At 35.5% G+C, this 57671-nt stretch carries 56 protein-coding genes (2 of these 56 only partly in view); 21 read left to right on the plus strand and 35 right to left on the minus strand.

Annotated features, from left to right (window positions below; genetic code table 11):
• Window positions 1-269, minus strand: partial view of an aldehyde dehydrogenase family protein gene (locus HCO57_RS03485; RefSeq protein ID WP_167987856.1) — the start only. Its footprint begins 1255 nt before the window's first position; 269 of the gene's 1524 nt are visible here — the first part of the coding sequence; the start codon lies at window positions 267-269; its stop codon lies off the left edge, out of view.
• Window positions 270-465: 196 nt separating this feature from the next.
• On the opposite strand from HCO57_RS03485, the gene HCO57_RS03490 reads away from it, so the two are divergent.
• From HCO57_RS03490 to folE, 4 genes are all read left to right on the plus strand, one after another.
• Window positions 466-1377 carry an AraC family transcriptional regulator gene (locus HCO57_RS03490; protein ID WP_167987857.1) on the plus strand — a complete coding sequence of 304 codons (912 nt, stop codon included), beginning with the start codon at window positions 466-468 and terminating at the stop codon, window positions 1375-1377.
• Window positions 1378-1684: 307 nt separating this feature from the next.
• Window positions 1685-2059: a hypothetical protein gene (locus tag HCO57_RS03495; RefSeq protein ID WP_167987858.1), complete on the plus strand. Its 375-nt coding sequence runs from the start codon at window positions 1685-1687 to the stop codon at window positions 2057-2059.
• A 419-nt stretch (window positions 2060-2478) separates the two neighbouring features.
• Window positions 2479-3582 carry an adenylate/guanylate cyclase domain-containing protein gene (locus tag HCO57_RS03500; protein WP_167987859.1) on the plus strand — a complete coding sequence of 368 codons (1104 nt, stop codon included), beginning with the start codon at window positions 2479-2481 and terminating at the stop codon, window positions 3580-3582.
• A gap of 734 nt (window positions 3583-4316) precedes the next feature.
• Entirely contained in the window at window positions 4317-5021 is a 705-nt protein-coding gene (gene folE / locus HCO57_RS03505) for a GTP cyclohydrolase I FolE (protein ID WP_167987860.1), read from the plus strand.
• A 40-nt stretch (window positions 5022-5061) separates the two neighbouring features.
• Here folE and HCO57_RS03510 read toward each other — a convergent pair whose 3' ends face one another.
• Entirely contained in the window at window positions 5062-6660 is a 1599-nt protein-coding gene (locus HCO57_RS03510) for a hypothetical protein (protein WP_167987861.1), read from the minus strand.
• A gap of 416 nt (window positions 6661-7076) precedes the next feature.
• Here HCO57_RS03510 and HCO57_RS03515 point away from each other — a divergent pair, with 416 nt between their 5' ends.
• The 3 genes from HCO57_RS03515 to HCO57_RS03525 all read left to right on the plus strand — a co-directional run bounded on the left by HCO57_RS03515 (window position 7077) and on the right by HCO57_RS03525 (window position 12015).
• Window positions 7077-10340 (plus strand): sensor histidine kinase, encoded by a 3264-nt coding sequence (locus HCO57_RS03515; protein WP_167987862.1) that lies wholly within the window; start codon window positions 7077-7079, stop codon window positions 10338-10340.
• Between the two features lie 131 nt (window positions 10341-10471).
• Window positions 10472-11041: a DUF4494 domain-containing protein gene (locus tag HCO57_RS03520; RefSeq protein WP_167987863.1), complete on the plus strand. Its 570-nt coding sequence runs from the start codon at window positions 10472-10474 to the stop codon at window positions 11039-11041.
• Window positions 11042-11115: 74 nt separating this feature from the next.
• Window positions 11116-12015, plus strand: a complete 900-nt coding sequence (locus HCO57_RS03525) for an EamA family transporter (RefSeq protein ID WP_167988115.1) — start codon at window positions 11116-11118, stop codon at window positions 12013-12015.
• Between the two features lie 54 nt (window positions 12016-12069).
• Here HCO57_RS03525 and HCO57_RS03530 read toward each other — a convergent pair whose 3' ends face one another.
• A complete protein-coding gene (locus HCO57_RS03530; protein WP_167987864.1) occupies window positions 12070-13134 on the minus strand; it encodes a leishmanolysin-related zinc metalloendopeptidase in 1065 nt (354 codons plus the stop codon).
• A 217-nt stretch (window positions 13135-13351) separates the two neighbouring features.
• On the opposite strand from HCO57_RS03530, the gene HCO57_RS03535 reads away from it, so the two are divergent.
• The 5 genes from HCO57_RS03535 to HCO57_RS03555 all read left to right on the plus strand — a co-directional run bounded on the left by HCO57_RS03535 (window position 13352) and on the right by HCO57_RS03555 (window position 16974).
• Window positions 13352-14158, plus strand: a complete 807-nt coding sequence (locus tag HCO57_RS03535) for a glucose 1-dehydrogenase (protein WP_167987865.1) — start codon at window positions 13352-13354, stop codon at window positions 14156-14158.
• Window positions 14159-14311: 153 nt separating this feature from the next.
• A complete protein-coding gene (gntA, locus tag HCO57_RS03540) occupies window positions 14312-15001 on the plus strand; it encodes a guanitoxin biosynthesis heme-dependent pre-guanitoxin N-hydroxylase GntA (protein ID WP_167987866.1) in 690 nt (229 codons plus the stop codon).
• Window position 15002: 1 nt separating this feature from the next.
• Window positions 15003-15638, plus strand: a complete 636-nt coding sequence (locus HCO57_RS03545; RefSeq protein WP_167987867.1) for a DUF1989 domain-containing protein — start codon at window positions 15003-15005, stop codon at window positions 15636-15638.
• 108 nt (window positions 15639-15746) lie between these two features.
• Window positions 15747-15899: a YqaE/Pmp3 family membrane protein gene (locus tag HCO57_RS03550; RefSeq protein ID WP_136949870.1), complete on the plus strand. Its 153-nt coding sequence runs from the start codon at window positions 15747-15749 to the stop codon at window positions 15897-15899.
• 55 nt (window positions 15900-15954) lie between these two features.
• Entirely contained in the window at window positions 15955-16974 is a 1020-nt protein-coding gene (locus HCO57_RS03555; RefSeq protein WP_167987868.1) for an AI-2E family transporter, read from the plus strand.
• A 323-nt stretch (window positions 16975-17297) separates the two neighbouring features.
• Here HCO57_RS03555 and HCO57_RS03560 read toward each other — a convergent pair whose 3' ends face one another.
• The 6 genes from HCO57_RS03560 to HCO57_RS03580 form a co-directional block, all read right to left on the minus strand.
• Window positions 17298-18314 carry a helix-turn-helix domain-containing protein gene (locus HCO57_RS03560; protein ID WP_167987869.1) on the minus strand — a complete coding sequence of 339 codons (1017 nt, stop codon included), beginning with the start codon at window positions 18312-18314 and terminating at the stop codon, window positions 17298-17300.
• A 21-nt stretch (window positions 18315-18335) separates the two neighbouring features.
• A complete protein-coding gene (locus HCO57_RS16725; protein ID WP_262887804.1) occupies window positions 18336-18464 on the minus strand; it encodes a hypothetical protein in 129 nt (42 codons plus the stop codon).
• Window positions 18465-18616: 152 nt separating this feature from the next.
• Window positions 18617-20785, minus strand: a complete 2169-nt coding sequence (locus HCO57_RS03565; RefSeq protein ID WP_167987870.1) for an ATP-binding protein — start codon at window positions 20783-20785, stop codon at window positions 18617-18619.
• A gap of 3 nt (window positions 20786-20788) precedes the next feature.
• On the minus strand, window positions 20789-21235 hold the full coding sequence (locus tag HCO57_RS03570) for a response regulator (RefSeq protein WP_136949866.1): 447 nt from the start codon (window positions 21233-21235) through the stop codon (window positions 20789-20791).
• A 15-nt stretch (window positions 21236-21250) separates the two neighbouring features.
• A complete protein-coding gene (locus tag HCO57_RS03575) occupies window positions 21251-21805 on the minus strand; it encodes a helix-turn-helix domain-containing protein (protein ID WP_167987871.1) in 555 nt (184 codons plus the stop codon).
• A 362-nt stretch (window positions 21806-22167) separates the two neighbouring features.
• Window positions 22168-22620, minus strand: a complete 453-nt coding sequence (locus HCO57_RS03580; protein ID WP_167987872.1) for a ferritin-like domain-containing protein — start codon at window positions 22618-22620, stop codon at window positions 22168-22170.
• A gap of 240 nt (window positions 22621-22860) precedes the next feature.
• Here HCO57_RS03580 and HCO57_RS03585 point away from each other — a divergent pair, with 240 nt between their 5' ends.
• Window positions 22861-23223 (plus strand): hypothetical protein, encoded by a 363-nt coding sequence (locus HCO57_RS03585; protein WP_167987873.1) that lies wholly within the window; start codon window positions 22861-22863, stop codon window positions 23221-23223.
• 102 nt (window positions 23224-23325) lie between these two features.
• Window positions 23326-23910 (plus strand): hypothetical protein, encoded by a 585-nt coding sequence (locus tag HCO57_RS03590; RefSeq protein ID WP_167987874.1) that lies wholly within the window; start codon window positions 23326-23328, stop codon window positions 23908-23910.
• A 66-nt stretch (window positions 23911-23976) separates the two neighbouring features.
• On the opposite strand, the gene HCO57_RS03595 is transcribed toward HCO57_RS03590, so the two are convergent.
• Complete coding sequence (locus tag HCO57_RS03595; RefSeq protein WP_167987875.1) at window positions 23977-25344, minus strand: NAD-dependent succinate-semialdehyde dehydrogenase; 1368 nt, start codon at window positions 25342-25344, stop codon at window positions 23977-23979.
• 84 nt (window positions 25345-25428) lie between these two features.
• Window positions 25429-26385, minus strand: a complete 957-nt coding sequence (locus HCO57_RS16770) for a helix-turn-helix domain-containing protein (protein WP_167987876.1) — start codon at window positions 26383-26385, stop codon at window positions 25429-25431.
• Window positions 26386-26545: 160 nt separating this feature from the next.
• On the opposite strand from HCO57_RS16770, the gene HCO57_RS03605 reads away from it, so the two are divergent.
• Together HCO57_RS03605 and HCO57_RS03610 are read left to right on the plus strand one after the other, a co-directional pair.
• Entirely contained in the window at window positions 26546-28915 is a 2370-nt protein-coding gene (locus HCO57_RS03605) for a TonB-dependent receptor (RefSeq protein WP_167987877.1), read from the plus strand.
• A 23-nt stretch (window positions 28916-28938) separates the two neighbouring features.
• Entirely contained in the window at window positions 28939-30309 is a 1371-nt protein-coding gene (locus tag HCO57_RS03610) for a hypothetical protein (protein ID WP_167987878.1), read from the plus strand.
• A gap of 79 nt (window positions 30310-30388) precedes the next feature.
• On the opposite strand, the gene HCO57_RS03615 is transcribed toward HCO57_RS03610, so the two are convergent.
• From HCO57_RS03615 to HCO57_RS03630, 4 genes are all read right to left on the minus strand, one after another.
• Window positions 30389-31183 carry an SDR family NAD(P)-dependent oxidoreductase gene (locus HCO57_RS03615; RefSeq protein ID WP_167987879.1) on the minus strand — a complete coding sequence of 265 codons (795 nt, stop codon included), beginning with the start codon at window positions 31181-31183 and terminating at the stop codon, window positions 30389-30391.
• A 113-nt stretch (window positions 31184-31296) separates the two neighbouring features.
• On the minus strand, window positions 31297-32262 hold the full coding sequence (locus tag HCO57_RS03620; protein ID WP_167987880.1) for a 2OG-Fe(II) oxygenase: 966 nt from the start codon (window positions 32260-32262) through the stop codon (window positions 31297-31299).
• A 199-nt stretch (window positions 32263-32461) separates the two neighbouring features.
• A complete protein-coding gene (locus HCO57_RS03625; protein WP_209065968.1) occupies window positions 32462-33190 on the minus strand; it encodes a LytR/AlgR family response regulator transcription factor in 729 nt (242 codons plus the stop codon).
• Entirely contained in the window at window positions 33187-34092 is a 906-nt protein-coding gene (locus HCO57_RS03630) for a sensor histidine kinase (RefSeq protein ID WP_167987881.1), read from the minus strand. The genes HCO57_RS03625 and HCO57_RS03630 overlap by 4 nt, the downstream gene beginning before the upstream one ends.
• Before the next feature lie 466 nt (window positions 34093-34558).
• Between HCO57_RS03630 and HCO57_RS03635 the strand changes: the two genes are divergently transcribed.
• Window positions 34559-37000, plus strand: coding sequence for an outer membrane beta-barrel protein (locus tag HCO57_RS03635; RefSeq protein WP_167987882.1), 2442 nt, complete (start codon window positions 34559-34561; stop codon window positions 36998-37000).
• A gap of 273 nt (window positions 37001-37273) precedes the next feature.
• Here HCO57_RS03635 and HCO57_RS03640 read toward each other — a convergent pair whose 3' ends face one another.
• The 3 genes from HCO57_RS03640 to HCO57_RS03650 all read right to left on the minus strand — a co-directional run bounded on the left by HCO57_RS03640 (window position 37274) and on the right by HCO57_RS03650 (window position 39730).
• On the minus strand, window positions 37274-38134 hold the full coding sequence (locus HCO57_RS03640; protein WP_167987883.1) for an AraC family transcriptional regulator: 861 nt from the start codon (window positions 38132-38134) through the stop codon (window positions 37274-37276).
• Between the two features lie 76 nt (window positions 38135-38210).
• The gene (locus HCO57_RS03645) at window positions 38211-39044 is read right to left on the minus strand and encodes a DUF4437 domain-containing protein (RefSeq protein WP_167987884.1); all 834 of its coding nucleotides are present in this window, start codon (window positions 39042-39044) and stop codon (window positions 38211-38213) included.
• 11 nt (window positions 39045-39055) lie between these two features.
• Window positions 39056-39730 (minus strand): NAD(P)H-dependent oxidoreductase, encoded by a 675-nt coding sequence (locus HCO57_RS03650; RefSeq protein ID WP_167987885.1) that lies wholly within the window; start codon window positions 39728-39730, stop codon window positions 39056-39058.
• A gap of 161 nt (window positions 39731-39891) precedes the next feature.
• On the opposite strand from HCO57_RS03650, the gene HCO57_RS03655 reads away from it, so the two are divergent.
• Window positions 39892-40779, plus strand: coding sequence for an AraC family transcriptional regulator (locus tag HCO57_RS03655; RefSeq protein ID WP_167987886.1), 888 nt, complete (start codon window positions 39892-39894; stop codon window positions 40777-40779).
• Here HCO57_RS03655 and HCO57_RS03660 read toward each other — a convergent pair.
• Window positions 40776-41261: a DUF962 domain-containing protein gene (locus HCO57_RS03660; protein WP_167987887.1), complete on the minus strand. Its 486-nt coding sequence runs from the start codon at window positions 41259-41261 to the stop codon at window positions 40776-40778. The two genes, HCO57_RS03655 and HCO57_RS03660, sit on opposite strands and share 4 nt — an antisense overlap.
• 16 nt (window positions 41262-41277) lie before the next feature.
• Window positions 41278-41904, minus strand: a complete 627-nt coding sequence (locus tag HCO57_RS03665) for a TetR/AcrR family transcriptional regulator (RefSeq protein ID WP_167987888.1) — start codon at window positions 41902-41904, stop codon at window positions 41278-41280.
• Window positions 41905-42119: 215 nt separating this feature from the next.
• Here HCO57_RS03665 and HCO57_RS03670 point away from each other — a divergent pair, with 215 nt between their 5' ends.
• Entirely contained in the window at window positions 42120-43484 is a 1365-nt protein-coding gene (locus tag HCO57_RS03670; RefSeq protein WP_167987889.1) for a S41 family peptidase, read from the plus strand.
• 58 nt (window positions 43485-43542) lie between these two features.
• Here HCO57_RS03670 and HCO57_RS03675 read toward each other — a convergent pair whose 3' ends face one another.
• The 9 genes from HCO57_RS03675 to HCO57_RS03715 form a co-directional block, all read right to left on the minus strand.
• Window positions 43543-44001 (minus strand): cold-shock protein, encoded by a 459-nt coding sequence (locus HCO57_RS03675; RefSeq protein ID WP_136949851.1) that lies wholly within the window; start codon window positions 43999-44001, stop codon window positions 43543-43545.
• 125 nt (window positions 44002-44126) lie between these two features.
• A complete protein-coding gene (locus tag HCO57_RS03680) occupies window positions 44127-44318 on the minus strand; it encodes a cold-shock protein (protein ID WP_136949850.1) in 192 nt (63 codons plus the stop codon).
• Between the two features lie 90 nt (window positions 44319-44408).
• Window positions 44409-45956 (minus strand): hypothetical protein, encoded by a 1548-nt coding sequence (locus tag HCO57_RS03685; RefSeq protein ID WP_167987890.1) that lies wholly within the window; start codon window positions 45954-45956, stop codon window positions 44409-44411.
• A gap of 39 nt (window positions 45957-45995) precedes the next feature.
• Window positions 45996-46859 (minus strand): MORN repeat-containing protein, encoded by an 864-nt coding sequence (locus HCO57_RS03690; RefSeq protein ID WP_167987891.1) that lies wholly within the window; start codon window positions 46857-46859, stop codon window positions 45996-45998.
• 5 nt (window positions 46860-46864) lie between these two features.
• Window positions 46865-47692, minus strand: coding sequence for a DUF2490 domain-containing protein (locus tag HCO57_RS03695; RefSeq protein ID WP_245167529.1), 828 nt, complete (start codon window positions 47690-47692; stop codon window positions 46865-46867).
• An 8-nt stretch (window positions 47693-47700) separates the two neighbouring features.
• Window positions 47701-49647, minus strand: coding sequence for a hypothetical protein (locus tag HCO57_RS03700; RefSeq protein WP_167987892.1), 1947 nt, complete (start codon window positions 49645-49647; stop codon window positions 47701-47703).
• A 230-nt stretch (window positions 49648-49877) separates the two neighbouring features.
• Window positions 49878-50387, minus strand: a complete 510-nt coding sequence (locus HCO57_RS03705) for a peroxiredoxin-like family protein (protein WP_167987893.1) — start codon at window positions 50385-50387, stop codon at window positions 49878-49880.
• A gap of 4 nt (window positions 50388-50391) precedes the next feature.
• Window positions 50392-51018 (minus strand): SDR family oxidoreductase, encoded by a 627-nt coding sequence (locus HCO57_RS03710; RefSeq protein WP_167987894.1) that lies wholly within the window; start codon window positions 51016-51018, stop codon window positions 50392-50394.
• A 7-nt stretch (window positions 51019-51025) separates the two neighbouring features.
• A complete protein-coding gene (locus tag HCO57_RS03715; protein ID WP_167987895.1) occupies window positions 51026-51694 on the minus strand; it encodes an FAD-binding oxidoreductase in 669 nt (222 codons plus the stop codon).
• A 185-nt stretch (window positions 51695-51879) separates the two neighbouring features.
• Here HCO57_RS03715 and HCO57_RS03720 point away from each other — a divergent pair, with 185 nt between their 5' ends.
• Window positions 51880-52548, plus strand: coding sequence for an NAD-dependent epimerase/dehydratase family protein (locus tag HCO57_RS03720; protein ID WP_167987896.1), 669 nt, complete (start codon window positions 51880-51882; stop codon window positions 52546-52548).
• On the opposite strand, the gene HCO57_RS03725 is transcribed toward HCO57_RS03720, so the two are convergent.
• The 5 genes from HCO57_RS03725 to HCO57_RS03745 all read right to left on the minus strand — a co-directional run bounded on the left by HCO57_RS03725 (window position 52545) and on the right by HCO57_RS03745 (window position 57087).
• The gene (locus HCO57_RS03725; protein ID WP_167987897.1) at window positions 52545-53723 is read right to left on the minus strand and encodes a PQQ-dependent sugar dehydrogenase; all 1179 of its coding nucleotides are present in this window, start codon (window positions 53721-53723) and stop codon (window positions 52545-52547) included. The genes HCO57_RS03720 and HCO57_RS03725 overlap by 4 nt on opposite strands.
• A gap of 126 nt (window positions 53724-53849) precedes the next feature.
• Window positions 53850-54905, minus strand: a complete 1056-nt coding sequence (locus tag HCO57_RS03730) for an NAD(P)-dependent alcohol dehydrogenase (RefSeq protein WP_167987898.1) — start codon at window positions 54903-54905, stop codon at window positions 53850-53852.
• A 23-nt stretch (window positions 54906-54928) separates the two neighbouring features.
• Window positions 54929-56044 carry an alkene reductase gene (locus HCO57_RS03735; RefSeq protein WP_167987899.1) on the minus strand — a complete coding sequence of 372 codons (1116 nt, stop codon included), beginning with the start codon at window positions 56042-56044 and terminating at the stop codon, window positions 54929-54931.
• Window positions 56045-56136: 92 nt separating this feature from the next.
• Window positions 56137-56718 carry a Crp/Fnr family transcriptional regulator gene (locus HCO57_RS03740; protein WP_167987900.1) on the minus strand — a complete coding sequence of 194 codons (582 nt, stop codon included), beginning with the start codon at window positions 56716-56718 and terminating at the stop codon, window positions 56137-56139.
• Between the two features lie 51 nt (window positions 56719-56769).
• Window positions 56770-57087 (minus strand): hypothetical protein, encoded by a 318-nt coding sequence (locus tag HCO57_RS03745; RefSeq protein ID WP_167987901.1) that lies wholly within the window; start codon window positions 57085-57087, stop codon window positions 56770-56772.
• A 189-nt stretch (window positions 57088-57276) separates the two neighbouring features.
• On the opposite strand from HCO57_RS03745, the gene hpf reads away from it, so the two are divergent.
• The gene (hpf, locus tag HCO57_RS03750; RefSeq protein ID WP_136949837.1) at window positions 57277-57582 is read left to right on the plus strand and encodes a ribosome hibernation-promoting factor, HPF/YfiA family; all 306 of its coding nucleotides are present in this window, start codon (window positions 57277-57279) and stop codon (window positions 57580-57582) included.
• Window positions 57583-57638: 56 nt separating this feature from the next.
• Here hpf and HCO57_RS03755 read toward each other — a convergent pair whose 3' ends face one another.
• Window positions 57639-57671 carry the final stretch of an OmpA family protein gene (locus HCO57_RS03755; RefSeq protein WP_167987902.1) on the minus strand. Its footprint extends 660 nt past the window's final position, so 33 of the gene's 693 nt are visible here — the last part of the coding sequence; the start codon falls outside the window, past its right edge; its stop codon occupies window positions 57639-57641.

Here is a 57671-nt window from a genome sequence, read left to right on the forward strand (position 1 = left end):
GCAATTTTTAGCAATAGATTACTACGTTCACCCGCAGAAGAGGTATTCCATTTGGGAGCTGCCGCCCACGCGGCATCTAGGGCTAAATCTATATCTTCTGCGGTAGAACGGGCCACCTTTGTAAAACTAGCACCGTCTACAGGAGATATATTATCAAAATACTGTCCCTTTACGGGTGGGGTCCATTTGCCACCAATATAATTATCATATTGGGACTTAAATCGTGGTTTTTTAAGCACATCTTGTGTGGTTGTTTTTACATCGCTCATAGTTTGTCAATTTATATCAGTTATTGCTATAATTAGCTGTGGTCCAAGTTAGTACGGAATGCCCCTAGATGTGTGAACATTTCTACAGACTAGCTGTACATTTCTATATTTGTTTACCGAATTAATAATTATTTGATATATTTTTAAGAATATTACACAACAGCACCCATTAACTTGCTGATATAATAATTGAACCATGTTGCATCTATCACCCAACCACTACAAAAATCGGAAAATAGGAACCCTTGTAGAAAACCAAACGAGTTACGCTTTAGACCATGTTATCATGCATGTGTATGAAACACATAAAGTAGCCGAAAAGGTAGCACTCCAGTTCAATGCTCCCGTTCTGGCCAGCATGTTTCAGGGCAAAAAGATTATGCACCTACGAGACAAACAATCATTCGACTTTTTACCGGGCGAATCCTTGATACTACCGGCTAACGAATTAATGTGTATTGATTTTCCTATAGCACGTTTAGACAACCCCACACAATGTTTGGCTATGGAAATTGCAGATGAACGTATTCTAAAAGTGGTACAACGCATGAACGAGCAAATGACCCGTAGTGATGGGAGAGAGTGGCAGCTCATGGATTATAATTTTCACTTTACTAATGATGCCAGTATTTACCAAATACTACAGCGTTTGGTATATTTATTTACAGAAAACCACCCTTCTAAAGAGCTTTTTGTAGACAATATGGTACAGGAATTAATTGTCCGCATTTTACAAGCTAATTCTAGAAAGGCTTATGCTGCAGACAGTTCTTATATAATGAGCAATACACAACTTGGGCATGTTGTACAATACATAAAAGATAATTTGGATAGTACAATTACAAATGATGGACTAGCAGAAAAAGCGTGCATGAGCATTTCTAACTTTTACAGGGTCTTTAAAAATGAAATTGGCCTTAGTCCGGTTGAATTTATCAATAAAGAACGCATAGCGAAAGCGGTACGTTTATTACAAAATCCCGATTTTAACCTAACGGAAATCTATATGGCATGCGGATTTAGTAACCGTTCTTATTTTAACCGTGTGTTTAAAAAGAGTAAAAAACTTAGTCCAAAAGCATATAGAGCACGCTTTACCAACCTATAATCAGAGTTGCTGCTTTGTATTCTAGCCTATCTGATTTCTGATTTATTACCAACATGAATGTCAATACCTTTCTAGCGTCTTGTACTAACCATTTTGAATAGTATTTTTCACCCTGTGGAAATGGCTAATTCTTAGGTGTATTTTATCGATGAAAGCACGCCAATAAACGAGCAAGCACTACCAATTATTCACAGGTTTACCGTTTATCTACCATAAATATCGATGTATAACATATGTTGTAGCTTAATTTGGAAAAAGGGTAGGGGTATTCTAATTTTAAAGGTGAGAACACTATATGAAAATGAGCATGAAGAACACTTTATTTATGCTTGGCATTGCCTTTTGTGGTATGGGTAGTTTATGCGCCCAAGAAACCGCGAAAGATGCCATGGAACAGCAAAAAATAGAGGAAGCCAAAACCCCGGTAGCCCACAAATTTGATAGCTCGCTTTTTGAGAATCAAACCTCTTTAAGCGAACAAAAAGAAGCCAATAAGGCGAAAAAAGAACAGCTTATTGCCTTTATCAGCGCACAAGAAAGTTTGAAAGAGCGAGAAAAAGAACGTCTTATTGATGATGTGGTGAATAACCCGTTTTCTGCTAAGTTGCGTCGTTTTGTTGCAGAACACAAAGCCTTATTACTTAGTTCTGAACAACAAATTATTGCTGGTTTAGAGCAGTAAACGCATCTAGAGATTTAAAGAAAGTATAATTACGAAGTACAGCGCTTAAAGTACTACTTAAAAAGTACAAGCGCTGTAATCTTTCGCAATGCTGAACTTGTTTCAGCATCTCATTTATTTGAAGTTATAAGTGCTCTAAAACATCTTTACGTCGTCATTTCGCTAATGAGCAGCGAAGCTACGACTGAGAAATCTTTTTTAGAGTGAACAGTACAAAGCACTATTAAATTCTGCATCATGCTGAACTTGTTTCAGTATCTCATCTATAAAGAAAAACCCTAGAATCCATATCTTTAAGAACTCTAGGGTTATTGCCGACTGTACAGCAATTGCACTTTTTGATTGATGACATTTAAAAGTAACTATAAATTAGCACTTTAGCTGTTAACAAGGCCCTTTTTTAACGAACTTTTAAAAGCTTGGGAACACTAAATCCATTCCGATACAGAACCATTAATAGGATATTACCTTTTGGGTTTATCTGGTTTTTTACGGGAAGCGTATTTATGTTGAGCGATTATTTTGCCACTGGAAATAAGGCCCTAGAACGGGGCGCTATTACCTTAAACATAGAAACCTTTGCTTTTGCCAGTAGCGCCGTATTTATTGTGGGGTTGGTGGTTGGATATTTAGAAACTGCCGTGGTAGACCCCAGACTAAGAAATAAGAGTTTTATTGCTACTATTGTTTGGAAATTCTTGATTTACAACGTTTTTTTTGTGTTGATGATGGCTGTGCTGTATCCTATAGCGGCGGCATTAGAAATGAATGTAAGCTTATGGGATATACAGGTAAAACAACGATTTGCAGAATTTTGGCAAAGTAACGCGTTGTATGGTACAAGTATACAGTTGGTGTTTAGCTTGTTAGTAACGGTTCTGTACGCGGAAATAAGGGATAATCTTGGCGCTGCGGTACTTTATAACTTTTTTACGGGTAAATACCATAAACCCATTACAGAAGAGCGCATTTTTATGTTTGTAGATATGAAAGCGTCTACCACCATAGCAGAACAATTGGGACATGTTAGGTATTTTACCTTTTTACAACGGTATTACAATGATATGGCAGATGCTATAATTGCACATTGGGGTGAGGTATACCAATATATTGGGGACGAAGTAGTGATAAGTTGGCCAATTAATAAGGGAATCCGTAATACCGATTGTATTGCTTGTTTTTACAGCCTGCAGCGAGCCATACAAAGACAAGCTCCAAAATACAATGAACAATTTGGTGTTGTACCACAATTTAAAGCAGGTATGCATATGGGTAAAGTAACCACGGGCGAATTGGGTGCACTGAAAAAGGAATTGGTATTTACAGGAGATGTGCTCAATACCGCAGCGCGCATACAAAGTCTGTGTAATGAAATGAAAACCGAATTGCTCATATCTGACCAATTGAAGCAAGCGCTACAACCCAACCAAAAATATAAGTTTAATGCTAAAGGGACCATAGCACTTAGAGGGAAAGAAGAAACTATTGCATTATATGCTGTAGAAGAACAAAACAAGGAATAGGGCTATTCCTAAAAACTTCTATTTTACATAATATAAATTATAGTACAAATGCTTATCTGTAGCAAATTGCTCAGAATTTCTGTATAGCTCGCTATTTTATATAATATCAGATATGACATCCCCTTGTGCGGATTATATCGGCAACGATATTATGTTAAAAGAAATTCTGCCACAAAGTCCAACGCTTCATCTCGCAATCTCATATAATTTATCTACAAGATAAGTTTTACTCGCCAGTATTTTAAACACGAATGCGAAGCATTCATAAGCTATTTATTTTAAAAAATAAGTTAAGCGAATAATTTGTCAACGCTTGGGCAGCGCCATTTAAAAGCTTCACTTTTGGCTATCCTTCAAATTTAGAAACCTTTATAAATTGCTATTTTACATAACAAATAGATACACAGATAACTAAGTAGTTACAATTTTAGAGTTTCTTGCCTCCATTTACCTGACACAATTAAGCTACTATTCCGATAAATTGCACAAGCAATTTCCTTTCCCGCAAAACCAGTAGCTTGGCCATTTTATTAATCACAATATACATTAACTTATAAACTGCTTTATTTCAAATCTATAGCGCAATATACCACTCCCCTAGCCAGCAAGTTTTCACTACCTTTACTTAAAATGTTTAATAATTATTTATATTTATTAAACAAAATATGTATCTTCATTCAAAATTTAATTGAACTGGGAGTTCCTACTAGGAATTCCACTGGAATTAAAACGCTATGAAAGAAAAAGATTTAGTTTTAGAAGAATTGGTAAACGGTACACGTTTGCTAGACACCCACAGTCACGAAGAAATTGGAGATGACCATCTGTATACTGGTGTAGCTACACCCATGAAACCAGATGCTTTTCTGTTGAGTAATGCAGAAAAAAAGCAGCAAATTGCGCATTTATTTGCCCAAATTATGGATGTTATGGGCTTAGACCTTACAGATGACAGCCTCCAAGGCACACCAAACCGCGTAGCCAAAATGTATATAGACGAGATATTCTCTGGTTTAGACCCTGCCAATAAACCTAAGGTGGCCCTGTTTGATAATAAATACCAGTACAACCAAATGTTGGTAGAAAAAGACATTACTTTTTACTCTAACTGTGAGCACCACTTTGTGCCTATTATTGGTAAAGCGCATGTGGCCTACATTTCTTCTGGTAAGGTGATTGGCCTCTCTAAATTAAACCGTTTGGTACAGTATTTTGCTAAACGGCCACAAGTGCAAGAGCGTTTAACCAACCAAATAGGTTTAGAATTGCAAGAAATTATAGGAACGGAAGATGTTGCTGTTATAATAGATGCCAAACATTTATGTGTGTCTTCTAGAGGTATTAAGGATGATACGTCTGCAACGGTAACTTCGTTTTACGGTGGGCAATTTAAACAAGCAGAAAAAATACAGGAACTCTACAACTATATTACTAACTAGTTGTAAACTTCCTGCAAACCTTTTTAATACTCAATTAATGCTACTCCTTGCGCAATTGTGCTACTGTTTTAAAAGCCTTTTGCGCAAGTTCTTTTTGGTCTAGTTGTTCATAGGCCTTACCTAAATTTTCCCAAACCGTCGCATTTTCTGGGTACGACTCTGACAGCAATTGGTAGATTAATAAAACACCTTGGTGTTGCCCTTGGAACGCTAGGTTTTCTGCTGCCTGCATAAAATGCGCATCAAACGGAATGTGCGCGTATAGGGGATTGCTCATAATTTGTGCAGCATCGGTACGCAATTGGTCAATTTTATTTTCTATAAATAATTGTGTTAAATGTGCCATAGGGTCTGCCATGAATCCGTCCATATCCTGAGTTAGGATAAATGCTAAAACGGGGTCTTGGTTGGTTTGGTACTCCTCAAAAGTGGGCTCAATAGCTACAATAGGGACCGTGGCATCTGCATTTTCCCACTGCGGCATGTCTTGCCACCAGGCAAAAGATAGATAACAATTTAGTTTTGAATTGGGTAGGGTTACCTTTTTAGTATCGCCATAGAAGTTTTTATTCTCTGCTGTGGGCTCCCCTATCATGATAGCATTGGTGTAGTTTTCTATTTCGTTTGTTAGGTTTTGGCAGGCAGAAAATGTTTGTCTTCCTGTAATGTAAAAGAATTTGCCGGTTTTATTTAAATCCGGCCTCGCAAGTATGGCTTGTATTAAACCTTTATTGTTGTAATTATTGCCACCACCGTTTAAACGAACATCGTACACAAATTTTTCTATTTCGTGTGTATCCGCAAAGGCGAACAGTCTGTTATAGAAGTCTTTGATGGTTTCCGTTTCATGATTAAAAACAGAGCTTTGGCGTACGTAAAGCGTTTTGGAATCCTCTACATATTCAAAATTAAAATAGGTGTCGTTCAATTTTTTAAGGTACAAAGGTGTTTCTGTAGTATCTCTGGCACTTATCCAATTCTGGTTTGGTATGGTCAACAAATAATCCGTAGAGCGGTCTTTATAGGCTATACGTGGCAACGAATGCGTAAACTGCTGACCTTCCTTTTCAAATGTCATGGTTACAACATCCGCATAGGTGTCTATTACGTTTTGTGCATGTAATACAGCTGGTATAGTTAAAAATCGTAATCCATAAGCTTTAAAATAGCTATCGTTTTCTGCAGGTACTACTGGGTAAATACGTTCCAAAGCTTCCGCCACTGGGTACTCCCCTATTTTTATCAGTTTAGCGCCGAGTATTTTCTGGTGCTCTTTTGTTGTGCCTTCCACAAACACACCATCTTTAAAATGGTATAGGTTTAACGGTAGTATTCCTTCTTTACCTAGGGTACTAAAGGGAATTTGAGTATGTCCGTATTTAAATAAAGAAATAATTCTAGAGAATCCTACTTTAATTTCATGCGGTTCCATGGTAGGAATTTCTTGATGCAATTGGTCAACTGCCCTATCCCAATTTTCTTGTGTTACTTTTTTAAATAAGAACGGAAAATTGGTGTGTACTTGGTCTTGTATGTAGCTTAAATCTTCTTGCCATTGCGTAGCTGTTACGCTGGTTTCTATTTGGGCCTGTCCTTGGGCGATTATCAGAAGAAATAATAAAAGGATTGTTTTTTTCATGATGACTGTATTGTGTGTTAGTTGGTTGCAAAGATGCATTTAAGAAGTACCTAAACCCTAATCGTCTTTACTCAACTGTAGATTTAATAAGATGGATTGTAACCTTGAACCTTGGAAGTGATTGTTTAAATCTTTGGTGCTTTATTTTTGTTGACGATTATATTAGAGATATATCGAAAATAATTGATGAAAATCCAGTTGAGTTAGGGTTCTAAAGTGTGGCAATCTCAATAATTAGAGGAGAACACAATTGCACAAAATCTTACATAACAGCCCTAACGATGCGGTTTGATAATAATTTGTATCTTTACATGACCACAACTAGCATACCTTTCCCAACAAATCTATAGATATCCGAAAATAATTTGTTTTATTTGTAGGTTAAGTATTACAAAATATAATCTTAAAGCTGCATAATGTCTAAAAACGCCCCTATTGTTTTTGTCCTGATACTCCTATGGAGTGGGTATTGCATAGCGCAGTCTGCTAAAGATTCCCTTGCCTTTTACCCCATTGCTAAGGACGTTTTTCAAGCTTCGTCTACCCAAATTTTACAAGATAGTAAAGGGTATATGTGGATGGGAACTACCAATGGTATATACCGTTATGATGGTAGTGATTTTAGACTCTTTGAGGTGAGTACTGACGGAAAAATTGGCCTAACGGATGGTTACATTAAGTGTTTTACAGAAAATGAGGACCAAAACCTTATTATAGGAACGTTGTACGGAGTAAGTATTTACGATAGAGCCTTAGATGTAGTAAAACCCTATCCTTTTAAAGAAGAATCCCAATTTTTACAGTCTAAATACATTAATGCACTATATCAAAAGGACGAATCTTTATGGATAGGCACCTTTAGAAATGGCTTATTTAAGCATAATACGGTAAGTGGTGAAACCATAAAAATATCGCTTTCTAATCTAAAAGATTCAGAAGAAGATGATACTATATTTGGTATACACGAGTATCAAAATAGCGGTAACTACTTTGTAGTCACTGCAGGGACTGTATTTTTTGTTACAAAAAACAAGGGGAGTCAAGTCTTTAAAACTAATGAATTTATTCAAGAATCTTTTTTAACGCCCGATGGCAATACCTTAGTATTAGGTACCAGAACAGGCAAATTAATATTACTAGATTTAACCAAGGACAAAAATTTATCAGCTAAAGAGGTGATGGTTACTCCTAACCACACCATACTTTCTCTTGCCACAGACCACCACGGTAATATTTGGTGTGGCAGTGAAAATGCAGGGATTGCTATTTATAATCCAAAAACGGAAACCGTAAAAGTTTATAAAAATGATATAACTATACCCCAATCCCCTATCGGCAATTCTATTTGGAGTCTATACCAAAGTAAAGACAATGTAATGTGGTTGGGATTGTTTAAAAATGGTCTAAGTATTTATGACCCCAATTATCACAAATTCGAACACGTAAAGGTGAACCCCTTTAGGCCAGATAAGCTTAATAATAATATAATACATTGCTTTTATGAAGACGATGCCAATAATCTTTATATCGGCACTGATGGTGGTGGATTGAATTATTGGAATAGGGAAACAGATACGTTTACCCATTATAGTTTAGATAACAATACGCTACACACCAATGTGGTACTTTCTTTATTACCAGATGGGGATGGTAACCTGTATGTTGGGTCTTGGGCTCATGGATTGGGTATATTAAACCTAAAAACAAAGAATTATGAGGTTTTGACTACGGAAAATTCGTTCCTAGAAGCCAACCACATATTTGCCATGGCTAAAGATGCTAAAGGCCGAATTTGGATTCCTACCTTTTTAGGTGGGCTACATTGGTATAATCCTACTACAAAGGCAAATGGCACCATACCACTAACCACTGAAAAAGGGACGGGATTGGCAAGAAGCGTCTCCAGAATATTAATCGCTAATGATGGTGCTGTATGGGTAGGCACCCAAAATACAGGACTTTATAAAATTATAGAAACTACTACAGGCAGTTGGGATGTAAAACAATATCATAAGGACGGAAATAATGACCTTACAAACGATTTTGTGACGTCTATATATCAAGATAATGATGACGTAATTTGGGTGGGTACAGAATCTGGATTAAATAGATACGATGCGCTAACAGATAAATTTCAATTTATTACTAAAAAAGAAGGTTTAATAGACGATGCTATTAAAGCTATAGTACAAGATAAAAACGGATATCATTGGATAAGTACGGGGCACGGATTAATACAGTACAATGATACTACAAAAGAAGCCCTCCATTACAATCGGTCCGATGGTTTACAAGGTAATGAATTTAATAGAAGTTCCGCCTTCTACACCAAAGACCATACGTTGTTATTTGGAGGTAGTAATGGCTTTAATATTTTTAATCCAGAAGAAGTTAAAAAAGACAGTGAGCAACCCCAAATAGTGCTTAAAAATCTAAGAATATTTAATAAAGAGGTACTCCCTTATGATGATTCTGGAATTTTAGATAAACAAATAACGGAATGCAATTCCGTTACCTTATCACATAAACATTCAGTCTTCAGTGTGGATTTTAATGCGTTAGAATACGGTCATCCAGAACGTATTAATTATGCTTATTATTTAGAAGGGTTTGAAAAGCAATGGAATTATGTAGGTACTAATAACAGAGCTACGTATACCAACTTAAATCACGGAGAATATATACTCCGTATAAAAGCGACGAATACAGACGGAATTTGGGGTACGGATGAAGCGAAATTATACATTACCATTACTCCACCTTTTTGGAAAACTTGGTGGTTTAAAATGATAACCATTTTATCAATTGCATTGCTGATATACTTGGTCCATTTTTTACGTTTAGCCCGATTAAAAAAGTATCAAGAAGAACTAGAAGTACAAATTGCAGACCGCACAAGCGAATTACAATTAGAAAAGAAAAAACTTAGTGTGGCTGCTAAAGAATTAAGCGAAAAAAACGCTGAAATTCAAAAATTTGCTTTTGCCATATCGCATGACTTAAAGAGTCCAACCGGAAGTATACAAGCGCTTACTAATTTAATCGCAACAGAGATAGACCCTGAAAAACAGCCAGAACTGCAAGAGTATGTTAACATGATACACATGTCTTGCCATACTATGAACGATTTAATCACGGATATTACTAAAATTGCCAAATTAGGTAAGATAGAAAACCATATGCAACCGCTAGATATGAATAAGGTATTAGATTTAGCGCATAATACGGTAAAAGGAAAGCTAAATAACTCCAATATTAAAGTAAAAATTGCAGACAATATGCCCGTAATTAAGGGTGATAAAAACAGAATTTTACAGGTATTCAGCAACTTATTGGATAACGCCATAAAGTATATGGGTAACGAAACCCATCCAGAGATTACGGTAGATTTTTTGGTACAAAACAATACTATAAAATTCTTTGTAACCGATAATGGCCTAGGAATGGACCAAAATGCGTTAGAAAAGTTATTTGCTCCTTTTATGCGTTTTCATTCTGGTGTAAAGGGCACAGGTTTAGGCTTGTATATGGTAAAGCAAATTGTAGAATCTCATGGGGGCACTATAAAAGCCTCATCTGAAGGTTTTGGTGCTGGCACTACCTTTACCGTTGTTTTTCCATTTTATAAAAAACTCAATAGAAATTCGTTTTATCACTCAGAAACTTCTCTTGTTTCTTAAAACACAACCTATAATATACTCATTAACAACACTATAATTTAGGTATTAAAATAATGTGAATATCTCTTTGTTCAAAAGTCCGTTCAGTGGCCTAAGTGAGTTTTATCTTTGCCTCCCCAAAAACAAAAGATATGAGCGCCACCTGGTACGAGTGTAAAGTAAAATACAGAAAGTTAGACGAAGCTACAGGCACACAAAAGGTTAAAACAGAACCTTTTTTAGTAGATGCAATTTCTTATACAGAAGCGGAAAGTAGAATTACAGAAGAGATGCAAGCCTATTTAAGTGATAGTGAAGAGATAAAAATCACTAATATTAAAGTAGCTAATTACGCAGAAATACACCCTTTTGAGAATACAGACCGTTGGTTTAAAAGTCGTGTGAGTCTTATTGCTTATGATGAAGAAAGTGGCAAGGAGCGTAAAACCAATATGTACTTATTAGTACAAGCCAATGACGTTAAAGAAGCCTATGATAATACCATTGAGGTGATGAAAGGTACAATGGGAGATTATACCATTCCTGCTATAGCAGAATCGCCCATCGTAGACGTTTTTCCTTATTTTTCTGGCGATGAAAATGAGATAGAACGCATAGAAAAATTTAATGCGGCTAAAAACTCCGTACCTGCAAGTGTTGAAATGGATGAGACTTTAGAACTAGCAGATGTGCTTGCAGTAGCAGCATCAGAAGAAGAATAAAAATGATTTTAACACTTAAAAACCGTCAATTTTTGCATTGGCGGTTTTTTTAAACCAATATGTTTGCGAACCGTATGTGGATGTATCTAGGCTTATTAGCAGCATTGTTTTTAGGATTACACAACCTTTGCAAAAAACATGCTGTACGTAATAATGAAGTGTACGGAGTGCTATTAGGCACTATTACGGCTGGCTTTTTAGTGCTTTTGCCTATTTTTATAGGTTCTCTATGGGCGCCAAAAACCATGCAAAACTTGCAATTAATGGTCAACCCCATTCCTGCAAAGGTTCATGGTTACATTTTAATAAAGTCTATGATAATGGCTTCTTCATGGGTTTTGGCTTACCAAGCACTAAAACATTTGCCCATTACCATAGTTACTCCCATACGCTCGGCTGGGCCATTTTTTACATTTTTAGGCGCCATTCTTATCTACCAAGAAAGGCCTAATGCTTTTCAATGGATTGGTTTCTTTTTAATTATACTTTCTGTTTTTCTTTACTCACAAATAGGCAAAAAAGAAGGTATTATATTTAAAAGTAATAAATGGATTTATGCCATTATTGCTGCTACCTTTCTAGGGGCTTCTAGTGGTTTGTATGATAAATTTTTAATACAATCATTAACCTTAAATCCACCAACGCTACAATTTTGGTTTTGCTTCTATACTATGCTTTTGGTTGGACTTATAGTCCTTATTAAATATAAGAATACCAGCAGTAGTAACTTGTCGTTCAACTGGCGATGGAGCATCCCAGCTGTGGGTGTATTACTGCAGTTTGCCGACTATTTTTACTTTAAAGCGCTACAAGACCCAGAAGCATTAATTATGCTTTTATCCGCCATAAAAAGGAGTCAGCTTTTAATTGCAGTATTACTTGGTGGCGTTTTGTTCAAAGAAAAAAACAAACGTAAAAAACTAGTTCCTTTAAGTGGAGTATTACTTGGCGTGTTCCTTATTCTGTATAGTTAAAATATTAAAAAACCCATCTGTTTAGATGGGTTTTTAATCTTTAGAAAGTAGTATTTACTTTTTTATGTTCACTACACCTATAGGTTGTAATAATATTTCTCGCTCTGCAATATGAATGCCCATATCACCATCGGCCTCTCTTGTAACGGCGGTATTGACACCTTCCGTTCCTTTTGGTAAATCATAAGATTCTCCTACACTAGCAGCTCCATAGCCTAAATCTTTCATGGAACCAGCTGTAATTCTGCTTAATGGGTTTTCTCCCAAATTTAAGTAGCCCGTCATTAACTCGTTATTCAATACAGATTCTCTCCAATGGCCATAAGCGGTACCAGGACCACCAGTGTTTTCTATAGGTAGTTCGTATGCTCCACCTTCTGCATTCCAGAATACGTTAGCTTTTTTACCTGCAAAAAACGGTTCCTCTGCAGACCCTTGTAATAAAGTACGTCCACCAGCATTCCATAAAGTGCCAACACCTAAAACATGGCCCATTTCATGCACAATAACCTCTTCAAACAAATCTATCTGGTCTAAAAAGTCTAAATCATCAATATCAAAAAACATAACACCAGAAAGTGTAAGATAATCGCTAGTACGTACAAAACGTGGACCAGCCTGTCCCAAAATCTGTCCAGGTCCATCTATTGGGGCTAATACTACTTCTATGATGACGTCGTCTACAGTTTCATTATCCAATACAGGAGGTACACCTTGAAAAGCAGAAGGTAATGTTCCAGTAAAAGAAGGCACATCTTTTATAATAATGCGCTCCCATCTTTCTGCAGCTGCCTCAAAAACAGCTTGTTGCCTTTCAGAAGGTGGAATTAAATATTTTAATGTGATATTAAATCTACCTCTATCAGGTCCTGCAGCAGAAGTTGTTTTTTCTATTGCACCAGCATCCGTTATTCCTTCTACCACAATTAATTCACTTGGGTCTGGGGCTAAGGTAAAACTTAATTTTTGGCTTTCTAATACCGTTTCTTCCACCTCCGCTGTAGTTTCTTCTGTACAAGAAGACAACAAAAACAGACCCGATAAAACACCCCAAGTCATGGTTTTCCAAGCCATTGTTACGGCAGAAAAACGATTTTTAAGCAAGTTTTTTTTCATCATTTAATTAGTCATTAAGAGTTATTCAATGGAATTGCGTAGGAATACTACAATTCGTTCTCGTTTAGCTAAATATATGATTTTTTTACAATTAATTAACACTTTTATATTATTAAACGCGTTCGCCATTTTCTAAAAAGCTTAAGGAGTTAAACTTAGTTGTATTTGTATTAATTGCACTACCCTATTGCTCCTAATTTTATAGGCTAAAACTTAGAATATGGAAGGCACCACATTAAATAATCAGACTGCTATAGTTACAGGGGCCAGCTCTGGAATTGGACAAGGTATTGCTTTTGCCTTGGGTAAAGCTGGTGCTAAAGTGGTTGTTAATTACCATTCTAATGCAGAAGGGGCTCAAGAAACTGTGGAAAAATTAAAAAGTTTTGGCACTGAAGCTATTGCTGTTAAAGGGGATGTAAGCAAGGAGCAAGACGTTATCACCCTGTTTCAAAAGGCAATTGCAGTGTTTGATGCTGTTGATATTGTAGTGCCCAACGCAGGTATACAAATAGATTATAAACTGCACGAGATGGCCTTAGAGGATTGGCAAAAAGTTATTGATATAAATCTGACAGGACAATTTTTATGTGCTCGCGAAGCAGTAAAATTATTTTTGAAACAAGGTGTTCGTGATCATATCTCTAAAGCAGCTGGTAAATTAATACATATTAGTTCAGTTCACGATGTAATTCCATGGTCCGGTCATATAAATTATGCCGCTTCTAAAGGCGGGATTGATATGCTCATGAAAAGTATTTGCCAAGGTTATGCAGCAGAAAAAATTCGCTGTAACGCTATTTCTCCTGGAGCTATAGCTACAAAGATTAATGAGAACGCTAGGGATACAGAAGAAGAGCGAAAAGAAATGCTAAAGTTAATTCCCTACGGCCGTATTGGTCAACCTAAAGATATTGGAGAAGTGGCCGCTTGGTTGGCTTCTGACCATTCTGATTACATAAACGGAGAAACCATTTATGTAGATGGAGGCATGACCACCTACCCTGGCTTTAAAGGTAATGGTTAATTCATTTGCCATAAAAATTAATGGATATGCCTATTGTAATTGCATTAACCTTTCGCTAATATAGACACCCTATCCCTAGATACTTCCTGTACTTTTGATACACAAACCAAGCCTCGCCAGCAAACGATAACAGAACACCTAAACACACTAAAAATGAGGCTAATTGAAAAAGAAACGAGTACGTGCGATTTAATCTTGACCCGAGAAAAGTTTGAAGATGCGCTAGAACATTTTTTGGTAGATCAAGACCATCCTTGCGTTATGGCAAAATCACTTTTTAAAATGGATAGAATGACCTATCATGTGTACGGTTCTATGGAACGTAATGATACAGCTGCAAAATTATTGCAGCACATTGAATCCTACTTGGAAGATTACGATTTTACAAATGACCGTTATGAGACGTATTTAGCCGCATTCCCGGCAGATGATTTTTCTACAGAGGAAGCTTTTGAGAACGCATTATGGACATTATTACAAAATATGCATCTACAGGATGACAAACAATGGGACCCTACAGTTTCTAGCAATCCAGAAAGTCCTGATTTCAGTTTTAGCATAAAAGGACGAGCCTTTTACATTGTTGGTATGCATCCTAATAGTTCAAGAAACGCAAGACGAAGCCCCTACCCCATGATTGCGTTTAATCTGCATTGGCAATTTGAGCGCCTACGAGAAGAAGGACTGTTTGAAAATGTGAGAGACCATATTAGACAAAGAGATTTGGAGAAAAATGGGAGTATTAATCCCGTTTTGCAAGACCATGGTATGGCTAGTGAAGCACTACAGTACTCTGGTAAAAACAACAATTTAAATTGGAAATGTCCTTTTCAAAAAATATAATATGACTACGATTGAACCCAGAAGCGGAACTTCTTTTACCCTAACAAAAGGGCAGTACCTATGTGTACAAGATATACAAGGTATGCAAGTGTCTGATATGGTTTTGTTTGCTGCAAATGATACCAGAGAACATATTTCTTCTGGAAAAACCTTGGATTTTGAAGGTACCATTAGATTAACCACGGGTAATTACATTTGGAGCAATCGTAGTAACAAGTTGCTAGAAATCGTTTATGATGATGTAAAACAGCACGATTTTCTTTTAGCTCCTTGTAGTAAGGAAACCTTTATGTATTTGTATGATGACCATGATACAACACATAGTTGTAAAAACAATCTAGAGTGCGCTTTAGCTCCCTACGGAATTAAAGCAGATGCAATACCTACAGCTTTCAACATATTTATGAATGTGAACGTAGGTTTAGACGGTAAGATAAAAGTGCTCCCGCCCATCAGTAAGGCGGGAGACATTATTGTATTTAAAGCATTAACTGATGTTATTGTGGCACTTACCGCCTGTAGTGCCAAAGATAGTAATGGAGGGAGTTTTAAACCCATTGGATTCCAAATAATGGAGAAATTAAATATTCCTGAAAATCAAAAAGTTAAACCAGAAGAATTTGGAATGGATTACTAGCGTCAATCGCAAATGAGTTCATTAAATAATCATATGAGCACAGCCTAGGTTATTCCCATTTCTAACTTTGAGGCCAACTAGTAAATTAAAAAACGATACAACACAATTATGTCCTTAGCAACAATTTTACTTAACATATTGTTACCACCTTTAGCAGTTGGGCTTAAACACGGATTAGGCCTTACTCTGCTGATAAGTATTCTATTAACCGCTCTTGCCTGGTTACCAGGTGTAATTCATGCTTTTATTGTAAATAAGTAAATTATTTAGGGCATTAGCCTTTACAACATCTATAACAAAGAGAATCTATCCTACCATGGATGCTTCCAAACGTGTAAAAGAACTAACCACCGTTATCGCAATAGCTTTGCTGATGGTGGTTTTTATCATTTTTTTCATCAAAGCATTCAAAGTAGTATTACTCCTCTTAGCGGCTGTACTCATTGCCTTATATTTTCATGGAATTAAAAGCTGGTTTCAACGCAAAACAAAATTATCCACCTCTGTTTCTTTAGGTTTTGCATTTTTAGCTACACTTCTTTTCTTTATAATTTTAGGTTTTTTAGTGGTTCCAAGCTTAGAAAGTCAGATACCACAATTAAAAGAGGAGTTACCTAAAGCGGCAAAACAGCTAAATAACCAATTTAAACACACCCAATGGTTTGGTGTCTTGGTAGAGCCTCTACAACAACAATTAAGCAATCAAAATGAAGGTGGAAAATTTATTAAACAATTTTTTAGTTCGTTTTTTGGTATTGCTGGTGATGTATATATAATACTATTTTTAGGAGCTTTTTTCACTATACAACCAAGCGTTTATACTAAAGGTTTTACGGGTTTATTTCCTAAAACTTATCAAAAGGATGTTGCTGAACTTATTAATAAGTTAGGAACAACCCTTAAGCATTGGCTAATGGGTAAACTTCTTTCTATGAGTGTAGTTGGATTGTTAACCTTGGTAGGACTTTTGGTTTTAGACGTTCCATTAGCGATAACCTTAGCCATTTTTGCAGCTTTAGTATCATTTATACCTAATGTAGGTCCGTTATTATCTTTAATTCCTGCAGTGTTATTGGCAGCCTCTATTAGCCCGCAACTAGCTTTATACACCATACTACTTTACATTGGAATACAATTTGTAGAAAGTAATCTTATTACACCCTACATTAATCAGAGAATGATTGCTATGCCCATGGCTTTGGTATTGTTAGCGCAAGTTGTGTTAGGATTGTTTACCGGTTATTTGGGATTAATTTTAGCGGTACCAATTATAGCTATTCTTATTGTATTGATTAAATTTATATATAAAGAGCGTCTATTAAAATCTACAGAATAAACTAACATACCGTTTGTTTTGCTATTTCTTACTAAACTACACAGGCACTAGGTTTTACCTTTTTAATATCCCAAATATCTTCAGCTATTTACAAATAAGCTATAACTACTACTTCTTTTATTTATAGGAATGGGTATGTAAGCATCAGATGTAACAAATGATTATCCTTTTGTATCTACTATAATTACGTGCTCGTAAAAAATTTAAGCTTATAATTTGGAGAGACACAAAATTATATACATCATAAAAAAACCGTCTACTAGCATGCTAATAGACGGCCAAATCACCACAAATCAATATGTATGAAAATCTTACTTATTAAGTTAAGCAGTTACCGCCAACTTAATTTTAGATTTGTATTCCACAGGAGAGCAGTTGTACTTTTCTTTGAATATTTTAGAAAAATAACTTCTACTAGAAAATCCTATAGTATATACAATCTCTGATATATTAAGGTCTGTTGTTTTTAAAAGCATTTCTGCTTTATTAATACGCTCATTACGGATAAAATCATTTACCGTAGTATTGTGCATCAATCTAAATCCTTCTTGTAATTTTGCTGGTGAAATACCTACTTTTTCTGATAAATCGGTTACCGTTTTATTGGTCTCTGGATAATTCTTTATAAAATCAGATACTTCTTTTACCAATCTTCTATCTCTACTATTAAGAGAGCCTAAAACTTCATCCTTAAGCAGTTTATCTCTTTGGTGTTGTTGTATCTCCATGGCAAGTATAATATGTACTAAACCTTCGGTCATTAAGGCGCGTACTAAACCTGTCATTTTAAGATTTTGTAATTGGCTTACGCTATCAGCAATTTTTAAATTGTAGGAGCCAACAAATCTATAATCTTCTTGATTTTGTTCTAAAAAAGTTTCTTTAAGTTGGTATCTTATGGTATTTGGTTTATCTGCCTGCAATAAACCATATACCCCAATGATACTAACATTAGTGCGCTCACCTGCTTTAAACTCAAGCACGTTTAGAGGAGAAACGCTATTGGCCATAATTGCCGTCTGGAATGGTTCTAAGGTTACAGATTGGTGATTCTCGCTAAACTTGTGACGTAGAGAACCTTCCACGCAATAGGCAAAAAATAAGGAATTTTGGGTTTCTGTTCCCAAAAGAATCTGTGTGTCTTCTTTAAAAGTTACATCAAACTCTAAATAGTTAATTCTTCCTTTTAAAGATAAACCGGTTACTTGGCCTCTACCGGTAGCGTTGTTAAAAGTTAATTGTTGCTCTTTTAAACCCGAAGTAGCTGTTGCACCTAATTGGGTTTTTAATTCTTCTAAGGCTTTGCCTAAGGTATTTGAGTGAATTGTGAATGTTTCCATGATGATTTGTTTTGTGTGATTTTATATTTCTTCTTCTACATTTTCATCTACTTCTGTAATAGATGTAGGTGTTGCGAAGTATTGCGATTTTGCGATGGTTCTGCCTACTTTGGCATATAATTTACTGGAGGAATCTGATTGTATATTCATAGCTTTCTTTGTTTGGCAATTTTGATATTTCAAATATCGTTTAACAGAAAGCCTAATACGTTACACAATTTTTCAATTGCGTTACATGATTTTTAGATTGCTCAGAAAAATTTATAAAACTATGTTAAAATGAAGAAGGTTTTTAGAAGTCGTTAAGAAATTACTGGTAATTCAACCGTAAATGTAGATCCTTCTCCCGGAAAGCCTTTGGCGTATATTTTACCTTTATGTTTGGTGATTATTTTACGGCAAATAGCCAAACCTATACCGGTACCAGTATATTGATGTTTTTGGTGCAGGCGTTGGAAAATATCAAAAATCTTTTCTCTTTTATCATTATCAAAGCCCATACCGTTATCAGTAACCGTAATTTTATGGTAGTCCATTGTTACCATAAGACCGTCATTCATGGCAACTTCTCTATGTACCACAGCTGCGTTGATGTTAATTATTACACCTTCTCCTTTTTTACGGTATTTAATGGCATTGCTAATTAGATTATTGAATAACTGCTCCATCTGAAAAGGAATACCCCGTACAACAGGCAATTCTCCTAATATTATTTCAGAATTAGTTTCTTCTAACTTTAAACTATAATCGTTTGCAAGACCCTCTAAAATAGTAGTAAGGTCTATTCGCTCAAAGGTTTCACCTCTTTTATCTATTCTAGAAAAGGAAAGTAAATTATTAATAAGCACACGCATTCTAGCACAACCGTCTAAGGCTCTTTCTAAAAACTGTTGTTTACGTTCGGGTAGTTTTTCTTCTCCCTCCATAACCCTAGACAAATACATTTGCACCTTGCGTAAAGGTTCTTGTAAATCATGACTTGCTACCCGGTTAAAGGATTCTAATTCCGTATTTTTTTTAAGTAATACCGTGTTTTGTTCTAACAAACGTTTATTTAAACGTACTTGTTTACTAATATCTTGAATAACACCTACCATTATTCTATCCTCAGAGTGCTCATCAAAAATGCCCGTTGTATACAAATGTACTTCCTTGCCAGACTTTTTTATCCCTCTAAAATTAAAGTCTAATGGTTTCTTAAGTTCGTAAGCCTCCTGTATTTGTTGCTCGTATTCTTCCAAGTCTTCTGGATGTACAAACATTCTAAATTTTTCTGGACCTGCATCAAAATCCCCTTTTTTATAACCTAAAATTCTATAGACGTTATCAGATAAAAAGGTTTCTTCTTTGTCTAAGTTCCATATATAGGAACCCATAGATGCAATTTTCTCTGCTTCGTTCAACAGGCTATTGCTAATCTCTAACTCACTATTTAGTCGTTCTAAATCTTGAGCATACATTTTGTTGCTAGTAACATCAGAAACAAGAACTTTTACATTGTCTTTAAAAGGAAAATAACGTACCCAAAAATACCTTCTTGCCGCATCTATATTAAAGTCTAAAATATCATTAGTTGCCTCTTGCGTGTTAAAACAATTTATCAAACGATCTAGTTCGCCACTTTTCTTCATAAAGGGATACACATCAGAAACAAGCATACCTCTTAATTCCTCTATTTTAAATACTGTTACACTTTCATTGGCCTTACTGGCGTAATCAATTCTAAAATCCACAACATCCCCTTCATCATTATAAACAGGAAGGTATAAGTTGGCAATTTCTTCCGTAGCTTCTAAAACACTTTCTAAAAACTCTGTAGTACGGACTATGTGTTTATTGTCTTTTGTTATCCGTACAAATGCTAATATTGAAATTAATAGTGAGATAAATCCTGCGGCGAAGAACAAAATTGCATAATACCTATTGCTTCTTTGTAAGTTGTTTTCGCTTTCTTGTACTTTGTGTTGTTGAAAAGCAATAATGTTGTCTTTGGCATTGTCAATATTATACAGAATACCATTCATCTCTTTAAACAGTCTTCTTACATCTTCACTATTGCTATTTTCTGCTTCAACAACCAAATCTAATTTGGTGAAAGCTTTTAGTAGACTATCGTGCTGTTTTTGTATGAGGTCTATGTGCTTTTTTTGTAGTGGGTCGTCTTTAAAATTTTTGTTGAGTTGATTTAAAATTTGCTGACACTGTTCTATAAGTGATTGAAATTTTTCTACAGGCACCCGTTGTTTTACAAAAGAGGATTGGAGCTGGGTTATTTGCAGCTCGTTATAAGTATTAAACAGCTTTTCTGCTTGTACTTGCTCCTTAAATAATTCTGAAGAAGCCAAGCGGTCATCGTCTAACTTGTAATATCTTATATAAGAAAAAATAAAAACCGCCAATAAAACCGTAAATGCAACTAGCATTGCAAATGTTTGTGCTTTATTGGAACGGTCTAACGCTCTTGTGGGCATAAATTATACTCTTAAAAGAAAATTTTCTTTATTCAATGCAGAGGTGTGGTATTGCCAGTTAATTTTTAAAACCCGTTCCACAGCCTTTTTTAACTCTGCAAAAGAACTGGGTTTAGTTAGATAAATATCTGCACCTCTAATAAACGTATCTTCAATATCTTTTTCTGAAGATGAAGTGCTGTAAATAGCTACCACAATATCTTTTAACAAAGGAGATGTTTTAATTTGTTTAAGACATTCCATACCATTCATAACTGGCATGTTTAAATCTAAAAAAATTAAATCTGGCTTATTAGCCACATTAGCATTTAAAAAATCCATCAATTCCCCTCCATGGCAAAAAGTGGTTAATTCTGTGTTCATCTGTAGGTCATTAATGGCCTCTTCAAAGAACAGACGGTCATCTAAGTCGTCATCCGTCAGGTTAATCTTTAATCTGTCCTGTAACATTGTGTGCTTGGTTAATTAATTAGGGAACATGCTTTTCCTTTTCTGAATAATCCGCTGAAATGCAGATGGCGTTAATCCCGTTGTCTTTTTAAATTGTGTGGACAAGTGGGCTACACTACTATAATTGAGTTCAAAGGCAACTTCTGTTAAAGACATACTTGTCTTTAATAAAAGCTCCTTGGCCATTTCCACTTTTCTTAGGATAATAAAACTCTCTATAGAAGTGAAGGTAGCTTCAGAAAACAAACTAGATAAATAGGAATAAGAGTAGTCTAATTCCTCTGCTAAAAAATCACTTACATTCCTTAATTGTGCTTCCTTATCCTTTAAATAAACGTCTATCAAAAATTTCATGCGTTGTACCAAGCTCAGTTTGGGGTCGTCTACTATTTCTATATGAAAGGTAGACAACTGGTCTTGTAACTCCACTTTTTCTGATAATTCTAAAGGCGTTGTAAGTTGCACTTCGTTTAAGTTGACCAAGTTGTATTCAATATTTGCATTTTTCAATACAAACTCAATTACCGATTTATAGGTTTGTGAGAGATCATATTTTAAATACAAGGTCATAAATGTGTCTGTTTACATCAAACAATATACAACAAACATAAGTCAATCTTTTAAACAAAATTGTTTTTTTAAGAAAACTTTGTTTAATCTATAACTCAGCATCATAAACAAAAATTTAAGTAAGTGAACATTTTATCGTTTATTAAAACGATAATTAAAATATGCTTAAACAGATATTTTAATTTAAGGTCTGGATACCAGCTTTATAATAATCTTAAGCAACTTAAAAGTGTTATAAAATCTATAATCTAGAAGAATTTTGTTTAACTGTTAGCCAAAGAAGAACTACACTATTAAAAAGAAAAAGGTTGCCAAAGTGGGCAACCTTTTTACAAACCAAACCAAACTAACCAAATAAAATCTTAGTGAATTTCTTCTAAGTAATTTGCGCGATTGTAGCTCTGCTCAATCTTATTTTTTTGTGCTGTTAAAATGTTTAAAGTAGATGTAGGAATTTTAGTTTCTTTAAGCACTTCTTGATAATCTTCCAAAGCTGCTTTTTCTCCATTTCTAACCTCTTCTAACATAGCTTCCTCATCGTCTTGAGAAAATAATGCTTTGGTATCTATCCAAGCTCTATGCATAGCACCTAAAACACTGCCTCCACTTTTATTTATATCCATTCCCTTTGCAACCAGCTCATGCTCTAATTCTGCTTTAAACTGATTTCTTTCATTTGCTTTATGCTCAAAAAAACGTTGCAATGTTGGATTGTCTATTTTTTCAGCGGCTTTGGTAAAACCTTGCTCTGCATCATAAGCCTTTGCTAATAAATTATTCAATTTATCTTCTGTGGTCTTTTCAAATAATGACATATTCTATACAATTTTTTATTTCTAAATTCTTTTTCTTCAACTGTGCCCTACAAAAGTTGTAATTATAATTGCTTAACCTTACTTCATATGGCATTGTAATTAACTCATTACGTTTTACTTATAAAAAGAAGTCGTTTTTCAATTGCGTTCATCTTATTTGTTTTTGGTGTAATATAAAGCCAGTAAACGTCGGAGTTTTACGGGTTGAACAAACAATACGAACAACTACAAGATAAAATCATGGGATTTCTTCACTTTAACCAACAAGACCTTATTATATACACTAACACAAATACGTTTTTACCAACAAATGGGCTAGAGAAGTCTTTAAAGAGATTGCGAAGTATAAATGTGAATAAAGAACGTCTACTACCTATAGTTTGGCAAGAGATAGTACATAAATTAATCCACCGAGACAAAAGTCTGCAACTACACGAAATAAACCTCTTAAAAGAGACTCCTAAAAGTATTCCATTTGCAATAGGTATAAAAAAAGGTAATATTAAAGCCTTACGGAATTACGATGAACTCTTAACTTATTACAATATAGGTTTGGAGTCCCCTAGAATTATAACAAAACAACAATTGAGAGATGTATCTTAAAATCAATCCATCGCGTCAAGGATTTTAGGATTTCAGCAAGGCATTGGCACAGCAGCCACCTACTTTTGCTACGACTTTAATAATAATTAAAAACAGTATCTCATGAAAAAATTACTAGTTAGTATAGCAGTAGCAACTCCTATTTTATTATCAAGCTGTAAAGTGGACCAAAAAAAAGAAGCAGAATTACCAGAAGTGGATGTTGATATTGAAACTGCAGCTGGACAATTACCTTCTTACGATGTGGATTGGGCAGACGTAAATGTGGGTACAACTACTAAAATGGTAGAAATCCCTAAAGTGGTTGTTGTAATGGAAGAAGAAGAGGTAGAAGTACCTTATATTGATGTGGATATGCCAGAAGACTTTGGAGACAAGAAAGAGCGTACCGTACGCGTAGAGGCAGAAATTGATGGCGTAGAACACGAACTTGATATTGATAAGATTTACGCTAGTGACAACAATTTAATTGTAGTATCTACATTAGAAAAAGGCGAACAAAATTTAGGTGATAAAAAAATGCGTATTTCTGACCAGGTAACATTGAAAGCTCCAGACTTAAATGTTAAGTATTACATTGTTGGTGAAAAACCAGAACGTGTATTTAATACAGAATATACATATGTTGAAAATATGTCTGAATTAGAAGAAAAACTAGATGGCTATAAAGAAATTTACAAAAGCTAAATTGCATTTTCTAAAAACAAAAAAACACCGCAATGCGGTGTTTTTTTTGTTTAAACTAAGCTGTAATTAATCTACCCAAATGGTTTTTGTATTGGTAAATTCTCGTATGCCATAACTAGACAATTCTCTTCCGTATCCACTGTTTTTTACACCTCCAAAGGGTAGTCTAGGGTCAGAAGCTACCAACTTGTTCACAAAAGCATTACCCGCTTCTAGTTGAAGCGCTAGTTTTTCTCCACGCTTCTTATCCCCCGTTAAAACGCCGGCTCCCAGACCAAATGCTGAAGCATTGGCTAGAGCCACAGCTTCTTGTTCATCTTTAGCTTTTATTACAGCGGCTACCGGGCCAAATAATTCTTCATCAAAACCCACCATACCTGGCTTTAAATTGGTAAGAATACTTGCAGGGTAATATGCACCTTCCCTATCGGGTATTTTTCCTCCTAAATGTAATACACCACCTTGTTCTACCGTTTTCATAACCTGCTCGTGCAACTCATCTCTTAAATCAGTGCGGGCCATTGGTCCGTAAAAAGCGGATAAATCCTTTGGCTCTGCCATTTTTGCTGCTTTCATACTACTAGTAAATTTCTCTAAGAACTCATCATAAATAGCTTCCACAACAATAAAACGTTTTGCCGCAATACATGTTTGTCCGTTATTTTGTAATCTACCATAAGTAGCCGTATCTACAGCTTTATCTATATCTACATCTTCCAAAATAATATATGCGTCACTCCCCCCTAATTCTAATACTGATTTTTTAAGATGTTTACCAGCAATAGAAGCTACGGAACGCCCCGCAGGGTCACTCCCGGTTAAGGTTACTGCTACAATCTTATCATTTGCAATGATGTTTTCTATTGCATCTGAATTCACATTTAAGTTCTGAAATAATCCCTCTGGAAATCCAGCTTTAGCCACTGCAGCTTCTAATGCAAAGGCACAACCTTGAACGTTAGATGCATGTTTAAGTACGCCACCATTGCCAGCCATTAATGCCGGAGCAATAAAACGGACAACTTGATAAAATGGAAAATTCCACGGCATAACAGCTAAGACCACACCTAAAGGCTGAAAGGTAACATAGCTCTTACTAGCTTCTGTTTTAATATATTTGTCTTGGAGTAACTCTGCGCCGTTGTCTGCATAATATCTACATACCCAAGCACATTTTTCTAATTCAGCTACAGATTGTTTTAGTAATTTACCCATTTCATTAGTTGCCAACTCAGCATACACTTGTTTGTTCCGTTCCAAAACATCTGCTAACCTGTGTAGATATTTTGCACGTTCATCAAAAGATTTAGTTCGCCATTGCAGATAGGCTTGGTGTGTTTTATCGATTTTAGTAACCGCCTCTTCAGTAGTAATTCTAGGGTATTCTTTTACAATTTTACCTGTAGCAGGATTTATACTTTTAGCAATTTCCATAAAGCAAACTTTTATTTGTATAAAATTAGCTATTCTAAATCTGCCAACTACCCGTATTCAACCCATGATTAACGCAAATACATGTTAGTGAATATCACTGGGTAAATAACCATAATATCGTTTAAAAGCTGCTGTAAAATGTTGTGGATTTTTGTATCCTACTTGATTAGAAATAAGCGCTATACTTGTCTCTTTGTTTTTCAAAAGATACTTTGCTTTTTCCATTCGTAAGCGCGTTAAATGCTTAAAAATAGTTTGGCCAAAAGCAATTTTAAATTCACTCTTCAATTTTGATGTATTAATTCCCGCAAAAACAGCCAACTCAGCTATAGTAATGGTTCTATGTAGATTGTACAAAAGATATTGCTCCACTTTATGCATTATAGGAGATACCAATTGTGGAGGTTTAGCTAAAGTGGTTTGGGCAACTTGTTTACAGGGATTATTTTGTAATAAATGCAATAGTAACTCTATCACCTTAGCCTCTAAAAATGACTTTTTTAAACTACCCTCTAATGGTATGGTTTTCATTTGATTAAGTAGGGTGCAAATGGTGGTGGTAAAAGGCTTATTTTCTTTCCAGAAACAATTTAATTGATTTGTAGATTGTAATGCGAGTAAATTTAACGGCAGACCATCTTGAGTAATTAAAATTTTCTCCAAGAAAGTTGTACTTAAAGTAATAACATAGTGAGATACTTTAGGTCCCTCTTGTTTGAGTAAATAATTGCCTTTAGGAAAATAGGTTAAGTTGTAATAGCCTTGTGCAAGGGTTATAGAATTATTTTTATACTGAATGGTATTTAGTCCTTCTAATTGTAAAATTATTTTATAATAGGGACTTTCTTGTTCTAAGACTGCATTTAAAGCCTCTTTGCTTGAATAATCTACCTCTACAAGGGTAAAACCATTCAACCTAAATTCGCGCTGCAATCCTGTTTTAGGTAGATAGCCCCAGTCCACAGCCACTTCCTCAATACCATTTGGTTTAAAGCCTATTGCTTTAGACCCTTTAAATACGGTCTTTTTAGAAATACTCACTCTAAAACTTCCTTTCTCGGCATATATTCTTCCGTTTGCGTTATCGTTTGCTTTTAGTTGCCTTTTACTTTTGCAAACCTAATTATTTTAAATCGTTCTAAATAAAAATAACGTGCGTTTTTATTATTTAATCCTACTAGCCCTTTTCAATTGCATTTTTATGCAAGCCCAAATAAACCGTACTATTTCTGGTAAAATAAGTGCTGCCAACAGCGAACCACTTTTTGGAGCCACAGTGGTTATAGTGGGTACCCAAAAAGGAACACAAACAGATATTAACGGGAAATACCTACTTGAAAACATTACAGAAGACACCTTTGTATTACAAGCTTCTTACATAGGTTATTATAACAAAAAACAAAATGTAACCTTTCTTGCAGAAGAGAATAATTTAATGGTAGACTTTGCCTTAGTAGAACGAACCAATACTTTGGATAACGTTACGGTAAATGGAAAATCTAAGAAAACTGCTTTAGAAACTGAAGGCTTTGCTGTTACTGCGGTACAGACGGAAGAAGCGAGTATACGTAACATACAGACCAATGAACTATTGAACACCACCGTTGGTGTAAAAATTAGACAAAATGGTGGTTTAGGCGCTAATGCAGAATACAGCTTAAATGGATTGTCTGGGAGTGCTGTGCGTATTTTTATAGATGGTATACCAATATCTATTTATGGTAATTCTTTTAACCTTAATAGCATACCGCCTTCTTTGATTAAAGAAATACAGGTGTATAAGGGAGTTGTGCCAGGCCATTTGGCAAGTGACGCCCTTGGCGGAGCCATTAATATTGAACTCCACAGCCAAGCAAGAAACACGTTAAACGTATCTGCTTCTTATGGATCGTTCAACACCCTACAGACCAACGCGAATACCGTTTATAGGATGGACTCTTCTGGTTTTACGGTTAAAGCATCCTTATTTCAAAACTATTCTGATAATGATTATGAAGTTTCTGGTCGTAGCGTTGTAGTAACAGGTCTTGGCGGGGTACAAACACCAATTACCGCAAAACGCTTTAATGATGCCTACCGTTCTGTGGGCGGTATTGCCCAATTTGGTTTTACAGATGTTTCTTGGGCAGACCAATTCTTTTTGGGTATCACTGCTTCAGATAATTATAAGGAGGTGCAACATGGCGCTTTTATGACCATAACCCCTTACAAAGACCGTTATTTAGAGTCCGATGCCTTGTTGGGTAATCTTACCTACAAAAAGAAAGATTTGTTTACCAAAGGTTTGGATTTGAATATCATAGGACTTTACGGTAAACGCAACAGACAGGTGGTAGATACGCTTGCTGCCGCCTATGCATGGAATGGGCAGCGGGCCATTGACTTTAGAGGAGATGAGTATGAATACACTTGGGGCTCACAGCAAGAAGGTGGTCCTACCCTAGCAAAAATTAAAAGAAACGTTGCTTCGGTAAGAAGTGGAATTTCTTATGCTTTTAATGAAAACCATAAGATTCTGTTCAATCATGTATTTAGCAGTATTGATAGGGAAGATAGTGATGCCCTAAACACCTTGTTAGAAAATATATTTGTGGGTACAAGAGACTTGCGCAAGAATATATTTTCATTAACCTATGATGTATCTGCGTTTGAGAATCGATTTAAAGCGAGCTTATTTGGTAAGTATTATCAGCAAAAAAATATTAGCAAAGACCCAGCAATAACAGAAGATGAAGAGGGTAATTCTACAATAGTTGAAGAAGTTGTAACCAATAATACTACTAATGAAGGTTATGGATTTGCCGCGTCTTACACTATTTTACCAGAGGTAACCTTGCTTACCTCTGCGGAAAAAGCCGTGCGTTTACCCAATGAGACCGAAATATTTGGCAATGATGGGGATAACGTTGTCGCCAATTCTAGTATTAATCCCGAGCGTAGCGATAATTTAAACATAGGATTCCGCTTTGGTTCTTTCAATATCAAAAAGCATCAGTTTTCTGTATACACCAATTTTTTTACCAGAAACATTAAAGACCGCATTGGCTTACCAATAGAAACTTCTTTAAACGTGAATGATGAATTAATTGTTTACGTAAATCAAGGTAGTGGTACCTCTAAGGGTGTTGATGCACAATTAAGCTATACCTACAATAACAATCTGACATTAAATTTTAACGTGTCCAAATTCGATTTAAAAATAGAGAATAGAGGCACTGAGATAGATGTGCCAAACACACCCTTCTTAACCATGAACGGTAGCGCCAGGTATCGTTTTAATAATGTAATCCAGAAAAACGCACAACTAAACCTTTTTTATAACCTATACTACACAGACGATTTTTCCTATTTAGTTCCTCAAGGTTCTAACACTACGGGAGACGATTTCTTTAGGGTTCCTGAACAACTGGTCCAAGACTTAGGGTTTAGTTATATGTTTACTAAAAAGAACATCATTATAAGTTTTGATGCCAAAAACATATTTGATAAGCCGGTTTACGATAATCTATCTGTTCAAAAACCAGGAAGGGCTTTCTATCTAAAATTAACCTATAACCTAAATAATTTTTAATACTTACAAATACACTATACAATATGAAACGTACTAATTTAAATTTTAAAACAGTTGTTTTAGCCATACTTACTGTCGGTCTTTTTACCGCTTGTAGCAATGAGGATGATGGTCCAGGAACCACACCAGACCCAGACCCAGTACAAGAAGAATCAAGATGGATTACAATTGCGGCTGCTCGTATGGGAGAAAATCCTGGAGATGGTAACGGTGGTACGCTAATTTATGCTTTAGATAGTGAAGATGCTAAAGACCCAACTGTTTCTGTTGCGCCTTTTGATAATGGTTTTATTGTACCCTCTAATAGAACGGCCAGATTACAAGCTTCTGAAGATGGAAGTACTATTTTTAACATTAGCTACGCTGGTGATACGGGCGGCAACTATACCAAGTACTTGGTAAATGGCGGTCAAGATTTTGAACAAACAGGTTCCGAAATTAGTATTGCTCCATATGTAGGCTCCGCTCCTAGATGGATTAAATTATTTGATGGCGATAAAACGGGTGCCGCTGTTTATGTATCTACGGAAAATAGGTATGATGATAATGATACCCCGGATGACAAGACAGATGACACGTATATAAATACGGTTTCTACTATGGGGGTAGTAACTTTAGATTTGGAAAATTCTGCTATTATTAATTTTGAAGAATCTACGTTTACTTTAAATGCCGAAGATGCTGCAAATGGCTATTATATTGATAGGATAGATATGCCAACGTTAAATGCAGCTGGTGACAAATTATACATTGGAGCACGGGTTAGAAAATTGGACCCTGCAACTGGAGAAAGAGAGAGCGATTATGAAATATTAGGTTCTAAAACCATTGTTCTAGACTATCCATCGTTAACAAATCCTACAATTATTACATCAGGAATTAGTAATGGAAATACCAATGGCTACCGTAGTATCAATTCTTTTGAATATAATGGTGATGTATACCAAGCCAACCAGAGTGACCCTAATGGTTCTTATATTTTAAAAATTGGTGCAGACAACCAGTATGACGATTCTTATGTGTTTAACTTAGATGACGCATTAGGTGTAAAAGGTGCATATGTCTTGGCATGGAGACCCGCTGCAAACGGTAAGGCTGTATTAGCTTATAGGCATAACGGTTCTGCAGAAGGTGTTGCGGGTGCGCAAGGTTTCTTTGCTTTAGTTGATTTGAATACCAAAACAGCAACTACACTTACTGATATTCCTTACGACCCAGATTTCTACTTATTCCAATATCAAGGCTATGCAGTAGACGGTAATGAAATTTACCTAACTCAAGCCCCAGTAGGGCAAAACGGAAACATCTACGTTGTAGATACAGAAACTGGTGCCGTTACAAAAGGTGCAGAATTGGTTAACGTAGAAGGAAGCCATTTTATAGGCGCTTGGTAATAGCCATTTAATTAATAATTTATTAAAAAGGGTTTCTAGCTACGCTCTAGAAACCCTTTTTATATTTTGTATTTATATTTTAAACCAATTGATGCGTTGCTTGCATAAGTAATGCGATTTTATCTTCATCGTAAGCATCTACATGGGCCTCGTTGTAGCCACCACGGTCATTGTCAAAATACTGACCCGATTTATCTGCGTGAATGCTATCTATAGCCAAAGAATATAAAATATCTACGCCTTTAGATGCTGGCGACCAATATTGACCGTAGGCTTCTTTTGCCATTTTGGTATTCAACAAAGAACCTGGATTAACCGCCAAGGTTACTATATCTGGATGTTTTTTTGCAAAATTGAACGACCACATGGTCAGCGCCAATTTACTCTGAGCATAAGCATCGTTGGTGCCTAGAGACGCTTCTCCTCGTAAAGCCTCTAAAGACATTGATGCTTGCGCCGCAGAACTTAGATTGACTATTCTTGGCGCATCTGATTTTTGTAAAAGCGGTAAAAGCTGTTCGGTCAGTAAAACAGGGGCTAAGTAATTCACGACCAAACGCAAATCAACCCCATTCTCTGCTTGTTCTTCTTGACTTTTAAAAACGCCAGCGTTGTTAATAAGTACATCTAATTTTGAAACCTGAGAAGCAATGCTTTTCGCCATAGCTTCAACTTCGTTTAGTTTAGACAAATCAGCCACAAAGCCCTCTACTCTATCTAAACTACCTACTTCAGCTATAGCCTTTACGGTATCTTCCACTTTTTTAGCATTTCTACCATGAATATAAACGGTATGTCCGTCTTTGGCCAATTGTAATGCTGTTAGTTTGCCCATACCATCGGTACTTCCTGTTATGAGTATATGTTTTTTCATGTTTTTTTTATTTGGATTTTAAAAAGTCAGTTCAAAAAATTAGTAGTACTAATTATATTACAGACCATAATCAAACTGACCTTTTTCAATTATTATTCATTTTTTGACATCGCCTAAAACGGAGCAGTCATATCTTTTAGTCCGTCTGGTAAACTCCAACGTTGGCGAGCTGTTACATTATCTAATGCAACATCTTTTATACTATTGCTATTACTGATATTTCCGTAACTGCTTGTGCTTCCTCTAGGAATTTGCATATTGTCACCATACAACCAAACCACTAAATTACTGCGTTGCCAACTTTCAATTGGATGCGTTGCGTGGGGTACATTACCTCTAAGAATTATAGCTTTACCCGGTTCAAACTTGGTTTGTCCCGTTTTACCAGAAGCTTTATCATAGAAATCAACTATGGAACCCGTAAATTCTTCATCAGGTAAATTGGTATTGATATTTAAGGTTGCTGATGAAGCATCGGTATGCCCGTGTAAATCTTTGTCTTTATCTGGATTGTAATGTATTGAAAACCCGAAAGTCTGATTATCATAACCGTAAGTTCCTAATAAAAGTCGAGAAATCGGACGCATATAACGGTCCATTATAGCATTATAAAATGCTTGAAAGCTTGGTGCAGCCAAATGACCTACAGATCTTGAATCTAGCATCATTCCATAACGATTTAACTGTATACCGTAAGGTGCACGTTTTGGTATTCCGGACTTAACTGCATCCTCTAAATACGTTCTAAAATCTGCTAAACGTTCTAAATCGAAAAACTGGGTTTCATAAACACCTGGTATAATTTCTTCCCATAAATCGGCTACAGCGTTTTCTTTTTCTGGGTTTTCCCAAGCATCGTTTATGGCTTTACGTAATTTGGGGTCAAGCAAAGATTCGTCTGGTAACAACAAATTGTCTTTGTTTTTTTGTTCCCATTCAACCCAAGCGGCTTCTAATAGTTTTCGGTTATCATTCCAAAATTTTGCAACCGATGGATCGCGTCTTAATGATAATTCTCTTGTTGGTACTTCTAAAGCACGAGCTTCAGCAAGTGCATTTGTATGTTCTAATGTCTTCATAATTATATGTTTAAGAAAAGCTACTGCTATTGTATTTTTATATATAACAAAATTACGTGCCAACTGCTGTTGACCTTTGGTAGTAAAAAGGGTAGTTTTAGTAAAAAATAAGGTTTAAATACCTTACCAATGCATACTCACATTTGAATATTTAGATTAGGGAATAGCCCGGAAAAATTAAAAGAAAGAAGGGAAGCGGTTAGCTATCTTTTTTATCCCAAAGATTATCACCAATTATTTTAGGAACGACCTCTTTACGATAATTTCTGCTTAATGGAATTTTATGTACTCCTATTTGTAGTTCGTGTTGGGCGACACCTTCAATTTTATCAATAGCTACTATATATGATTTGTGAACACGGATAAAAGCATCTTGACTTAACTTCTCTTGTACATTTTTCAAGAATAATAATGTAACGTATTTACGTTTAACAGTTTGTATAATCACATAGTTCTGCATGGCTTGTACAAAAAGAATATCATGGTGGTTAATTTTCTCATATTTGCCATCGCACTTTATAAAAAAACAACCACTTTCTTCTTCTTTCAGCAGGGCTATTCCATTATTTATGAGTTGATATTGGTGACGGGCTTTTGTAATTGCGGTAAAGAAACGATTAAAGGAAATAGGCTTTAACAAATAGTCTAGTACACTAAGATTAAACCCATCAATGGCGTAATTTGGAAATGCGGTAGTTAAAATGGTCATAGGCGCATTAGGATTAGATTTTAAATATTCTAGACCGTTCATAAGGGGCATTTGTACATCTAGAAAAAGCAGGTCTACATCAGATTTTTCTAAAATACGCGGTATATCTAAAGCTGATGTGCCTGTGCCTACACAGGTTAGCATATCTATCTGATCTATGTAGTTGGTTATACATTCCCTAGCCAGCGGCTCATCATCGATAACAATACATCGCATCATACCGAAACCTTTTTTAAGGGTGCCCGAGCAATATGGGCAAGTGTTAGTTCTAGCTTTACGGTGTGTACATCTTTACCTTTTTTAATAAGAAGCACATGCGCATTTGGATAAATTAAATCTAACCTACGCTTTACATTTTTGAGTCCCAATCCACCATAATTTATTCCTTCCGGCAAATGATGGCGAACCTCGTAATTAGCACTATTACTCAGTTCAAAATTAATTTGATTGTTTTCTATGACGATAGAAAGGTTAAGCCATTTTCGCAATTCTTTATCTTCTGAAATATGTTTAAACGCATTTTCTATAAACGGAATTAATATAAATGGCGCAACGGTAGGAGTTTCAGCTGTTATTTTAGGAATCTTAATTTCAAGATCAAAATTATCATTCTGTCTTAAACTTTCCAGTTCAATAAAACTTTCAATGTATGCAAGTTCGTTTCGTAGTGGTATTTGATTGCTATTGCATTCATATAATTGATAACGCATCAGACTTGAAAATTTCACCAACGATTCAGATGCCATTTCAGGATTCTTGTTGATCAACACAAAAATACTATTGATGGTATTGAAAAGGAAATGCGGGTTGAACTGTGACTTTAGAAATTTCAGTTCGGTCTCTAGCTTCTCCTTTTCCAATAGTTGCTGTCGTTTTTGAGCATCTAGCCAATTCTTAGCCAACTTAATGCTCATACCTAAAGTAGTAGCCGAAATACAAGATGATAGAGCATTATGTAAAAAAATAGTAGCGGGTGTTGCTGGGCTTATTTTGAATAGTACATAAACCGATTGTTCAGAGAAGCTAGCCGCAAAAAAATAATTTGCTGTTATTAGGGCAGCCATACCTAAAATCACCATAGCAACTGAAATAAAAAAAGAGAGGTACTTGCCTTTAATCAAGTATTTTGGAATGAGAACATACAGACAAAAATATACTCCAACCGCTTGTACTACAACATATCCCAAATACTTTAAAATGGTATGAGTATGTTCAAATGAGTCTATAACTGCACTAATACTATTGGTATATACCGTCCACCAGACAAAATGATAACATGCCCAAAAAAGCACATGATGCACCTTATAGCGTATCAAAAATGATACTACTGTATTTTCATAACTACCAGGCATAGTTTTTTAAAGTCTTTTACAACAAGATACAATGGCACCTGCTTTATATCAAAAGATTACGCTAGAACTTGCTATCAGGTAACTAATAATTGACAAAAGGTAATTGATGTCCTATAGATATCTATTGAAGTCAGAAATTGGATATATGCTCCTCTTGTAATGAATATCCCCTCGTTCATCAATCACTTTTTTACTCTGTGCATAGTTAGCGGTACTTGTCTTAAAATTAAAAGCAATGAATTTAAGATTTGTCACCACGTTAATCGTCCTTATTTTTTCATTCAGTATTTCGGCACAGATAACAGGAAGAATATTGGATGAATTGAACAATCCAGTTGCATTTGCCAATGTAACACTGCATGATGCAAAAACCAATACCTTAATTTCTGGAGGAATTAGTGCTGACGATGGATATTTTGATATAGCTGTTACTAGTTTGGGTAGTTATAAATTAAAGATAAGTCTACTATCTTTCCAAACATGGCAATCTGGCTTACTAGAGGTTACTTTACTTCCTTATACGCATGATTTTTCAAACATCAATCTGTATGAAGAGGTAACGGAGTTAGAGGGTGTGTTGGTTCAAGGACAACGTAGATTAATACAGCGCACACAAGAAGGCAGTGTACTAAATGTTCAAGCCAGTGTTATGAGTAAGGGCACTACCGTATTAAGGCTATTAGAGCGCTCCCCAGGGGTAATCTTAGACCAGTATAACAATACGTTTTCTTTGAACGGAAAAAGCGGAACCTTGGTGCTAATTAATGGTAAACCACAAAGAATGCCTACTTCAGATTTGATTGCTATGCTAAATGGTATGAGTGCAGATACTATAGAAAAGATAGAACTGCTTACCAATCCTTCGGCTCGGTATGATGTAGACGGTAATGCTGGTATAATCAATATAGTTACTTTCAAGAATGAAACTTTAGGCTTACAGGGAAATTTAAATGTAAGCGCCGGACATGGTGAGGGACCAAAACAGACCACTAGCCTATCTATAAACAGTGGTGGTGAACTAGCGAATCTATATGGTAGCTATACCTTTTCGTATGATGATACGTATGATGGATTCAATGCAAAAGGCACCACTGAAATACCCGTTTTAGGTGGATTTACGTCGGTTGATTTCGCAAGTCATACTAAACAAATTAATAGAAATCATAATTTTAACTTAGGATACGAAAGACAGATTACCAAAACTTCAACTTGGGGTGTCAATGTATTGTACAACACATCTAAACCCTTGGTGCGAACTAAAAATAGAGGCATGTACGAGTTTACGAACAATCCTTTTTTAGATGCACAGATTATCTTAAACGGAAATGGTAAGCTAACTAATCTAAATATGTCCACCTTTTATGAAACACAAAAAGATGATAATACTTTTTCAGTTTCGGCAGATTTTATTGAGTACAATACCAGAACACCAAACCAAGTTAAAAGTTCTTATTTTGATGAAAATGGTAATTCATTTCAGCCTGAAAATGAAATTTATAACAGAGGAAACAGAGGTTTTAATGAAACTGATATAAAGGTTGGCGTACTTAAACTAGATTATAAGCACAAGTTTAAAGAAGATTTGGTTTTTGAAGGTGGAGTAAAAGGTTCCCTGTCCAAAACCGAAAACGATGCCCGTATAGAAATTTTACAGAATGATGAATTTGAGCCTGATGACCGCTTTATCAGTACCATTGAAAACATAGAACATATTGGTGCTATTTATTCCATACTTGATGTTGGTCTCGGAGAAAGAACAAAAGCACAAATGGGTTTACGATATGAATATTGGAATCAAAACTTTAATAACTCTGACCTGAATCGAAGTTTTGGGAAAATTTTTCCAACGGTATTTCTAACCCATTCTTTTTCTGATACTACGGCATTGAATGTTGTATACAATAAACGTATAACTAGACCAAATTATTCAGACTTAGCTTCTTTTTTAGTGTATAACAGCCCCACTTCTGTATTTAGTGGAAATCCACAATTATTACCCGCCATATCCAATAACATAAGTATAACCTATAATATTCACTCTTTTAGCGTATCTATTATGGCATCAAATGAGAAAAACCCAATTGCTCGTTATCAAGTTACAAGAAACGCCCAAAGTAATGTAGCGGTAATTGCTCCGGTAAATTTGGACTATCAAAGATATTTAGACGTACAGAGTAACATACCTATAAGGCTCGCAAATTGGTGGAATGTAAACCTTAATGCCACAGCAGGTTATAGAACATTTAAGCTATTACATACCGATGAATCTAAAACTCATAACTATTTGCACTATAATTTTAATGGTAGCCAAACCTTGCGTTTGCCTTCAAATCTATCTATAGAATTATCAGGTTGGTACACTTCACTACATTTCAACGGAAGTACTAAAGTCAGGGGATTTGGAACTTTAAACGGAGGATTAAAAAAAGAGTTTAAAAATGGAAGTAGTTTGCAATTTACGATAACCGATATTTTTGAAAGTATGGATATTCGTTCTCAGGTAGGTAGTTTAACCAGAGAGGCTTTTGGAGACAGATTTAATGTGTTATATAGTCCAGAATCTGGTTTTTCACGAATCTTGACTATTGGATATACCTATCCTTTTGGCAATAACAAAGTAAAACGGTCCAATTCTAGAACAGGCGCAGCAACGGAAAAATCTAGATTAGGACAATAGTGGATAAAGAATGTCCCATTTCTGGGGCATTTAACATTACACTAGATGCCTCTATTTTTACCAATACTTGATTTGATTTTACTGCTGGTTTTTCAATTTTCAGTTACTACAAAAGATGCATTTTCACCGTAACTGTTCAATAACATTGCTTTCATAATCTATATATCTTTAATGTGATTTTTTGTTTACAACACAAAGATATTTTGAGCATCCAACTATTTTTTGGTAGAAAACAATGCAGTGTTGGTAAAAAATAAGGTTTTTGGTAAAAAACTAGGCTAAATTGGCTTTAAAAGCACTTAAACTAATACCCTTGTAGGCTTTAAAAGTCTTGTTTAGATGGCTAGAATCTGTAAAACCAAGGTCTAAGGCAATTTCCGAATCTTGCGCATCGGTGTACTTTAAGCGGGTTTCTACTAACTTTAATTTGTAGTTGATGATATACTTTTTAAGCGATATATCGGTATGCTTTTTAAAGTACTCGCTGATGTAATTATCTGCCATATGAAATTCCTCTGCCAACCTTTTGGTAGTCAATAATTCTGGATTATAGATATTGGAATGAATGTAATTTATTATTTGCTGAATTTTAGAGTTTTTTACCTCTTTGACTTCAGAAGTATTTGTAAACTGAATATTATGAGCAATTAAATGAAGAATAACCGATAAGGAATTTTGTAAGATAAAAATATCGTGAGTTTGGGTATTTAGATATTCGGTAGCTACCATATTTACTAACGATACCAAATGCGCCCTATCGGATGCTGTTTCAAACTGCATTTCGCGTAGTTGATGACTTTCGCTATTTAGAATTTCTTCAATTTTACGAAACCAATCATTTACGGGCAGTTCTTGATTTTGAATATTGGTATCTCTAAAGAAACTTTTCAAAAATTTAATGGCTATTGTACTTGTAGCCGTTTCGGGTTCAACAATGTAGATATCATCAGGAACAAAAACAAAGAAACTATTGGAATCATGAGATACCGTTTTACCGTTAATTTTGATGCTACCACTCCCCTTTTCAAAATATAGTATCTCAAAAAAACGAATATTGGTATACTCACAAAACGAGAAAAATGTTTGCTCTTTATATTGTTGAATAACGATATTTTCTAGAATTGTTCTTGCCAATGCTTAAAAGTTAAAATAAAAAAAGGAAAGCCCTTAGTGAGCCTCCCCTTTTCTTTGTTATTGAAATCCATGTTATTTATTTCACTTCAAAATCGCCGTTAGAACGGACGTAAATTATCGTTTCAATATCGGTGCTTATGTAAGGAGATGCGTTTTCTTCTACCCCAAAATAAGAACCTGCTTCCAATTCATTTTTAGCATCCTTTTTAGAAAACTGATGGGTTATTTTACCTGAAATAACCACAGCTCTAAAGTTTGGACTTAAATTTTTAATACGTCCTTTAAAGCCAGCTGGTAATTTTAATAGTGTTGCTCGTAACTGATTAGCATTATGACTTCCCCATAAAAAAGCGGTTTCTACATTACTCTTTTCTGAAACCCACTCCAAATCCTTGGCATGTAACCAAACTAAGTTGGATTCATCTATGTTAATGGGGCGTTCCCCATTATCAAAAGCCTCATCTGTAGGTTGTACCAAATACGGCCCTTCTTGTATATCTAAAAAAGCCATATTTTCCTCTCCATCTGCAGCGGTTACGTGTCCTTCACCAGCAGGCTGCTGCCAATAACTACCTGCGGGCAACCACATTTCTTCAGCTTTTGGGTCATCATTATGCAATAATCCCTTAATTACCACTGCACGATACGTAATGTTATGAATATGGGGTGGTGAGGAAAAACCTTTATTAAATTTTACCAAAAAACCAGAAGGTTCATTCTTGGTACGGTCTCCCCATAATTGCCCTGCAGCCGGACTTTTATCGCCTCTGACAGGATTTAACCATCCCCAATCTATTTGGTCTTGGGTTACTACTTCGTTTTTACTTTTTGCGTTGTCTGTAGTGGGTGTTTGCGCAGAAGCTGTTATTGTTACTGCTAATGAAAAAACACCTATAATTAACTTTTTCATTTTTATAACTTCTATTTCCATGTAATTATGTCTGATTTTTCCCTGCGTACTTTAGGATGTTCAGGGTCTGCTTTTCTATAACCAAAGGCGGTCATAAAGGCTAAGCCATATTTATCTGTATCAATACCAAACTTGTCTTTTAGTAGGGGTTCTATTTCCGTTTGACGAAACCCTTCTATTGGGCAACTATCTATACCTACTAAAGCAGCAGATGTCATCATATTAGCCAATGCGATATAGGTTTGTTTGGTAGACCAATCGAATATTTTTTTATCGGTATCCAGATTAAAATCGCGCTCTTGGAATTCTCTGTAGAACTTGGAATACATTTCTACCACCTCTTCTGGAAATTGCTTCACTTTACGCATCATATCATCTATATATTGCGCATCGTGTTTTACCATTGGGGCTTTCATGGCCAACCCAAGTATAAAATGACTTGCCGTGTCTAATTTTAAAGGAGCACCCCATGCAAAGGGTTTTAAAGATTCGCGTAAATCTTTGTCTTGTACAACTACAAAATGCCAAGGTTCAAAACCAAAAGAACTGGGCGATAAATGCGCAGTTTCTAGAATAAATTCAAAATCTGTATCTGATATTTTCTTAGTGGCATCAAACTCTTTGGTGGCATGACGAAAATTGAATGCTTGTAAAATGTCTTCTTTTCCTATATATGTAATTTCCATAAAAATTGAATATTAATTAATGATGCAACAAAATTACACAGGTAAACACCATCTTCATTTGTACAAAAAGAGGTTTCTTTAGTACATTTAAAGGTTGTAGCATAGTATTAACAATAGTTTAAGGTTATTTTAAACTATTTTTGAGGCTAAAATAGTGTTATATGGAAGTTTTACAGGCAATAAAACCTTTAGATATACAAGAAGCACAGCTAGATATGTGGGAACAACGGCCCATTAAAAACAATTTTTTTGAGTTGGTCTTGATTAAAGATGGAAACGGGTCTCAGTGTATTAACTACAATGAATACAAGTATACCAAGGGCGATATTTTTCTACTACCTCCGTTAAAATGCCATTCTTTTACCATAGTAGAACCCACTACGTTTATCTTTCTTAAGTTTTCCGACGCATTTTTTAAAACCACTAGTAAAATAACCATTGACCGCAATGCTTGGTTTAAAGAAGCTGCATACATTCTTTCTAATTACAACCAAATACCGGGAGATATTATCACCTCTGACGTAGACCGAAAGTATATTACGAATCTTGTTGATATGATTCTACAAGAGTCTCGTAATTATTCTGAGGATTCCCATAACCTTATTACAAGCTTAATGACCAGTATTTTGGAATTATTGATGCGTAATATTAAGAAAAGTATCTTTTTAGAGAGTACCTCTAATACTCATGGAGATGAACGTGTAGGAAAGATGCTAAACTACATTAATGAACATTTGGATAAACCTGCTCTTTTAAAAGTTGAAAATTTAGCAGCAGTTTTTAATATGTCTTCGACTTATGTCAGCGAATTTTTTAAGAAGCAAATGAATCTATCCTTACGGGAATACATTATAAAGGCCAAACTTAAATTAGTAGAAATTAGGCTTCTAAATAGTGATTATACCTATACGGAAATAGCAGACGAGCTGGGTTTTACAGATGTGAGCCATCTTTCTAAAACCTTTAAACGCTATTCTGGTTCAACACTAAAAGAATTTAAACAAAACGGAGAATACCAGTTGTTAAAACGTAGCGTTTGTAGCGCTTAAAATCGTATTCCCAAAGCATTAAACAAATGGCTCATGGTCCATGCCGGACCAATCATTAGAAATTGTAAATCTTTTAAAAAAGACGGCTTTTTACCTTCATGATTGTGCCCAATAAATTGACCAATCCAAGCTATCACAAAAATACCGAGCATTAGCGCCCAAAGCGGTGCAAATTTTAGTTGAGCAATAGCATAAATGCCCCAAAGTACACCAATAGAAAACAACAACATCCCAACAAACAAAACTATAGATAAGCGTAGATAATAGAGCAATCCAAAAACGATTAGTAGAGCTCCTACGTGAGAAAAAGGTTTTAAAAATGTAGGTAAAACTGATGTTAGGGTATCCGGTAACGGAATACAAGCCAATAGCCCTATTAAGCTAAAAAAGATAAGCGGCACGCAGATATAATGTATACTAATATTTAATTTGGTTTGGTGGCTTTCTGCATATTCAGATAATAAAGCATCTATAGTTCTCATTAATAATTTTTTTTAGTTAGTGATTAGGTAATGTAACAAACTGGCGCATTTGCTGGTATTCTTCTATCCCCTTTTCCGTTAAATGTGGAATTATGAGCTGCCATAGTAAGGATATACTACTTGTTTGGTTTACTTTATAGTTGGGGTTATTAATTGCGATTTTTTGTGATTGCCAAAAAGTGCTCAACATCCAAATAGCGTATATCACTTGGTCAAAATCTACGAGACCATGCGTTTTTTTCATTCTTCCTGTTTCTATGTAATAATCTAACAGTTTACGCGCTGCCTTAAATCGCTCTATATTGCCCGCCTCATAACGCTTGGCAATAGTTGGATGGGTTTTAATGATGTTTACCAAATCGTTAAAAAAGAAGGCATATTCTTGTTGCAACGCATCAAATTTCCCCATCATATCTTCCAAATGAAACAAGGTTAGATAGGTGTTTTTAGGCAAGATATAGTCTAGTGTCACCGTGTACATATCTTCATATAGCGCTTCTAACAAATCCGATTTGGTATTGTAATGGTACTTTAAATTACCAGCACTTATACCCATGTTGTCTGCCAACTGTTTCATAGAAACATTTGACATTCCCTCCTTATTAAACAATTGTATTGCTGCTGCCTTTATGTTGGCCTTCATTGTAAATTTTTAAATCAATTACGTAAATATATAAAATATTAGTAAACGTTTACTAAATATTTTAGTTTGAGTCAAAATGGTAGCGTAATATGCAGCTATGCGGAACTACCGCCCTATTTTTTGAGTACCATCGATTTATTCTTAAAATAAACTGGCAACAGCATGCAACCTTAGACTTTTGTGATTGTCTTTATTTAAAATATAAAACATCAATCATGAAAGTATTTAAATCTATTTTAGTTCTTTTTGCATTAAGTTTTTTCTCCTGCGAATTAGATGACGGAGAAATTGTCCCATCTCCGGACCCTAACAGTGGACTATGGTATAATGCAGAAAAGGGTTATATACTAAACATAAAAGACGAAAAAACTGATTTAATAAATGTAACCAATGGTGGTTGTGCGTACTACGTTCCAAACTTTAAACCTGAAGATTTTGGTTACCGTTTAGAACAAAAGGATTCTACAATTCTATTACGCCCTTCTTTTTCATCTATAGCGAATATTGTATTTACTGCTGAAGAAACTGATGAATTTTGCGATGTATTGTCCATGGAGCCAAACAATGACCCAATGGTAAACTACAATTACTTCTGGAACTTTTTTAATGACCATTATGCGTTTTTTGAGTTACGAAGTATTAATTGGGAAGAATTTAGTGGTTTTGAAGATATGGTAACCGAAACCAATTTTTACGACACTTTGGCTGCCATTGTGTATCAATTTGAAGATGGTCATATAACAATTACAGACGAGGCTAATGGCATAGAAATTAATGCAGGTGCACCAAAGCTTTTTACAAGATTAAATGCAAACCTTTCTGTAGATAACAAAGCTGCCAACGAGGAAGAATTGGTAGCGCTAATACATCTAAAATTAGAACTAATACAGCAAAAATATTTATCCAATAAATTTAAAAGTAGTGCTACTACCAACATGGTTTATGGAATGATAAATGACCAGATTGGATATTTAAATATTTTAGAAATGGACGGTTTTGGCACTGATATTAATAATGAGATAGCGGCAGTTGGTAAAGAAATGACAGCAGCTTTGACTTATCTTAAATCTCTAGGTATGTCTAAACTAATTATAGACACCCGTTTTAATACTGGAGGCATAGACCAAGTCTCTGTAGAAATTGCTTCTAGATTTACTACAGAGCAACGTGTTGGTTTTACCAAAAAGGCAAGACTAAAAGAAGGATTTACCCCGGTAAAAACAGTGAATTTTGGGCCAAAGGGCAATGAACAATTTACAGGAGAAATTGTATTACTAACAAGTCCTATTACTGCAAGCGCTGCAGAAGTATTTGCCTTATGTTTAAAAGATATGCCCAACGTAACCTTAGTTGGGGAAGCTACCAATGGCGTGTTTTCTGATATTTTGGAACATCGTTTACCCAATGGAGCTACTATAGGCTTGTCTAATGAGGTGTATACCGATAGTAAAGGTATTGTTTTTGAAGGAGTTGGCATAGCCCCTATACAAGAAGAATTCTTAGTACCTCTGCTAACTGATGATGACGTACAACAGCAAGTAGACAGTGGTATTTTAAAAGCAATTGCAATATTAGAATAAGTTTTAAACAAAAAGAGACCCTACTTGGGTCTCTTTATTTTCTTAGCCAAACGTAAGGCTATTTTTCTAGCGTTACCTTTACGGCATTCCAGCCTTTTTGTCCTTTCTCCAATTCAAAAGTTACCTTATCCCCTTCTGCAATTTCATCTATTAAACCACTTACGTGGCAGAAGTATTTTTCTTGGTCTTCCAAATCATTGATAAAACCAAAGCCTTTAGAAGTATCAAAAAAAGCAACTCTACCCTTATGTACAGGGTCTACCTCTTCCTCCTCTATATCTTCCTTTTTAGGAATCCCAATTTCTATAGTAGAAGCATCTATCTCTTCTCTTTCTGTTGGGTCTGGTGGCGTATCTGTAAGATTTCCATTTGCATCTACATAAGCAAACGGAATGCCTCCGCCGCCTTCTTTAGCTTCAGCTTTACGCTCTTCTTTACGCTTTAATTTTTCTTCTCGTTTCTTTAAACGCTTTTTTTCCTTTTCCCTTTTGGAATAGGTTTGTTGTGATTTTGCCATAAATTATGTTAGGCCCATAAGGTACGGCATATAAATCTAGAATAATAATTTTTTTAGATAAAATAAAAAAGCCTATTGAATTTCTTCAATAGGCTTCCAAAAAAAGTATTGTATAAACTAAGGTATTAAACCACTCTTACGTTTACTGCGTTTAACCCTTTTCTTCCTTCTTCTAAATCAAACTCAACAACATCACCTTCGCGAATCTCGTCAATTAATCCAGAAACATGTACAAAGTGCTCTTTGTTAGCACCTTCTTCGTTAATAAAACCAAATCCTTTAGTGTCATTAAAGAATTTTACTGTTCCTTTACTCATTACTTTAAAATTAAATAGTATTTATATTTGGCAAATGTCGACTTAAATTATTTATAAACAGTAGTTTATTTTAAATATTTTTAATAAAAATTACAACATGGCTTCTTGCAGCCCTTTTTCTAAGGATTTGTAAACAAAATTAAACGGAGAACGGCTTACATCTCGCTGTAATTTGGTGGCAGACGTTTTAAAAGCTTCCTCTTTTTTTTGAGAATTACTGGGTAAAAATAAATTTAGTATCGTATTAATTATAGCTTTTCTTTTTCCTGAATTTGGCTGTATTAAATACACTCCTAAATCTGTGTATCGTGCCTTTAAATTTGTAGTAGATTGGTAATTATGACCATCAATGGTAAAATACAACTCGCTCATATTACCTTCTAATTCAGTATTGGCCACAGGTTTAGTAAAGCTATTTACCTTACGCATGTCAAAATCTACTAACCTTCCTTTAAACACAAAAGCTTCTGTAGTATCCTTAACATTAAAAGTCCAATCGGCATCAAACTTACCAGCCCCCATAAATTGGGTTTCAAAGTGTAATTTTAAAGGTGAAGAATAGGTATTGCCAAGATTTTGAATTTCTACGTCCATATCTTCGAAAGTCAATATTCCCCCATCATTAAAATCTTTTGTTTTTTCCGTGTAAGCCAAATAAGTATTGTAAAAATTAAAGTGATTTACTTGAATGGCGATTGGTGCTTTACGAAGTAACTCGCCATACATGGGTTTATATCTACTATCTTCAGCAACGAGCTTATTGCGATGTATTTTTATATATGGCTGATGTAAATTAATATGTTCTGCAGCGATACCTAGACTGTCTTTTTGCCTTTCTGTTAACTGCAATTGAGTAAAACTTAAAGAATCTATAGTGATGTTGTAGTGGTCCCTTTCTACCGCCAATCCTTTAGAGAAATCTTCTGGTGGCAATACCGTTTGGTAACTTATGTCTTTGATTACTGTATAATTTGAGTCTCCTGAAATGCTTTGTAACGTTAAATCCTCATACGCGGTGGCCTTAAGGTAAACCGGGCCGCTCGTTATGGCATATGAATTCCCCGTAAACGGAAACGAATTTTCTAGAGTGCGGCTAGAGACTAAAATATCTTCAATTTCCAAGTTAAAATCAGACAAGGTTGCCAATGGTCTTTTTTCATTTTGATTTAAGACCGTAAGATTGGCATGAGTGAGAATAAGTTCTTTTAGTTTGATAGCAAAACCAAGTTCGTCACTTTTTTCTGTAGATCTATTTTCCGTAACAGATTTTGTTTCTCCTTTGATTAATAAACCATTGAGTTGTTTTAGTTCAATATAATCAATGGTAAGATTACCAGTCCATAACAGTTTAATATAACCGATATCTTTAATCTTTATGGATTCAAAACGAAGTGTTCCAGTATAGCCAGCTTTTAATTCTTTCCTTAATGTAAGATTAGGGGCTATAAAAGTTGCTGTACCCTCAAACAATTTCAACTTTAGCTTTTGATAACGCACAGGAACTCCTTGTTCTTCTTTTGCGGCTAAATATTGGTTTAGGCGATATTTGACCCCAATGATTACTCCTGTGTAAGTAAATCCAACAATTAGTACAACTACTAATAGCAATTTTGCCCAACCCTTATTCCATCTCTTCAACGTCTGTTCCTTTATTTAAAGGTAGTCAATTACTAAGAGCTACTTCTCTTTTTTCTTATCGGGGCTTACTAGTTTATCATTTCTCCAAACACCGCTGGTCACTACTTTTCCTTTTTCTGAGTAAAATACTCCTTTTCCATTACGCTTATCCTCTTTCCACTGCCCCACATATTTTTCCCCATTTGGCCAAAAGTAGGTTCCTTCCCCAGAACGTTTGTCTTCTTTATAAGCGCCAATGTAGTATTCTCCATCTATCCAATAAAATGCGCCTTGTCCATGGCGTTGGTTGTTTAGCCATTGTCCCTCGTACCTACTACCTGTTTCCAATAATGCAATGCCATAACCGTTAGCCTTACCTTGGTCTACCTGCCCTACATAATGCAAGAGATTACCCTTCTTGCTTTTAAACTTTAAATATTCCCCTTGCGAACGGTTTTTGAGCTGTTCTTGCAATCTGCTTACTTGCACCTTTACTTTCTGTAACGCAAATGCCAAAGAATCTACCGCACGGATATCAGAAGTAGCTATCGTAGGTAATTCTTTTAAACTATCTAATTCTGCTTTTAGACTATCTCTTTTAGGATGTATAGAACTGCCACCTAAAGATCTTAATTTTTGAGTTAAAGCAATACGCATACGTAGGTCTTTGTCATATGTTTTGGACCCTGTAGCTAGTTGGTCACTATATGCTTTTATCGCACTGTCATAATCCCCCATAACCACCATAGAATCAATAGTTAAATAAGCATCTCTTTCATTCAACGCATTTTCTAATTCTGTAGTAGTAGCAGTTTCTTCTTCTAACTTTTGGGTTAAGTTATACGTTTTAACTATAAAGTAAATCGCGGCAACTACCCCAACGCCTGCTACTATCCCCAATGCTCTTTTAGATATTTTTTCCATCACGATTAATCGTCTAAATGAATGTCTGGTAATTTGTTTTTAACTCTTCTGAAATCTGGAGAATAGTACATATGAAAGCGCATAGTCCAAGATTGTTTGTAAATACCACCATTACCTAAATCTTGCCCTTGAGAATACATTAAGCCCGCCGCAACAGTTAATCTAGGGGTTAAAATATATCCTAAGGTGGTTGTTAAACGTAAATCTTCCATAGGGCTTGCAACCACAGCCTTACCACTTTGCATTATTAACTCAGCCTCTGGTGATACGTACAATGTTTTGGGTTTTAATTTATGACTGTTTAAAGGAATCTTAGCTCTAAACATATAGCGCCAACGGTTTCTGAAGATATACTCACTATCTTCTGCAAAACCTTGTGTCCAGCGGTGTTCTATACGTAGTCTATGATATATCATTGCGCTGTACAATGGCATTGCAAATTGGTATTGGTGCCAAATACGCCATTCTGGAACTACATTTCTATCTTCAGAATCCTCATCAGTATTAAAATTCACACGTAGCACACCGCCCAAACTAAAATTGACTTTTTTATTGTAGATATACCCAATAGCATGCCTATTATACACTTGAGCTATTTGCCCAACAAAAGGTGTAGCCTCTGTTTCTTGAAATCTAAAATGTGTTTGAGCATCCCAAAACAAACGTTTACCAATTCTTATTTTGCCGTATGTATTTATCCATACTTTAGAAGTAGGGTCTTTATATTTTGACTCAACGGGCAGATATTCCTTTTCTTCTACTTGTGCTGAAAGCTGTCCTAAACATAGACCGTTGACCAATAACCAAAAACCGATAACTTTCCACTTTTTCATAGATGCGATTATTTGGCGTTGGTAAATTGATGAAACAATTGGAGGACGGTTTTAGGATTATTCTCTCGTTTGAGTTTCTTCTCTAATTTCTTTGTCTCTTTTTCTCGCAACTGAAGCATACTTTTGTGGGTAAATTCTAGGTCTTGCGCCAATTGTGCTGCTGTATTGCAATCCATAGAAGCTTTGGTGGTTTCAATAAAGTATGGCAACAACACCTTTTTATAAGCAACGGTAATCCGCTTTTTCACCTCTTCTTCCATTACCGTAGCCATAAATGGATTCCAAACAGGATCTAGATACGCTTTTTCAACAATTTGTTGTTGCATTGGCATTGCCGCTAATTGATTGGCCAATAGTAATAGTTGATTATTACATTGCTTTTGGTTATGTGCGAAAGAAAGCTTCTCCTCATTAGTCCGTAGTTTGGCATAATCCGTAAGGCCTTGCTCCATTTTTTTGTTGATATCTTCTATAGCTCTGGTCCACTTATCTTTTGGCAAGCTATCTAATAAACCTTCTATTTGTTGTTGTTGGGCAATAAGCCCTTCTTCTAAAGCTACTAACTCTTGTTCTCCTTTTTCTATACGCAGAATTTTTTGTAGCTCCAGAAGGGTAAGATTTACACCTTCTTTTGCAAAACCATACATATTAAATATGGCTTCTAAATTCTCTCCATTAAAATCAAAACCGTCAGCATTATTCAACACAAAGGCTTTCTCTTTTTTCTCTTCCTTAGAGTCTACCATGACCAAAAATTCTTTCTGAGGTGCATCTGCAGAAAACAAATAGCCGTAAAGTTCCTTTGGAGATATATAATTGAGTAAACCCTGCTCATTTAGTTTTGAAAGCTCCTTTAATGGTAATAGGTATTCCTGCTGCAAGCGTTCTAATACATTATAGTGGAACATAGCGTCTTCGTTGGAGCGTTTTAGAATATTTAAATGTGAATCTGCCAATAAAGCCGCTGTGGAAATTAGAAGTGAATCTACTACAGCAAATGTATTATCTAACTTTTCATGTTGGGTAGAATCCATTTTAAAATATGGGACTTTAACTTTAAATTCTGGTTTAAAATTTGCGTTCCCTAAATCTGTGAGAATTCCGTCTATTTTAGCATAGTAGTCGGCATTTTTTGCTAAAAGTTTTTCCATACCATGAACTTGAGAAGATGTTGTGGCATGTTGTGCCTCATAAAGTGCGACCAACTTCAGGTAGTTTTTATCTAAATTGATGGTCTTAAAGTCACCTTGTTTAAAGTCAAAAATTGGAATCGTTTCCTTTCCGTTTTTGGTTGTTTTATTTATGGTCACTAGAACTCCGTCTTTAAACTTCCATGTTTCTTCCCCTAAACTACTTTGTGAAGAGAACAAAGACCAATCGTCATGAGCCAATCCATCTCTTAAAAAGCGGCCCACCAAGGTGCTGTTTTTATCAGAAATACTAAACCCTTGCTGTGGTATTCCTGCCTCAAAGTTAATAGCACTTTCAAAAAGGGTGGCTATCTGCTCAGAATTTTCTATTTCTTGAGCAGTGATGGTCCATTCGCCATCTGGCACGCCTTTAGCAATCAAACCTTTAGCTTCTTCTTGAATGCCACTTATTAAAACCCGATATTGGTAATCTACCACCTCAGATTCGCGATTGGATTTAAACTCTCCAAATTGAAACAACCATTTACCTTCTGGTGTTCCTTGATTAAAATTACCTTTTATTAAAAAAGAATTGTCTTCTTTGGCAACAAGTGCATCTAAGCTAGAACGCTGCAAACTAAATGGCCCATTAAAAATGGTGTCTTTTTCCGTCACGGTATAGCTGAAAGCAGCTTTACCTACATAGCTCTTTGTTTTGTAGAGGCCATTGTATTTTTCTAGTTCTTGCGCCAATAGTTTTTCTTGACCAAAAAAGGCCATGAGTAGCGCTAAGGAAAGAACATACGTCTTTTTACAAAAAATCATTATTACACGTAGTTTGGTTCCGCAATTTTACGGCAATTATTACATATACGTTAAAAACCTTTTTATAGATTATATAGGCCCAACATTTACAGACTAGGTAAAAGATGGTGGTTAAAATTTTGGAATCAATAACGTATTCCTCACTAGCTTATCAATAATTAAACAAAATTGCCAAGCTGCTATTAAAAAAGCCCATTTTCATGGGCTTTTCTTTATATTAAATTATCCAATTAAGCTTCTCCTCTTGCAGGATAATCATTCTTAGTAATGTAACCAATAGCATTAAGTAAATCATCAAATTCTGGACGTGCAAAAGGCATTGTTTGTATAGAAGCACTGTATAGTGTACCATCTGGTTTAATCAAAAACAAGCCTGGCTCAATAAACATATCTGGCTCTTTATCTTTTATGCCTTTAGACACATAGAGTCCCCATTCACGGGCATTCTCTATACTAAAATTATAACCCAAAGGAATGTCTGCGATTTTCCATTTATCGTATTGTTCTTTAGCCCTTTCTTCGCTATCAGAACTTATAGCGATTACATTAACCCCTTTAGCTGTAAAATCCTTTAATTTAGTCTGTAATTCTTCTAAATATGTTTTACAAATAGGACAATGCAACCCACGGTAAAAAATTACCATAGTAAAATTGTCAGGGGTTTGTTCACTTAAAGTCCAACTTGTACCATTCACTAGTTTTAAATTTAACTCTGGTACTTTTGTTCTTGGTTTTACCATGTTATTATATCTGTTTTAATGCTTCATCAATTTTTAAATCGCCTTGTAAAATTTCGTAAGTTTTGTTGGTAGTCGTGCTTTCTCTCAGAGAACTTACAAGCGTATTTGCGACATCTGCACGCGTAATTTCACCCTTTTTTTCAAGAGAATCGCCAATTTTGATAGTCCCCTTAGCACTTTCATTATTTAAAGTACCCGGTCTTACTATTGCATAGGGTACTTTACTCTGTTTCAAAAATTCGTCCGCATTGTGTTTTGCTTTCAAATAATCCTGTAACTTTTCGGCCTTTTCAGGTGCGTCTGCCCCCATAGAACTAAGCATAACAAATTTTTTAACGTTAGCTTTTTCTGCTTCTTTTATAAGGTTTTTGGCTCCTTCTTGGTCCACAGCTACTACTTTTTTACCTCCAGAACCTGCTGCGAATATGACTTTATCAATGTTTTGAACCGCATGGCTTAAGTCATTCTCCAAATCTCCCAACACCGTATCAATATTTTTGGACTTAAATTGTTCCATTTGGGATTCCTTGCGCACCATAGCTACAGGCGCATATCCTTCTGTATTATTTAAAATTTCTACCACTTGTTTACCTGTTGTTCCATTGGCTCCCGCCACTAATATCCTTTCCATAGTTTTATTATAAATCTTCTGTTATTATTTGTTTGTTCGTTACACCCAAGGCCTGTAAGTTTTCTTTAACCGAATTAATCATCGGTACTGGACCACAGACGTAAAAGTTTTTATCTAGGTCACCAGCATTCTCTTTAATAAACGATTGGTCTATACGTCCATGAGCATGTTTTGGATTGTGCTCTTCTGATAGAATATTGATAAAATCTGCACCTAACCATTGATTAAATTGCGAATCTAAAACAATGTCTCTTTCACGCTTATTTGCAAAAAGAAGCCTATTTTCTTCCAATTGATTTTGTGCCGCCAAATCCTTGAATATGGATATGAAAGGTGTAATGCCTGCGCCACCTGCTATAAAAGTTCCTGGCCCTTTGTACGAAATTGCTCCCCACGCATCACTTATTATCAACTCATCGCCAGCCTCTAAGGTTTGCAACTTATCCGTAACCCCATTGTGTTCTGGATAAATTTTAATAGTGAATTGTAAAAATCCATCACTTGGCAAACTGGTAAACGTAAACGGTCTCTTCTTGCTTTTATAGCCTTCTTTATTTAATGCTACTTCTGTAGCTTGGCCAGGTGTAAAATCAAAATTTGCAGGCCTGTCTGTTTTTATCTGCAAAACATCATGCGTAATGAAACCTGTTTCTTGAATATTTACTGTGTATTCCATTTGTTAATCTTTTTCATTTAATAGCAGCTACAAGGTAGCACTACTGTTATTTGCTCTTTGACCACTTTAAATTTATCCTTAACCCATTTCCTATTTACGTAATTAGTTTTTTTATTTCTGTTAAAAAGGCTTGTAGATTAAATGCGCTATCCGTACTTTGAAATTGAAGTTAATCCAAAAAAATAATGAAAGTAATTATTACAGGGGCTACAGGAATGGTTGGTAAAGCAGTGCTTTTAGAGGCCGTAAAAGACACTAAGGTAACTGCCATTTTATTACTTAGCAGACGTACTATTGGACAATCTTACCCAAAAGTTTCTGAAGTGTTACATCAAGATTTTACAGATTTCTCTACAATAGCATCACAGTTAAAGGGATTTGACTTTTGTTGTCATTGTATGGGGGTATCTTCTGCTGGAAAGTCAGAAAAAGAATTTACCCATTATACCTATACCATGACCAAAGCTTTAGCAGATGCATTGTTTGTATACAATCCTAATATGGTCTTTACCTATGTTAGTGGGCAAGGTACTGATAGCTCAGAAAAAGGACGCATTATGTGGGCTCGTGTAAAAGGCAAAACCGAGAATTATTTACTTGGTAAAGGATTCAAAGATGCTTATATGTTTAGGCCTGGAATAATTTTACCAGAAAAAGGTATTCGTTCCAGCACCAAACTATACCACTGGTTTTATGTAATAGCAAAACCTATATTCCCAATTCTAGAAAAGCTTAAAAGTGTAACTACGACCACAAAAATAGGTAAGGCTATGTTAAATATTTATATCAATCCACAACCTAATAAACATTTAGAAGGTGAAGAAATAAATACCGCTGCAACCCTACAAAATTAAGCTTGTTCTTCTAGATAAATACGGTAAACAGCGTCCCCATAATCATCCGAAATTAGTAAAGAACCATCTTTTAAGAATAGCATATCTACAGGTCTACCCCATCTTGTTTGGTTTTTATGATTTAACCAGCCTTCTATAAAAGGCTCATACTTGACGGCCTTATCCCCTTCTAGTGTTACCTTAGTTATACGGTAACCCGATTTTTCACTTCGATTCCAGCTGCCATGTTCTGCAATTAGTATTTGCTTTTGGTATTTTTCTGGAAACATTGCTCCTTCTACAAATTTGACCGCTAATGGCGCAACATGGGCTCCAAGATTTTGTACTGGTGGCACAAACTCATCACAAGAACGCTTTGCTCCAAATTCTGGGTCTGCAATAGTACCGCCATGACAAAATGGATAGCCAAAATGAGCACCAATTTCTGTGACTTTATTTAATTCACAAGGAGGGATATCATCCCCCATCATATCTCTACCATTATCTGTAAACCACAGTTGGTCTGTATCTGGGTGCCAAGTGAACCCAACGGTATTACGCACCCCACGTGCCACAATCTCTCTATTACTTCCATCCAGGTCCATACGAGTGATGGTTGCGAACCGTTCGTCTTTATCTGTATCATCACAAATATTACATGGTGCACCTACGGGTACATATAACTTATCATCAGGACCAAAGGCTATATACTTCCACCCGTGATGAAATTTATCTGGATAATCGTCATAAATCACAACTGGTTTGGGTGGGTTATCTAAACGCTCTTCTATATTATCGTAACGCAGCAACCTATTTACTTCTGCCACATACAATGCACCGTTTTTAAAAGCGATGCCATTAGGCACTTCTAAGGTGGTGTCTAAAACTATGGTTCTGTCTGCAACAAAATCATTATCACTATCTATTACAGCATATAATTTATTCTCTGTACGGGTACCCACAAATAAAGTGCCATTATCCCCCATTGCCATAGAACGTGCGCCATCTAAATTTTCTACAAAAGTGTGTACTTTAAAACCTTCTGGCATCACCAAACTATCTAAAGGTAAACTTGAGGTGTAAACTGGCTTTTCTTCCACAGCTACCTCTGTAGCTTTTTTATTTTGATTTTTACAGGCAAAGCTTGAGGCTAGTAATGCTACTATGGTTAATAGCTTAAAATTTTTTAGAAACATGTTCTCTGTATTAAATGTGGTTTTCAAATATAATTAATCTTCAAAAGGATAACTCATTAATTTACCAAACAAAAAAACGGCCCTTATAAAAAGGACCGTTTCCCATCAATCAAAAAGTAGAATCACCTAATTTTTAAGTGATTCCATATCTATCACAAAACGATATTTAACATCTGCCTTTATTACACGTTCAAAGGCGTTGTTTACATCTTGCATATTAACCATTTCTACATCTGCTGTAATGTTATGCTCTCCACAAAAATCTAACATCTCTTGTGTTTCTTTAATACCACCGATTAAAGACCCTGCAATACGTTTTCTACCTCTAATTAAACCAGCACCGTTAACAGCTTCTAATGGTTCTACTGCACCAACCATAACCATAGTAGCATCTATTTTTAATAGAGAAAGATATGGGTTAACATCATGCCCTACCGGGACTGTGTTTAAAATAAAATCAAAACTATTTGCATGTGCTTTCATAGCCTCAGCATCTTTGCTAATTAGCACCTCATGTGCGCCTAATGTTTTGGCATCTTCTGCTTTTGCTGGCGATGTGGTTATCATAACTACATGCGCTCCTAGAGCATTGGCAAACTTAACCCCCATATGGCCCAGGCCTCCCAGACCAATAATCCCTACTTTATCCCCCTTTTTCACTTTCCAGTGACTTAAAGGAGACCATGTGGTAATACCCGCACATAAAAGTGGTGCGGCACCCTTGGCATCTATATTCTCTGGCACCTTTAACACAAAATCTTGTTGCACCGTTACGCCTGTGGAATAACCTCCATACGTGTACCCTCCTAAATGTTTATCTGGGCTATTATAGGTGTAAATTGTTCCATTTTCACAAAATTGCTCTAAGTGATTATGACAAGAAGGACAATCTTGACAAGAATCTACCATACAACCTACTCCTACTAAATCACCTTCTTTAAATTTGGTAACATTAGCTCCTGTGGCAACCACTCGGCCAATAATTTCATGTCCTGGAACTACAGGGTATTTAGAATTTTTCCAGTCGTTACGTACTTGGTGAATATCACTATGGCAAATGCCACAGTATAAAATATCTATTTTTACATCTTCTGCGCCCGTTGCTCTTCTCTCTATATGCATAGGTTCCAATGCCGCTGTGTTACTGCTTGCACCGTACGCTTTATGTGTTTCTGTATTCATATATAATTTTTAATATACGTGTTTTACGCTTCTTGTTTTTCCTCTTTATATGTTGGATAATCTAAGTAACCCTCTTTTCCTTGAGTGTAAAAAGTATCCTTATCCCAATCTGCCAATGCTATATTATGTTTAAATCTATCTACTAAATCTGGATTACTGATATAAGGTTTACCAAAGGCAACCATATCTGCCTCTCCTGTCTCAATAACTTCATTTCCTTTTTCTTGGTCAAATCCGGCATTAATAATTAGGTTACCGCTATATATCGGCCTAAAATGTTTGGCAATCTGTGTCACCGCAAAAGGTACATCAGAAACATCTGTGAACGGTTCTGATAAATGCACATAAGCCAAGTTGTATTTACTCAATCTATTAATAATATACTCAAAAGTAGGTATGGTTTCTTCGTCAACAGACATTCCCATCATACCATGCATAGAAGGATTAAAACGTACTCCTATCTTGGATGCAGGCATTACACTTTTTACCGCCTCTAAAACTTCAAAAAAGAATCTTACTCTATTTTCTATACTACCGCCATACTCATCTGTTCTTACATTAGAGCATTTGTTGAAAAATTGATGGAAAAGGTAGCCGTTGGATGAATGTATTTCCACACCATCAAAACCAGCCAACATAGCATTTTCAGCTGCCTTTTTAAAATCAGATATCGTTTTATCTATATCTTCTTTTGTCATTGCCTTTGGTGTTACAGTATCCTTAAAACCTTCTGGAGTATACACTTGTGCTTCTGGATTAATAGCAGATGGCGCTAAAGGCAATTGACCTTCGTGAAAGTCTGGATGAGAAATACGCCCTACGTGCCACAATTGAATAAAAATTTTACCTCCATTTTCATGTACCCCTGTAGTAACTTTTCTCCAACCATTTACCTGCTCTTGAGTAAAAATACCTGGTGTAAATACGTATCCTATAGCCTCTTTAGAAACGGGAGAACCCTCCGTAATAATTAGACCGGCACCAGAACGTTGTTTGTAATAGGGTACGTGTAAATCCGCTGTTGGTTTAAGTTCGGGGTTATCTGCTCTACTCCTTGTCATAGGAGCCATGACCACTCTATTATTTAAATAGAGTCCGTTTTGCTTTAAAGGTTGTAAAAGAGGTTGTGTATTTTTCATAGTAGCGCTTTTTTTTGATGTTTTGCTCAAGTTGGCAATCGTTTCAAAATTAGATAGACGCTATACGATAAATATTGACCTACATCAATAACTTAATGGGTAGTCGTTAATTTTTTCCTAATTCTACTTAGACTCTCTGCAGAGATACCTAGATAATTAGCTATTTGATAATTGGGAACTCTCTTTTCTATGGTAGGATACCGTTGGCAGAACTCCTCATAACGCTCCTGGGCAGATTTTTCTAAGGTACTTAAAACACGTCCTTGCTGCGTTATAAAACCTCTTGTAACTAAAATCCTAAAATACCGTTCAAATAAAGGTGCTTCTTGGTAGACTTCTTCCAAATCTTTATAACTAATGGCTAATAATTCTGCTGGTTCAAGTGCTTCTACATATAATTTAGAAGGCTTATGGTTATAAAAGGCATCAAAATCGCCAATCCACCAATCTTCTATAGCAAATTGAATAATATGTTTATGCCCTTTCTTATCTAAATAATAAGAAGTTAGACAACCCTTTACCACAAAATACTCGTGGTCTGTATATTGCCCTGGGTGAATTATATTTGATTTTTTAGGAAAGTTTAGTGTCTTAAACTTAGTACAAAAAAAAGCCATCTCCTCCGCAGTAGGGGAAATAATACGGGATACATGCGCTTTTAATCCTTGGTACATGTGGTAAAATTGCTCATTATTTTAAACCTATACCAAAGATTTTATTTTTTTTTAATGATGTGAATCTAAAATGTACGCCGCTACCTTTTGTTCTAAAACATTAAATTTTTTTAAAGACGCTTTTACTTTGTCTAAGGCAGGGTGAAAATGTAGATTTTGATTTTGCAACTCGTTAAACAATAACATCTGTTCCTTGGCAAGATTTTTAAAACCAGATTTGATGTCTTGTAATTTTACAAATCCATCATAATTCTTAGGTTCAAATTGATACGAGTTTAATTTACGTACCATGCGCAAAACACATCTGTGGTTTCGCTCTAATCTCATGACCAATTGGTCTGTGTCATTCATCGTGGCAGAAGTATTCATAACGGCTTAGTTTTAAGAGAGTCATCTAAGTAATAAATTTAAGAAATATCTTACATTTATTTAAATGATAAATATCATATTTTAAAACTTTAACACACCCTACCTTGCATTTATAAATAAACTAACAATGCACTAACAGCATTTTTACATTTGAATAGATAGCTTTAGGTTTAACTTAAAAAAAAGTATATGAACATTACATTTGAATATCATGACATTAAAGCAAGTGAAAGATTAGAAGAACTTATCACTAAAAAATTAGAGCATTTACAAGAGAAATTCGATTTTATTGTACAAGCTCAAGTTTTCTTAAAGCATGAGAACACCTCGTCACCATTAACAGGCAAAATATGCGGTATTCAGTTAAGTGTTCCTGGACCTAGATTGTTTGCAGAGGCAAGCGAAGAAAATTATGAGAATGCTATACATAAAACAATCCATGAATTGGATAAGCAGTTGAGTAAGAAAAAAGAAAAGATGAAAGCACATTATTAAAATATAGAAAAGCCCGGTTTATACCGGGCTTTTTTAATATTTAGAAAGGCTTTTCCTTATCCTTTTGTTTGCTGCATAGCCTCTTGCTT

It is taken from the genome of Croceivirga sp. JEA036, from assembly GCF_011882165.1.
Classification (GTDB): domain Bacteria; phylum Bacteroidota; class Bacteroidia; order Flavobacteriales; family Flavobacteriaceae; genus Croceivirga.

Excerpts from the sequence above, each read along its gene's own strand:
- HCO57_RS03490 (WP_167987857.1), top strand. The coding sequence starts at position 466 with ATGTTGCATCTATCACCCAACCACTACAAAAATCGGAAAATAGGAACC.
- HCO57_RS03605 (WP_167987877.1), top strand. The coding sequence starts at position 26,546 with ATGCAAGCCCAAATAAACCGTACTATTTCTGGTAAAATAAGTGCTGCC.
- HCO57_RS03675 (WP_136949851.1), bottom strand. The coding sequence starts at position 44,001 with ATGGCAAAATCACAACAAACCTATTCCAAAAGGGAAAAGGAAAAAAAG.
- HCO57_RS03705 (WP_167987893.1), bottom strand. The coding sequence starts at position 50,387 with ATGGTAAAACCAAGAACAAAAGTACCAGAGTTAAATTTAAAACTAGTG.
- HCO57_RS03660 (WP_167987887.1), bottom strand. The coding sequence starts at position 41,261 with ATGAGAACTATAGATGCTTTATTATCTGAATATGCAGAAAGCCACCAA.
- HCO57_RS03545 (WP_167987867.1), top strand. The coding sequence starts at position 15,003 with ATGACTACGATTGAACCCAGAAGCGGAACTTCTTTTACCCTAACAAAA.
- HCO57_RS03560 (WP_167987869.1), bottom strand. The coding sequence starts at position 18,314 with ATGGAAACATTCACAATTCACTCAAATACCTTAGGCAAAGCCTTAGAA.
- HCO57_RS03655 (WP_167987886.1), top strand. The coding sequence starts at position 39,892 with ATGGAAGTTTTACAGGCAATAAAACCTTTAGATATACAAGAAGCACAG.
- HCO57_RS03535 (WP_167987865.1), top strand. The coding sequence starts at position 13,352 with ATGGAAGGCACCACATTAAATAATCAGACTGCTATAGTTACAGGGGCC.
- HCO57_RS03730 (WP_167987898.1), bottom strand. The coding sequence starts at position 54,905 with ATGAATACAGAAACACATAAAGCGTACGGTGCAAGCAGTAACACAGCG.
- HCO57_RS03590 (WP_167987874.1), top strand. The coding sequence starts at position 23,326 with ATGAAAAAATTACTAGTTAGTATAGCAGTAGCAACTCCTATTTTATTA.
- HCO57_RS03555 (WP_167987868.1), top strand. The coding sequence starts at position 15,955 with ATGGATGCTTCCAAACGTGTAAAAGAACTAACCACCGTTATCGCAATA.
- folE (WP_167987860.1), top strand. The coding sequence starts at position 4,317 with ATGAAAGAAAAAGATTTAGTTTTAGAAGAATTGGTAAACGGTACACGT.
- HCO57_RS03610 (WP_167987878.1), top strand. The coding sequence starts at position 28,939 with ATGAAACGTACTAATTTAAATTTTAAAACAGTTGTTTTAGCCATACTT.
- HCO57_RS03665 (WP_167987888.1), bottom strand. The coding sequence starts at position 41,904 with ATGAAGGCCAACATAAAGGCAGCAGCAATACAATTGTTTAATAAGGAG.
- HCO57_RS03565 (WP_167987870.1), bottom strand. The coding sequence starts at position 20,785 with ATGCCCACAAGAGCGTTAGACCGTTCCAATAAAGCACAAACATTTGCA.
- HCO57_RS03515 (WP_167987862.1), top strand. The coding sequence starts at position 7,077 with ATGTCTAAAAACGCCCCTATTGTTTTTGTCCTGATACTCCTATGGAGT.
- gntA (WP_167987866.1), top strand. The coding sequence starts at position 14,312 with ATGAGGCTAATTGAAAAAGAAACGAGTACGTGCGATTTAATCTTGACC.
- HCO57_RS16725 (WP_262887804.1), bottom strand. The coding sequence starts at position 18,464 with ATGAATATACAATCAGATTCCTCCAGTAAATTATATGCCAAAGTAGGC.
- HCO57_RS03700 (WP_167987892.1), bottom strand. The coding sequence starts at position 49,647 with ATGATTTTTTGTAAAAAGACGTATGTTCTTTCCTTAGCGCTACTCATG.
- HCO57_RS03585 (WP_167987873.1), top strand. The coding sequence starts at position 22,861 with ATGGGATTTCTTCACTTTAACCAACAAGACCTTATTATATACACTAAC.
- HCO57_RS03625 (WP_209065968.1), bottom strand. The coding sequence starts at position 33,190 with ATGATGCGATGTATTGTTATCGATGATGAGCCGCTGGCTAGGGAATGT.
- HCO57_RS03510 (WP_167987861.1), bottom strand. The coding sequence starts at position 6,660 with ATGAAAAAAACAATCCTTTTATTATTTCTTCTGATAATCGCCCAAGGA.
- HCO57_RS03520 (WP_167987863.1), top strand. The coding sequence starts at position 10,472 with ATGAGCGCCACCTGGTACGAGTGTAAAGTAAAATACAGAAAGTTAGAC.
- HCO57_RS03680 (WP_136949850.1), bottom strand. The coding sequence starts at position 44,318 with ATGAGTAAAGGAACAGTAAAATTCTTTAATGACACTAAAGGATTTGGT.
- HCO57_RS03690 (WP_167987891.1), bottom strand. The coding sequence starts at position 46,859 with ATGGAAAAAATATCTAAAAGAGCATTGGGGATAGTAGCAGGCGTTGGG.
- HCO57_RS03595 (WP_167987875.1), bottom strand. The coding sequence starts at position 25,344 with ATGGAAATTGCTAAAAGTATAAATCCTGCTACAGGTAAAATTGTAAAA.
- HCO57_RS03570 (WP_136949866.1), bottom strand. The coding sequence starts at position 21,235 with ATGTTACAGGACAGATTAAAGATTAACCTGACGGATGACGACTTAGAT.
- HCO57_RS03550 (WP_136949870.1), top strand. The coding sequence starts at position 15,747 with ATGTCCTTAGCAACAATTTTACTTAACATATTGTTACCACCTTTAGCA.
- HCO57_RS03715 (WP_167987895.1), bottom strand. The coding sequence starts at position 51,694 with ATGGAATACACAGTAAATATTCAAGAAACAGGTTTCATTACGCATGAT.
- HCO57_RS03620 (WP_167987880.1), bottom strand. The coding sequence starts at position 32,262 with ATGAAGACATTAGAACATACAAATGCACTTGCTGAAGCTCGTGCTTTA.
- HCO57_RS03710 (WP_167987894.1), bottom strand. The coding sequence starts at position 51,018 with ATGGAAAGGATATTAGTGGCGGGAGCCAATGGAACAACAGGTAAACAA.
- HCO57_RS03530 (WP_167987864.1), bottom strand. The coding sequence starts at position 13,134 with ATGATGAAAAAAAACTTGCTTAAAAATCGTTTTTCTGCCGTAACAATG.
- HCO57_RS03725 (WP_167987897.1), bottom strand. The coding sequence starts at position 53,723 with ATGTTTCTAAAAAATTTTAAGCTATTAACCATAGTAGCATTACTAGCC.
- HCO57_RS03740 (WP_167987900.1), bottom strand. The coding sequence starts at position 56,718 with ATGTACCAAGGATTAAAAGCGCATGTATCCCGTATTATTTCCCCTACT.
- HCO57_RS03695 (WP_245167529.1), bottom strand. The coding sequence starts at position 47,692 with ATGAAAAAGTGGAAAGTTATCGGTTTTTGGTTATTGGTCAACGGTCTA.
- HCO57_RS03525 (WP_167988115.1), top strand. The coding sequence starts at position 11,116 with ATGTGGATGTATCTAGGCTTATTAGCAGCATTGTTTTTAGGATTACAC.
- HCO57_RS03670 (WP_167987889.1), top strand. The coding sequence starts at position 42,120 with ATGAAAGTATTTAAATCTATTTTAGTTCTTTTTGCATTAAGTTTTTTC.
- HCO57_RS03580 (WP_167987872.1), bottom strand. The coding sequence starts at position 22,620 with ATGTCATTATTTGAAAAGACCACAGAAGATAAATTGAATAATTTATTA.
- HCO57_RS03735 (WP_167987899.1), bottom strand. The coding sequence starts at position 56,044 with ATGAAAAATACACAACCTCTTTTACAACCTTTAAAGCAAAACGGACTC.
- HCO57_RS03635 (WP_167987882.1), top strand. The coding sequence starts at position 34,559 with ATGAATTTAAGATTTGTCACCACGTTAATCGTCCTTATTTTTTCATTC.
- HCO57_RS03745 (WP_167987901.1), bottom strand. The coding sequence starts at position 57,087 with ATGAATACTTCTGCCACGATGAATGACACAGACCAATTGGTCATGAGA.
- hpf (WP_136949837.1), top strand. The coding sequence starts at position 57,277 with ATGAACATTACATTTGAATATCATGACATTAAAGCAAGTGAAAGATTA.
- HCO57_RS03645 (WP_167987884.1), bottom strand. The coding sequence starts at position 39,044 with ATGAAAAAGTTAATTATAGGTGTTTTTTCATTAGCAGTAACAATAACA.
- HCO57_RS03650 (WP_167987885.1), bottom strand. The coding sequence starts at position 39,730 with ATGGAAATTACATATATAGGAAAAGAAGACATTTTACAAGCATTCAAT.
- HCO57_RS03495 (WP_167987858.1), top strand. The coding sequence starts at position 1,685 with ATGAAGAACACTTTATTTATGCTTGGCATTGCCTTTTGTGGTATGGGT.
- HCO57_RS03575 (WP_167987871.1), bottom strand. The coding sequence starts at position 21,805 with ATGACCTTGTATTTAAAATATGATCTCTCACAAACCTATAAATCGGTA.
- HCO57_RS03615 (WP_167987879.1), bottom strand. The coding sequence starts at position 31,183 with ATGAAAAAACATATACTCATAACAGGAAGTACCGATGGTATGGGCAAA.
- HCO57_RS03720 (WP_167987896.1), top strand. The coding sequence starts at position 51,880 with ATGAAAGTAATTATTACAGGGGCTACAGGAATGGTTGGTAAAGCAGTG.